41 protein-coding genes, 1 tRNA gene and 1 pseudogene are annotated in these 57,671 nt (G+C 63.0%); 10 read left to right on the top strand and 33 right to left on the bottom strand.

What is annotated here, in order from left to right; translation table 11 throughout:
* Window positions 1-150: 150 nt before the first annotated feature.
* The 8 genes from rpiB to JSV08_04775 all read right to left on the bottom strand — a co-directional run bounded on the left by rpiB (window position 151) and on the right by JSV08_04775 (window position 8,580).
* Window positions 151-579, bottom strand: a complete 429-nt coding sequence (gene rpiB, locus JSV08_04810; GenBank protein UCF81737.1) for a ribose 5-phosphate isomerase B — start codon at window positions 577-579, stop codon at window positions 151-153.
* Between the two features lie 98 nt (window positions 580-677).
* Window positions 678-1,547, bottom strand: coding sequence for a hypothetical protein (locus JSV08_04805; protein UCF81736.1), 870 nt, complete (start codon window positions 1,545-1,547; stop codon window positions 678-680).
* Complete coding sequence (locus tag JSV08_04800; GenBank protein ID UCF81735.1) at window positions 1,544-2,662, bottom strand: glycosyltransferase family 4 protein; 1,119 nt, start codon at window positions 2,660-2,662, stop codon at window positions 1,544-1,546. Before JSV08_04800 ends, JSV08_04805 begins: the two co-directional genes overlap by 4 nt.
* The gene (locus JSV08_04795) at window positions 2,649-3,416 is read right to left on the bottom strand and encodes a glycosyltransferase family 2 protein (GenBank protein UCF81734.1); all 768 of its coding nucleotides are present in this window, start codon (window positions 3,414-3,416) and stop codon (window positions 2,649-2,651) included. Before JSV08_04795 ends, JSV08_04800 begins: the two co-directional genes overlap by 14 nt.
* 16 nt (window positions 3,417-3,432) lie before the next feature.
* Window positions 3,433-4,161, bottom strand: a complete 729-nt coding sequence (tatC, locus tag JSV08_04790) for a twin-arginine translocase subunit TatC (GenBank protein UCF81733.1) — start codon at window positions 4,159-4,161, stop codon at window positions 3,433-3,435.
* Window positions 4,162-4,233: 72 nt separating this feature from the next.
* Entirely contained in the window at window positions 4,234-4,488 is a 255-nt protein-coding gene (locus tag JSV08_04785) for a twin-arginine translocase TatA/TatE family subunit (GenBank protein ID UCF81732.1), read from the bottom strand.
* A gap of 85 nt (window positions 4,489-4,573) precedes the next feature.
* Window positions 4,574-6,757 carry a WD40 repeat domain-containing protein gene (locus JSV08_04780; protein ID UCF81731.1) on the bottom strand — a complete coding sequence of 728 codons (2,184 nt, stop codon included), beginning with the start codon at window positions 6,755-6,757 and terminating at the stop codon, window positions 4,574-4,576.
* A complete protein-coding gene (locus JSV08_04775; protein ID UCF81730.1) occupies window positions 6,754-8,580 on the bottom strand; it encodes a hypothetical protein in 1,827 nt (608 codons plus the stop codon). The genes JSV08_04780 and JSV08_04775 overlap by 4 nt, the downstream gene beginning before the upstream one ends.
* 269 nt (window positions 8,581-8,849) lie before the next feature.
* Between JSV08_04775 and JSV08_04770 the strand changes: the two genes are divergently transcribed.
* Complete coding sequence (locus tag JSV08_04770; protein UCF81729.1) at window positions 8,850-10,037, top strand: saccharopine dehydrogenase NADP-binding domain-containing protein; 1,188 nt, start codon at window positions 8,850-8,852, stop codon at window positions 10,035-10,037.
* A 91-nt stretch (window positions 10,038-10,128) separates the two neighbouring features.
* Here JSV08_04770 and xseA read toward each other — a convergent pair whose 3' ends face one another.
* Window positions 10,129-11,529 carry an exodeoxyribonuclease VII large subunit gene (gene xseA, locus JSV08_04765; protein ID UCF81728.1) on the bottom strand — a complete coding sequence of 467 codons (1,401 nt, stop codon included), beginning with the start codon at window positions 11,527-11,529 and terminating at the stop codon, window positions 10,129-10,131.
* 12 nt (window positions 11,530-11,541) lie between these two features.
* Window positions 11,542-12,336, bottom strand: coding sequence for a TIGR00282 family metallophosphoesterase (locus JSV08_04760; protein UCF81727.1), 795 nt, complete (start codon window positions 12,334-12,336; stop codon window positions 11,542-11,544).
* A 114-nt stretch (window positions 12,337-12,450) separates the two neighbouring features.
* Here JSV08_04760 and mutS point away from each other — a divergent pair, with 114 nt between their 5' ends.
* Window positions 12,451-15,072 (top strand): DNA mismatch repair protein MutS, encoded by a 2,622-nt coding sequence (gene mutS / locus JSV08_04755; protein UCF81726.1) that lies wholly within the window; start codon window positions 12,451-12,453, stop codon window positions 15,070-15,072.
* A gap of 62 nt (window positions 15,073-15,134) precedes the next feature.
* On the opposite strand, the gene rpsT is transcribed toward mutS, so the two are convergent.
* The 3 genes from rpsT to JSV08_04740 all read right to left on the bottom strand — a co-directional run bounded on the left by rpsT (window position 15,135) and on the right by JSV08_04740 (window position 17,987).
* Window positions 15,135-15,407 carry a 30S ribosomal protein S20 gene (gene rpsT, locus JSV08_04750; GenBank protein UCF81725.1) on the bottom strand — a complete coding sequence of 91 codons (273 nt, stop codon included), beginning with the start codon at window positions 15,405-15,407 and terminating at the stop codon, window positions 15,135-15,137.
* A gap of 100 nt (window positions 15,408-15,507) precedes the next feature.
* Window positions 15,508-16,770 (bottom strand): ABC transporter permease, encoded by a 1,263-nt coding sequence (locus tag JSV08_04745; GenBank protein ID UCF81724.1) that lies wholly within the window; start codon window positions 16,768-16,770, stop codon window positions 15,508-15,510.
* A 14-nt stretch (window positions 16,771-16,784) separates the two neighbouring features.
* Entirely contained in the window at window positions 16,785-17,987 is a 1,203-nt protein-coding gene (locus JSV08_04740; GenBank protein ID UCF81723.1) for an efflux RND transporter periplasmic adaptor subunit, read from the bottom strand.
* An 86-nt stretch (window positions 17,988-18,073) separates the two neighbouring features.
* Between JSV08_04740 and JSV08_04735 the strand changes: the two genes are divergently transcribed.
* Window positions 18,074-18,748 carry an ABC transporter ATP-binding protein gene (locus JSV08_04735; protein ID UCF81834.1) on the top strand — a complete coding sequence of 225 codons (675 nt, stop codon included), beginning with the start codon at window positions 18,074-18,076 and terminating at the stop codon, window positions 18,746-18,748.
* 94 nt (window positions 18,749-18,842) lie between these two features.
* Complete coding sequence (locus tag JSV08_04730) at window positions 18,843-19,469, top strand: hypothetical protein (protein UCF81722.1); 627 nt, start codon at window positions 18,843-18,845, stop codon at window positions 19,467-19,469.
* A 105-nt stretch (window positions 19,470-19,574) separates the two neighbouring features.
* Here JSV08_04730 and JSV08_04725 read toward each other — a convergent pair whose 3' ends face one another.
* The 12 genes from JSV08_04725 to JSV08_04670 all read right to left on the bottom strand — a co-directional run bounded on the left by JSV08_04725 (window position 19,575) and on the right by JSV08_04670 (window position 38,846).
* A complete protein-coding gene (locus JSV08_04725; GenBank protein ID UCF81721.1) occupies window positions 19,575-21,092 on the bottom strand; it encodes a hypothetical protein in 1,518 nt (505 codons plus the stop codon).
* A gap of 14 nt (window positions 21,093-21,106) precedes the next feature.
* A complete protein-coding gene (locus tag JSV08_04720; protein UCF81720.1) occupies window positions 21,107-22,483 on the bottom strand; it encodes a sigma-54-dependent Fis family transcriptional regulator in 1,377 nt (458 codons plus the stop codon).
* Between the two features lie 12 nt (window positions 22,484-22,495).
* Window positions 22,496-24,718: a HAMP domain-containing protein gene (locus JSV08_04715; GenBank protein UCF81719.1), complete on the bottom strand. Its 2,223-nt coding sequence runs from the start codon at window positions 24,716-24,718 to the stop codon at window positions 22,496-22,498.
* A complete protein-coding gene (locus tag JSV08_04710) occupies window positions 24,715-25,236 on the bottom strand; it encodes a DUF4390 domain-containing protein (protein UCF81718.1) in 522 nt (173 codons plus the stop codon). The genes JSV08_04715 and JSV08_04710 overlap by 4 nt, the downstream gene beginning before the upstream one ends.
* A gap of 177 nt (window positions 25,237-25,413) precedes the next feature.
* On the bottom strand, window positions 25,414-25,941 hold the full coding sequence (locus JSV08_04705) for a regulatory protein RecX (GenBank protein UCF81717.1): 528 nt from the start codon (window positions 25,939-25,941) through the stop codon (window positions 25,414-25,416).
* Entirely contained in the window at window positions 25,938-27,113 is a 1,176-nt protein-coding gene (locus JSV08_04700; protein UCF81716.1) for a type IV pilus twitching motility protein PilT, read from the bottom strand. Before JSV08_04700 ends, JSV08_04705 begins: the two co-directional genes overlap by 4 nt.
* Window positions 27,114-27,214: 101 nt before the next feature.
* Complete coding sequence (locus tag JSV08_04695; protein UCF81715.1) at window positions 27,215-28,144, bottom strand: branched-chain amino acid transaminase; 930 nt, start codon at window positions 28,142-28,144, stop codon at window positions 27,215-27,217.
* A 66-nt stretch (window positions 28,145-28,210) separates the two neighbouring features.
* A complete protein-coding gene (locus JSV08_04690; GenBank protein UCF81714.1) occupies window positions 28,211-29,359 on the bottom strand; it encodes an aminotransferase class V-fold PLP-dependent enzyme in 1,149 nt (382 codons plus the stop codon).
* Between the two features lie 104 nt (window positions 29,360-29,463).
* Window positions 29,464-32,721 carry a tetratricopeptide repeat protein gene (locus tag JSV08_04685; protein UCF81713.1) on the bottom strand — a complete coding sequence of 1,086 codons (3,258 nt, stop codon included), beginning with the start codon at window positions 32,719-32,721 and terminating at the stop codon, window positions 29,464-29,466.
* Window positions 32,722-32,848: 127 nt separating this feature from the next.
* Window positions 32,849-34,864 carry a tetratricopeptide repeat protein gene (locus tag JSV08_04680; GenBank protein ID UCF81712.1) on the bottom strand — a complete coding sequence of 672 codons (2,016 nt, stop codon included), beginning with the start codon at window positions 34,862-34,864 and terminating at the stop codon, window positions 32,849-32,851.
* Window positions 34,865-34,936: 72 nt separating this feature from the next.
* On the bottom strand, window positions 34,937-36,841 hold the full coding sequence (locus JSV08_04675; GenBank protein UCF81711.1) for a tetratricopeptide repeat protein: 1,905 nt from the start codon (window positions 36,839-36,841) through the stop codon (window positions 34,937-34,939).
* A 73-nt stretch (window positions 36,842-36,914) separates the two neighbouring features.
* On the bottom strand, window positions 36,915-38,846 hold the full coding sequence (locus tag JSV08_04670) for a tetratricopeptide repeat protein (GenBank protein ID UCF81710.1): 1,932 nt from the start codon (window positions 38,844-38,846) through the stop codon (window positions 36,915-36,917).
* Between the two features lie 156 nt (window positions 38,847-39,002).
* Here JSV08_04670 and dnaJ point away from each other — a divergent pair, with 156 nt between their 5' ends.
* The 5 genes and pseudogenes from dnaJ (at window position 39,003) to JSV08_04645 (ending at window position 45,879) form a co-directional block, all read left to right on the top strand.
* Window positions 39,003-40,166 (top strand): molecular chaperone DnaJ, encoded by a 1,164-nt coding sequence (gene dnaJ, locus JSV08_04665; GenBank protein ID UCF81709.1) that lies wholly within the window; start codon window positions 39,003-39,005, stop codon window positions 40,164-40,166.
* A gap of 282 nt (window positions 40,167-40,448) precedes the next feature.
* Window positions 40,449-40,538 (top strand): annotated as a pseudogene (locus JSV08_04660) (prepilin-type N-terminal cleavage/methylation domain-containing protein).
* Between the two features lie 638 nt (window positions 40,539-41,176).
* Window positions 41,177-42,835, top strand: coding sequence for an O-antigen ligase family protein (locus tag JSV08_04655; GenBank protein ID UCF81708.1), 1,659 nt, complete (start codon window positions 41,177-41,179; stop codon window positions 42,833-42,835).
* A 48-nt stretch (window positions 42,836-42,883) separates the two neighbouring features.
* Window positions 42,884-44,716, top strand: coding sequence for an alpha/beta fold hydrolase (locus tag JSV08_04650; GenBank protein ID UCF81707.1), 1,833 nt, complete (start codon window positions 42,884-42,886; stop codon window positions 44,714-44,716).
* Window positions 44,717-45,450: 734 nt separating this feature from the next.
* Window positions 45,451-45,879, top strand: a complete 429-nt coding sequence (locus JSV08_04645; GenBank protein UCF81706.1) for a hypothetical protein — start codon at window positions 45,451-45,453, stop codon at window positions 45,877-45,879.
* A 10-nt stretch (window positions 45,880-45,889) separates the two neighbouring features.
* Here the strand turns inward: JSV08_04645 and JSV08_04640 are convergent, their stop codons facing one another.
* The 3 genes from JSV08_04640 to JSV08_04630 all read right to left on the bottom strand — a co-directional run bounded on the left by JSV08_04640 (window position 45,890) and on the right by JSV08_04630 (window position 51,814).
* Window positions 45,890-46,918, bottom strand: a complete 1,029-nt coding sequence (locus JSV08_04640) for a dipeptide epimerase (protein ID UCF81705.1) — start codon at window positions 46,916-46,918, stop codon at window positions 45,890-45,892.
* An 86-nt stretch (window positions 46,919-47,004) separates the two neighbouring features.
* Entirely contained in the window at window positions 47,005-49,713 is a 2,709-nt protein-coding gene (locus tag JSV08_04635) for a hypothetical protein (GenBank protein UCF81704.1), read from the bottom strand.
* A 4-nt stretch (window positions 49,714-49,717) separates the two neighbouring features.
* The gene (locus JSV08_04630; protein ID UCF81703.1) at window positions 49,718-51,814 is read right to left on the bottom strand and encodes a tetratricopeptide repeat protein; all 2,097 of its coding nucleotides are present in this window, start codon (window positions 51,812-51,814) and stop codon (window positions 49,718-49,720) included.
* Between the two features lie 123 nt (window positions 51,815-51,937).
* On the opposite strand from JSV08_04630, the gene hflX reads away from it, so the two are divergent.
* Window positions 51,938-53,224, top strand: coding sequence for a GTPase HflX (gene hflX, locus JSV08_04625; GenBank protein UCF81702.1), 1,287 nt, complete (start codon window positions 51,938-51,940; stop codon window positions 53,222-53,224).
* 4 nt (window positions 53,225-53,228) lie between these two features.
* On the opposite strand, the gene JSV08_04620 is transcribed toward hflX, so the two are convergent.
* The 5 genes from JSV08_04620 to JSV08_04600 all read right to left on the bottom strand — a co-directional run bounded on the left by JSV08_04620 (window position 53,229) and on the right by JSV08_04600 (window position 57,423).
* Window positions 53,229-53,302: transfer RNA gene (locus JSV08_04620), tRNA-Arg, on the bottom strand.
* A 42-nt stretch (window positions 53,303-53,344) separates the two neighbouring features.
* The gene (locus JSV08_04615; protein UCF81701.1) at window positions 53,345-54,403 is read right to left on the bottom strand and encodes a site-specific integrase; all 1,059 of its coding nucleotides are present in this window, start codon (window positions 54,401-54,403) and stop codon (window positions 53,345-53,347) included.
* 5 nt (window positions 54,404-54,408) lie between these two features.
* A complete protein-coding gene (locus JSV08_04610) occupies window positions 54,409-54,582 on the bottom strand; it encodes a hypothetical protein (protein UCF81700.1) in 174 nt (57 codons plus the stop codon).
* Window positions 54,583-55,079: 497 nt separating this feature from the next.
* Complete coding sequence (locus JSV08_04605) at window positions 55,080-55,313, bottom strand: hypothetical protein (GenBank protein UCF81699.1); 234 nt, start codon at window positions 55,311-55,313, stop codon at window positions 55,080-55,082.
* Window positions 55,306-57,423 carry a hypothetical protein gene (locus tag JSV08_04600; protein UCF81698.1) on the bottom strand — a complete coding sequence of 706 codons (2,118 nt, stop codon included), beginning with the start codon at window positions 57,421-57,423 and terminating at the stop codon, window positions 55,306-55,308. The genes JSV08_04605 and JSV08_04600 overlap by 8 nt, the downstream gene beginning before the upstream one ends.
* Window positions 57,424-57,671: the final 248 nt, after the last annotated feature.

Here is a 57,671-nt window from a genome sequence, read left to right as displayed (position 1 = left end):
GGTGAGTAATGAGAGTAGCCGACCTGGATCAGCTGTCCGGCGGAGCAGTCGAAATATGCGCTTAGACCTCCGGCCATAAGGGCCGGGACAAATACACCGCTCTGTGGGTTGCCGTGCTGAGCAAGCATTTAAAAAAGAAAGATGCTTTTGCTACGAATCAATCTTTTCCACGCGGCGGACATGCCGCCCCCCCTCGAAAGGCGTGTCGAGCCACGCGTGGAGAATTCGCTCCGCCTCCTCGGCCCGCGTGAAACGCTCGCCCAGGGCAAGGGCGTTCGAGTCGTTATGGCGCCGGGACACCTCGGCGTCCTCGACGCTCCGGCAAAGCGCGGCGCGAACCCGTGGAAACCGGTTGGCCGCGATGCTCATGCCTATCCCCGAGCCGCAAACGAGCACCGCGCGCTCGCACTCGCCGTCCGACAGCGCCCGTGCGGCCCGCGCGGCGTAGTCGGGATAATCGACCGACTCCGTCGAGTCGGTGCCGCAGTCAATCGCTTCGTGCGAAAGATGGATCAAGACTTTTTTGAGATGCTCCTTAAGGGCAAAGCCGGCGTGATCGGAGGCAATCGCAATTTTCATAAGGAAGGATACCACCGGGGGTAAACTATGTAAAGGCGGCTCGCCGCTGAAGCATCCCCCTCAAGCAGCCCGCGCCGCGCGTATGGGTTTTCGCGGTGCTACGCGGTCCCCGTCGCGCGCCACCAAGCGACGCGCGCCGGCCGGAGAAGGCCGTGGAGCGCGGCTAGGCCGTCGAGCAGCACGGAAAAACGCGTGCTCTTCATGCGCGCCGCGTAGGAATCGAGAAAATGCCGCTCGAGCCCCGGGGAAAGGGAGAATCCCTGGGCGCGCGCTTTCTCGAGCGAGCGGACGAAGCGCAGGAGATTGCCGACGCGCGGCAGGAGGCCGACGCGGGAAGGAAGCCGCGCTTTGTCGAGGTCCAGCAGCCAGACCCCTTCGCGGTTCGCGAGGAAATTTCCGACGTGGGGGTCGGCGTGAACCACCCCGGCCTCGTGCATGCCCCACAAAAGGTGCGCCGCCTGCTCCGCGAGCGCCTCGCCACGCTCCGGCGCGCTCGACTCGCTTGCACGAACAAGAAGGAGCGCCTCCCGCAGCGGCTCGGCCCCCGCCACGGGTTCGAGGACCGTCCACGCCCTCCATCCGGGGCGGCGAAGCGCGCCCCGGGCCGTTTTTTCCAGCTTCAGTGCCAGGATGCGCGGCGTGCGAAGCCCCCCGGCGTGCAGGCGCTCGCTGGCTTCGAGTTCCTTCAAGAATCTCCCGGTACGCCCGAACGTCTCGCCGCGCCAGCGTCGGAGAAGCCCGCCCCGGCGGACGGCGCGAACCAGCGCGTCGCTTCTCCCGGAAAGAGCGAGGCGGCGGAGCGGCGCCCGGCCTTTCGCCCCCTCCCAGAGCGGCAGAGAGTCGAAATCCTGCTCCATCAGGATTCTCTGAAATTCCTTCCACTCGGCAACGCACACCAGGTGCGTCGGCCCTTCCTGCCGGTGCGCGTAGCCCGCCGGCGGCGAATCGTCCGCGAAAGGTTCCTTCACGGCCGTGCGTCCAGGGCCGCCCGGTAGCAGGCCTCGGTCTTGTCCGCCAGGCGCTCGGGCGTGAATTGGAGCGCGTGTTTTTTTCCTTCCGCCCCGAGGCGAGCGCGCAGGCCCGGGTCCCGGTACAGCGCGTCAATCGCCTTGAGCCACTCCTCGCGGTGCCTTGCCGAGACGAGAAGGCCGCTTTCGCCGTCGCGGATGCGCTCGAGCGTCACGGGGCGGCGCGTCGCCACGGCCGGCAGTCCGGCCGCCATCGCTTCGGTCAAGACGCCCGACCAGCCCTCGAGCATGGTTAGGGTCGAAAGGAAGAAGACGTCCATCGCCCCGTACAGGTCGGCGACGTTGCGGCGCTCGCCCGTGAACACGACGCGGTCGGCGAGGTTGCGGCGGTGGGCGCTGTGCTTGCATGCCCGGAGCAGCGGCCCGCCGCCCACCAGGAGCAGAACCATGGGCCGATCCAGGTGCAGCGACGCAAGGTCCAGAAAAACGTCGATGAGCGCCCGTTGCCCCTTGTTCCGGTCAAAGTAGCCGACGTTTCCGACCACGAACGCCTGCGGAGGAATGCCGAGCTCCGCGCGAACGTCCCCGCGGGGACGCATCGCTTGGAAGGGCGCGAAATCCGTCCCGTCCTCCGCCACATGGATTCGCTCCTCGTCGAGGCCCTGTTCGACAAGCTCGTCGGCCACCGCATGGGAGACGGCCAGCACGGCGTCGACCGAGCGGTATTTGTACGCGCTCAGGAAATTTTTCCGAATGGGGAACGAGACTCGACGGGAGAGAACGACCGCGGGGTGTTTCTTCGGGAACCGGGCCAAAAGAGCGACGGCGCCCGCGTGAGGCGTATGTGCGTGAAGCACATCGGGGCGAAGGCGCCGGATGGCCGTCCGCAGGTGCCAGGCCGCGAGTGCGTCCCACTCGCCGCGCATCGAGAGCTCCACGGCCGAGAGCCCTTCCTCTCGGGCGCGGTGCGCCAGGGGCGCGTGCGCCTGCGCAAAGACGGTGTTTCGATGGCCGCGCTTTGCGAGCTCCCGCGCGAGAAGGACGGTCTGCACCTCGCCGCCGCGGAAGCTGCGTTCGGTGTTGATGTGAAGAACCGTGAGCCTATCGCCCGCCATCACGCCGCGCCGCGGTCTGACGCTCCCAGAGCTTCGCGTATTTCAGGTACGTTGAATAAGCAGATAGCCATGCAATCAAAAGACCCGGCACGCCGTCCAGAAAACCTCTCTTGACGATGTACATTTTCGCAAAATGACCGAGCGGCCGCAACGCGAGTCCGAGCCACGATGCGCGGCGGCCCCGCCGGAAGGCGTCCTCCGCGGCGAGCGCCGTGAAGTGGTGCATCTTGGGAAGGTACTGCGCGAACGAGCGGAAGGTGTGGTGCTCGAGCGGTGCCCGCAGGCGCCCGGCTTTTCCACGCAGCTCGACCTCCTCGTGCACGAGCTTGTCGCCGTAGCGACCCCGGTCGCGTCGGAAGAGCCGTAGCATCGTGTCCCCGCTCCAGCAGCGCACGCGGCGGCCCCGGAAGAACGTCTCGCGCCGAACCCAGTAGCCGCCGTACGCCGGAGACTCATCCAGCGTGCGTCGAATCTCCTCCCCGAGCGCCGGGGTGAGGCGCTCGTCGGCGTCGAGGAAGAAGACCCATTCCGAAGAAACCTCTTCGAGCGCCCAGTTGCGCTGGCGGGAATAATTCTCAAACGGGTTCTTCAAAACCCGCGCCCCCAGGCGCTCGGCAATCTCCGCCGTGCGGTCGGTGCTGAGCGAATCGACGACGACCGTCTCGTCGGCCGCGTCGCCCGCCGACCGGAGGCATGCCTCGATGTTTTCCTCTTCGTTGCGCGTTAGAACGATTACGGACAGCGTGGGGGGCATGGCGCGGGCTTCCGGGCTATGAACTCCTTTTTTGGCAGAACCAGGCGATGCCGATGCTCAGCGCGTAGAGGATGAGCATGGGCACGGCGAAGACGAGCTGCGTCGCAATGTCCGGCGTGGGCGTCAGAACGGCCGCCGTAAGAAAGATTCCCACCACCACGAAGCGCCACCAGTGCACCAGGAACCCGGAGGTGACGATGCCCAGGCGCGCCAGGAAATACGTGAGCACCGGAATCTCGAACACCAGCCCCAGGCCGAGCACGATCTTGCTCATGAGACTCAAATATTTGTCCACGGTAAGCATTGGGCGAAAGTCGGCGCCGACGGAGAGGAGAAATTCGCACACCCGCGGGAAGGCCACCGCGTAGCCGAAGGCGCACCCGAGGGCAAAGAACACCGTCGTTCCAAAGAGGAACGGAAGCGCCGCGAGGCGCTCGGTCGCGTACAGCCCCGGCGAAATGAATCTCCAGACCTGCCACAATATCACGGGCGAGGCGAACAGGACTCCGAACAAGAGCGCCACTTTCAGATAGGTGACGAACGGCGTCGCAAGCTCCGTGAAGACGAACGTGGGCTGTTCCGCGGAAAGGTAAGGCCTGATGGGTAATTCCAGGAATCGAAAGAGCGGGCGGGCGAAGCACCACGAAACCAGGAAGAACACGGCGACGGCGATGAGCGAGTACGTGAGGCGGCGGCGCAGCTCACCGAGGTGCTCGAGGAACGTCATTTCTTTCGAGGCAGCCATGGCGGCAAGCCTTGCGCCTCCTAGGCGGCGAGCGACGGGGCCGCCGCCCTCGGCAGCTCGGCGCACATCATGTCAGGAACGCTCCTTGGCGTCCGAGGGCGACGCGGGGTCGGGTAATGTTTTTTTGGGCGGCAGTGGCGGCGGGGGCAACGTTTCTATTTCTTTCACCTCACGCGTGAACGTTTCCTTCACGTCGTCCGTCGCTTCGCGCAGAAGCGAAAGGCAACGCCCCAGCGTGCGCGCCACCTCGGGCAGCCTCTTGGGGCCGAACACCAGGAGCACCACCGCGGTGATCAACAAGAGTTCCTGAAATCCCAACGGACCCACGGCACACCCCTACGCCCCGAACCCGGCGCGCCGCACCGCGGCCCCGGCAAGCGCATCCAGGGCGAGTACGGCTCCCCCGGCCCCGTCACTTGGAGAGCGGCACGTAAAGCGTTTCAATGTTGTTCGATTTGTCAATGGCCTTAATCCCGATGGTGGGGAAGGCGCGGTCCGAAGAAAGCTCCACGTCGAACGATTCTTCCAGACCGTCCAGGACGCCGTCCTGCGACGGCACCGCCTGCCATTCGCCCGGCTCGAAGGCCACCTGCACTTCATCGAGGGGCGACCATTCGTCGCGCACGCTAAAACGGAGCGCCGTGGGGGCGGTTTCCTTCACCTTGACTTTCGGCGGCGTGTTGTCCACGACGAAAAAGTCGCTTATGTTCTCGCCCTCCCGGGCAAGGCCCAGAAAATTGGAGGGCGCGTCGCTCGCCGTCACTTTGACCTGATAGAGGCCATCGGCCACGGACAGGGTGTCCCACGCAAACGTCGTCTCGTCGAGCTCGTCCTTCAGCGGGAGCCACTCATGCGTTTCCTCGCGGCGGTAGAATACTTGAAACGCGAGCGCGTCGCCGTCCGTGTCCTTGGCGTACCACTGAAGCGTGCGCATGCCACGCTTGAAGAGCTTCCGTCCCGTGGCCGTTTTGTTCTTCTGATTCTTGCCCTTGAGAAGGGTCGTTTCGTCGCCCGAAAGGAATTTGTCCACCGGGTCTTCCACGGTCTGGGGCGGCGCGAAAATGACACCGGGATCGTGGATTTGAACGTAGGTTACCTCGGGCATGGCGTTGAAAGGAAGCGCCGTGAGCGTCACGCCCTTGAGGAGCGGCGAGCGCGCCGCGCTCTCGCCTTTAAGCTGCGCCTTCCATTGGGCGAAACGGCTCGGAGGACATGCCGTGGCGACGCCCTCTTTCCGCGCGTAGGGACCCAGCCACTCGCTCCAGGTGGCGTCGGGTTCGCTCACGTTGCCGCACCGCACGAAGAGCTGAAGCTCCGTCCCCTTCGCCGTCTCGGCGATCCATGAAATCTCGCCCCATCGAACGAGCGCGCCCATGTCGTGCACCTCCGAGGTGTAGATTCCCTCGGCGCGCGAGCCCTTCGTGGCGCGGTAGATGGCTCCGGGGTGGCTCGTGACCGCGTAGAGAGCCTTGTCCACGTACGCAAGGGCGCTCACTTGGCCGGCCTCGAATTCCGCAACCAGGGACTTGGCGCTTTTCCGCCCCGGGATGTGGCGCAGGTCGTAAAGGCGCGCCGGGTCTCCGGTGGCTACCCACAGGGCGCCGTCGGTGGCGAGCGCGATGTCGTAGGCGGTAGCGTCCGGAAAATCGGCCATCTGCGTCACCGAGCCGTCCGGAGTGATGCGGTAGACGTGGCTTTCCATCTTCCGCTTGGCCGCGGGCGTGGCGCGAACCGTGACGACCGTCTCGTCCTCTTTCTCTTGCTCTCGCGGAGACTCGGACTCTCCGGAAGAGGCCTCGCTCATGACAATCTGCTGCACGGGCTCCTCGACCGAGGCCGCAGCGATGTAGAGCGCCTTGTCGGAAGCCTCCCGGATGGCCGTCACCTGGGCCAGCTCGGAGTCGTAGAGGGCGAACGCCCCGCCGTCGCGGTCGAGACGCAGCGTAATGGCCTCGTTGTAGGTGCCCGCGTAAAGCGTGTCGCTGCCCGGCACCGAAAGCGCCGTCACGTAGGCGTCGGCGGTCTCGAAGAGCATCGTCGCGTTCCCCTCGCCGTCCAGTCGGTAAATGCGGCCCGGTGCCCCCACGCCGGCGTAGAGGGTTCCGTCCCGTCCCCGCGCCAGGCTCCAGAGATAGTCCTCCTCCGGGGTGAACCAGGCTTCGGCCTCGTCGGGGCCCAGGACGCGGTACACCCTGCCCTCGGGCGCGGTGGCCATGAACAGGGCGTCGGGCGTTGAAACCAACGCTTTGGCGTACACCTCGTCCGAGGCGAACCACTCTTCGGCCTTGCCCGTCGCGAGGTCGAGCCGGAAGACGCTTCCCGTGTCTCCGTCCCCGTAGAAGAGATGTTTCTTGTCCGGAGAGGGCGCAAGGCTCAAAAGGATCGAGGACTCGGCCTCGTGCACCTTTTCAAACACCGGGGCCAGTGCGACATAGCCTTCGGAGGAAACGAGGGTGCCGTCGAGCTCGCCCTTCTCGAAGGCCGTCTGCCCCTGGGTGTGCCAGCGGGCCGTCGCGGCGCTCCACGCGCTTCCCGTCGAGACCAGCATAAGCGCTCCGGTGACGAGCGCCGGAAGCAGGGGCCCAGGGCGGCTCATTTCACCTCCAGGGGAATGTGGAAAAACCCCTGAATGTGGTAATCGGTGGGCACTGCGGCGGACGTGAGCAGGGTCAGGGGAAGAGTCCCGACGTTCCCCTGATGCGCGGGCGTTCGGTGAAGGGCCCGCAGATCGGAGGGCAAGTCGCTCACCACGCGCCCTCCGACCACGTAGGAAGTCCGCCGTTCGGCGAGGTGCACGTAGATGAAGCGATTGTCACGGACGCGGTTCATCAGGCGGATCAGCTCCTTCAAATTCTTGGGGAAGAAGAAGTCTCGCGGCGTCTCGTACCGCGTCATGTGCATGCTGTCTGCTACAAGGAGCACGAGCTTGCGACCGCGAAGGCGCACGGGAACGTCCACGTCCACGCGGGTCGTCTGAATCGGGCCCGAGCGCGGGCGGTAGTCGATTTCGACAGGCAGCGTCTTCCCCGCCTTGACTTCCGTCGTGGGAACACGGGCGCTCGTAAGCCATGCGTTGCGCGCGCGGTCGTCCATCGCGATGGAGAGCGAGATTTGCTTGACGGTGGGAACCTCGAGGCCGCTGTTGAGGAGAAGCCCGACGTAGGCCGCCACGATGCTCGCTGTTTCGAAAGTCGCGTCGTCTCCCGCGATCAGGTCGCGGATGCGCACCTCCGGGTAGCCTTCGAGCGCGATGGTGCCTTCGATGTCGAGCGTTTGGGGGCCAACCGATTTCTCGACGCTTGCCAGGGCGCTTCCGACTCCCGCCGCGGCCAGAAACGGCGAGAGCAGGTTGTGCAGAATCACCTCGAACGCGTAGGAGCGCGCATGGCCCTCCGAGGTTTCCACGCGCAGGCGCAAGGGAAGCATCGGCGCATCGCGGTTCAGAAGACCGACGATGCCCGCGTCGGCGTCGCGCACCATCGCGCCGACCGGCTGGAGCGTCGAGGTCATGCGAGTCGACATGAGGTCGCTCGGCATCAGCGCTTCCACCCGGGCCGCGACGAGCGGCATCGGGGCCACGCCGAGCTGAAAGACGGGGTGCCCGAAAGCCAGGATGCGGTCGCCTTTGCGATAGGTGAGCGTTCCGCTGCCCGTGATTTCCATGTCGCCGCGCATAAGCTGCACGCCGACGGGCATGCCCGGCTCGAGGGGCCGTGGTTCGGGCTCGTCGGCGGCCGGCGCGGTGGCTCCAGAGACGCCCTGAAGCGGGAGAAACCCTGCCTTTTCCCACTCCGCGGCCATCTCGTTTATGTAGCGCGCATCGAAGCCGCGAAAGATGAGGGGGACGCGCATCGACTCGAACGCTCCCGCTCCACCCGCGGGCGGGACCGCCCGAAGGGACTCCCTGGGAAACGGCTTGTGCTCCAGGAAGTCGTTGAAGGTGTACGTCGCCGCGGGTTCTTTCGGGGTCTCCGGAAGCGCGGGAACGACCCGCTCCAGGAGCCCGACCATTTCCTCGGCCGGCGTGAGGCCGGCGATGGGCTCGCGCGCGAAGAGCCAGGTGCGGGCGACCGCGCCCACGAGCTTGCCGTCCACGTAGACGGGGCTTCCACTCATGCCCTGGTAGATGCCGCCGCGCTCGATCGCCTCGGGGCCGCTCAGGCGGGCCACGATGAGATTCTGCTTCGGGCCCACGTTGCGCAGAATTCCCAGTATTTCCACGTCGAAGGTTTCCACCCGGGTACCTTCAAAAACCGTCTTGCCGTAGCCGCGCATACCCGGGGACAGGGCGTCGAGCGCGAGCACGGACTCTTCGGGGGCAGGAAGAGAGGACGGAACGGCCTCCTGCGCCCAAAGCCCTTCTGCTGCGCTCCACACCGCGACGGAAGCCAGTGAAAAAATGATGCTTAGCCAGCGCACAAAGAAAGGATAGCACACAGGGGCGCGGGCGGTAAAATTAGGCCGTCGGGGCAGGCGGCCGGCGCTGCCTCGCCTCCCCCGTCCCTTTCCTATGCCGGAAGAGGGGGGAATCACGGATTTTTGACAGGATAAGATGTTTCGGGTAAACTTCCCTCTATGAGAGTGCCTGCCAAACCTGGGAGAACAACCGATGCGAAAGTAACAGCGGTGGCTCGAGCGGGACTGCAGGTTGGAAACAGAAACAGAGAGAGCGAAAGCGGAGACAACCTATGAAGTACGTAGTGCTTGGTGTAGGCAGTATGGGACAGATAGCGATCAGGGACCTCGTCAAGACCTGTCCGCCTTCCGACAAGATAATCATCGCGGATTTCGACCGCGCCAGGGCCAAGGAGGTGGCGAGTTCGTACCGCAACCGGCGCGTCAGGGCGATGGGGATCGACGTCAAAGACGTCGCCTCGACCGTCAAGGCCTTGCGGGGCGCCTTCGCCGTCATCAACGCCGTTCCTTTCCAATATAACCTTCTCGTCATGGAGGCGGCGCTTGCGGCCCAGATCCACTACGTGGATATGGGCGGGCTCTTCCACATGACGCGCAAGCAGCTCAAGCTCCACAAACACTTCAAAGCCATCAAGCGCCTGGCCATCGTCGGCATTGGAGCGGCTCCCGGGGTCACCAACCTTCTGGTTCGCGACGCCGCTGACCGGATGGAGAAGGTGCGCGAAATCCACATTCGCCGGGGCTTCCGCGATAACACTCGCTACCACCGCCGCCCGTACCTGAGGGCAGCGTTCTCCTTCTATACCGTGATGGACGAGTTTTCCCGCAGATCCACCATCTACACCAAGGGCAAGTTCAAGTTCATTGAGCCCCTGTCCGGCTACGAGCCGTATCGCTTCCCCCCGCCCGTCGGCGAACGTCATCTCATCTACACCATACACTCGGAAATCGCGACGCTTCCCATCACTTACCGGCCAAAGGGCGTGAAGGAGGTGACTTACAAGCTTTCGTTCGAACGCGATTTCATCGAGCGGATGGTGCTTTTACGCAACGTGGGTCTCGGCTCCTACACTCCCATCCAAGTGGGTAACACTATAGTCCGGCCGGTCGACGTCGTGAACCAGGTGATCATGGACCAGGCGCCACCCCGGCCCGTCGGCAAACGCAGGGAATACAGAAACTCGCGTGCCATCGTGAAAGGCACGGAGAACGGTAAGAAAGTGACGTGGGTCATGGACGGCTTCACGTCCGGCATGCCGGCGTGGGGCATCGGCGTGGACATCGACACCGGCTCGCCGCCCTCCGTCGCAGCGCAGATGATAGCCAGGAAAGAGATCACGGGGGCGGGCGTGCTGCCTCCAGAACGCGCGATGTCGCCGGATGTCTTCTTCAAGCACATGAAGAAGCGGGGGCTTCGGGTCAAGGCGACCCGGAAAACGGGCTGGTCCTTTCCAACCTAAATAGGTGAAGGGGAGGCCGACGGCCGCCCGCCTTGCCGCGACGCGTGAATCGGGACGGGGACGAATCGTCCGAGGTCCCGAACTGCGATATTTACTCTTTCTCCCTCACGTCGCAGCCGAGCGTTCCCCTGTGTAGGCGCACGTAGACGCGGTCCAGCAGGCGCACGCGGGCGGTGTCGCGGAGCACGGTGCGGCGGTCCTCGGCCGTGCAGATGCTGTAGCCGCGCCCGAGGACGGCGAGCGGGTTCAGGTTGTTGAGGCTTGCCGCGTGGCGCTCGAGGCGCTCGCCGTGTTTCGCCGGCCCGTTGCGCGCCGCCCGGGCGAGTCGCAGCGCAAGCTGACTCAGGCGCTCCTTGGCCTCGGCCGCGCGTCCTTCCGGTCGGCTTCGCTGTAGGTTCAGCAGCGCGTCGCGCACGCGCTCGCCCAGGGCATGCGTGCGGGCGCGCTGGCTCTCGCGCAGCCCTCTCTCCAGGTCGTCTACCCGCTGCATTTCCTCCTCCGTGCGGCTGCGCACCGAGTCGAAGCCGCGGCTCGCCAAGGCGTGCTCGTAGCGGGACGCGCACTCGTGGAAGACGGCGCGCGCGCCGTGGGCCAGGCGGCGCGCCCAGCTCTCGAGCGTGTTGAGGACGGCGGCGCGCTCGGGCGCCAGGCGCTCCGCCGCGGCGGAGGGCGTCGCCGCGCGCAGGTCGGCCACAAAGTCCGCAATGGTAAAATCCACCTCGTGCCCCACGGCGCTCACCGTGGGAATCGCGCAGGCCGCAACGCGCCGCGCCACGGCCTCCTCGTTAAAAGGCCACAGGTCCTCCAGGGAGCCTCCCCCGCGCGCGAGGACCACGACGTCGAGGGGCGTCGTTTTCGCCAGCTCTTCGAGGCGGTCGAGCGCCCTTACGATTTCACCCTTCGCTTCGGGGCCCTGCACGCGCGTGGGCGAGACGATGACGCGCAGGTTCGGGTTGCGGCGGTGGGCCACACGAAGGAAATCCCGGAGCGCCGCCCCGTCGGGCGAGGTGACGACGCCGATCGTTTGCGGAAGATAGGGAATGGCCTTCTTTCGCGCCGGGTCGAAAAGGCCCTCCGCAGCGAGGCGCACCTTCAGTTGCTCGAAGGCGGCCAGGAGGGCGCCGGCGCCCCGGACCTCCATCTCCTCGACGATTATCTGCGCGTCGCCGCGCGGGGCGTACATGTCGAGCGAGCCGCGCACGAGCACCTCCATGCCTTCCTCAGGCTCGAAGGTGAGCCGCGTCCTCGTGCGCTGAAACACCACCGCCTTGAGGCAGGAGTCCTTGTCCTTCAGCGTGAAGTAGCCGTGGCCGGAGCCGTAGACCTTGTAGCCCGAAATTTCTCCCCGCACCCAGATGTCGCGAAAGGTCTCCCGAAGCGTAGCTTTGAGGGCGGCGCAGATCTCGCTTACCGTAAAGACGCGGCGCTCGGAAGCGGGGGCGCCCGCACGCTCCGGGGACGGGGAATCGAGCAGGAAACCAGTTTCGTCCATGGGAGAGCGCCGTTACGTTAAAGGCTCTTCAAGACGCAGGCACATGCGCTCCACGGAGAGCGCCTTGCCTGACGACTCATCCGCCTCGACGAGGAGGGCGCAGAAGCGCACGTCGCCCTTGGCCGTATGGTACGCCGCGGGAAGTCCCGTCCGGAAGCGGGCCAGCGAATCCTCCTTGCGAATCCCGATGACCGAATCGTAGGCGCCCGCCATCCCCAGGTCCGTCACGTAGGCCGTGCCGCCTTCGAGAATCTCCTCGTCGGCCGTGGGCACGTGGGTGTGCGTGCCCACCACCGCCGTGACGGTGCCCGCAAGGTGCCAGCCCAGGGCGCGCTTTTCCGAAGTGGCCTCTCCATGAAAATCGACCACGACGAGCGGCGTCTCCTTTCGAAGCTCGGCCACGAGCGGCGGGAGCGTCTCGAAGGGACAGTGCGCCGGCCCCATGAAGACGCGCCCGGAGGCGGAGACGACCGCCACTTTCGCGCCGTTTCGGGCCGGGGCAACGAGGCTACCCCCTCCCGGCTGGACGGCGGGGTAGTTCACGGGGCGCAGAAGACGGGGCTCCTGGCGAATGTAGTCGAAAACTTCCTTGTTGTCCCAGATGTGGTTGCCCGACGTGAGGACGTCCACGCCGGCGGAGAACATCTCTTCGGCGGTCTCGCGCGTCGTGCCCACGCCGCCCGCGAGGTTCTCTGCGTTCGCGGTGACGAAATCGACGCCCCGCTCCTTGATGAGGCCGGGAAGAACTTCGCGCACCGCGCGCCGCCCCGGGCGGCCCATGATGTCGCCGATAAGAAGAAGTCTCATGCGTGTTTGCAACCGCCAGTATAGACGAGGAAGCGGTAAGAATAAAGGGAACGCGGGCCTGGGGTGAGCCTGCCGCTTCGCCCCGGATGCGGCGTCTGCTATCATGCTTTCGCGATGTCGGAGCTTACGCCCATCCTGCGCCAGTACCACGAAATCAAGAGCCGCCACAAAGACGCGATTCTCCTTTTCCGCCTGGGCGATTTCTACGAGATGTTCTACGAGGACGCCGAGCTCGGCGCGCGCGAGCTCGAGCTCGCCCTCACGGCACGTCACCGGGGAACGCCGAACGAGACGCCCATGTGCGGCTTTCCCGCCAAGGCGGCCGACTCGTACATCCAGCGCCTCGTCAAGCGCGGCCACCGCGTGGCCATCTGCGAGCAGCTGAGCGACCCGAAGGAATCCCGCGGCCCCGTGGACCGAGACGTCGTGCGCATCGTCACCCCCGGCACGGCGACCGAAGACGCGCTCCTCGAGCCCAAGGCGAACGCGTTCCTGGCGAGCATCTATTCGACGAAGAAGGGCTACGGGGCGGCCTTCGTGGACGTCTCGACGGGCGAGTTCCACGTGCTCGAAGCGCGCGAGATGCAGGAGCTTCTGGACGCGGTGGCCCAGTTCGCCCCGAAGGAAATTCTTTACCCGGAAGACTCCCCCTGCCGCCTTACGCTCGAAGGCGAGGACGACCCGGCCTACACGCCGCTTCCTCCGGATCTCTTCCGCCTGAAGGACGCCGAGCGCTCCATGAGGGAGCAGTTCGAGGACCCGGCGGCGCTCGAGGCGAGCGGCGTCGTCAAGCGGCCGCTCGCCGTTCAGGCCGCCGGGGCGCTCCTGAGCTACCTGCGCCGTACGCAGAAGCGCCCGCTTCCGCACCTGCGCGAAGTGCACGTGCTCGAGGGCGCCGCGGTGGTCCTAGACTCGACCACGCAGCGCAACCTGGAAATTTTCCGCAACCTTCAAGACGGGGGAACGGCGGGGACGCTCTTTTCGGTGCTCGACCGGACGGAGACGGCCATGGGCGGGCGCCTCCTCCGGCAGTGGACGGTCCGCCCGCTCGCGCACAAGCGCGAGATCGAGGCGCGCCTCGACGCGGTCGAGGAATTCCTAAAAAAACCCACCGAGCGCGGCGCATTCCGCGAGCGCCTGGAAAGAATCCTCGACATCGAGCGCCTTACGGGCCGCATCGCCATGAGCACGGCGAACGCGCGGGATCTCGCGGCGCTTCGCGTTTCGCTCGAGGCCGTCGGCCCCCTGCGCGCCATGCTCGCGCCCTTCCGGTCGTCCCTCGTGGAGACGCTCCGCGATGCGCTCGATCCTCTCGAAGACGTGCACGCCCTGCTCGGCCGTGCCCTGGTGGACGAGCCGCCCGTCGCGCTCCGGGAGGGCGGTCTCATCCGCGAGGGCTACGACGCCGGGCTCGACGAGCGGCGCACCCTCCAGCGCGACGCAAAAAAATACCTCTCCGACCTCGAAGCGCGCGAGCGGCGGGCCACGGGCATCGACACCCTGCGCGTAGGCTACAACCGCGTCCATGGCTATTACATCGAAATCACGAAGGCGCGCGCCGCGAAGGCGCCCCCGCACTACGAGCGCCGGCAGACCCTCGTCAACGCCGAGCGTTACATAACCCCGGAGCTCAAGGAATACGAGGCGAAGCTTCTGGGCGCGGAGGACTGGAGCCGCGAGCGCGAGTACGAGCTTTTCTGCTCTCTTCGCGCCGAGGCGGCCCGCCACGCCGAGCGCCTCCTGCGCACCGCGAGGGCGCTTGCCGCGCTCGACGCCCTCGCGGCGCTCGCGGACGCGGCGCACCGCTTCGGCTACGTGCGGCCGCGCATCACGGAAGACTCGCGCCTCGAGGTGCGCGCCGGGCGCCATCCCGTGGTCGAGCGCATCGCGGCGCGCGACGGCTTCGTCCCGAACGACCTCAAGCTCGACAACGACTCGCGCCAGATCCTTCTCATCACCGGCCCGAACATGGGCGGAAAGAGCACTTACCTGCGCCAGGCGGCGCTCCTGGTGCTCATGGCCCAGATGGGCTCCTTCGTGGCCGCGCAGGAGGCCGAGGTGGGCCTGGTCGACCGTGTCTTTACGCGCGTCGGCGCCTCGGACAACCTCGCGCGCGGCCAGAGCACGTTCATGGTGGAGATGAGCGAGACGGCGAACATTCTGCGAAGCGCCACGACCCGGAGCCTCATCGTGCTCGACGAGGTCGGGCGCGGCACGAGCACCTTCGACGGCGTGAGCCTCGCGTGGGCCATCGTGGAACACCTTCACGAGACCCCGGGCGTTGCGGCGAAGACGCTCTTCGCCACGCACTACCTCGAGCTCACGGAGCTCGCCAGGGTTCTGCCGCGCGTGCAGAACGCGCACTTCACCGCCAAGGAGTGGCGGGACCGGGTGATCTTCCTTCGCAAGGTGGAGCCCGGCGCGGCCGACCGGAGCTACGGCATCCACGTGGCCCAGCTTGCGGGCCTTCCCGAGAGCGCGGTCGCCCGCGCGCGGGAGGTGCTTCGCAACCTTGAGGAAGGGGCCTTCCTGCTCGACGGAAGCCCCGCGCTTCTTCAGGGTGAGCACCGCCCCGCCGCGGCGCGCACGGAGCAACCGTCGCTTTTCCAGGAGGTCGAGACGGACGCGCTCGAGGCGCTCCGCAAGGCGAACGTCGAGGAGATGACGCCCGTGGAGGCGCTTGCGTTTTTGGCGAAGCTGAGGGACGGGCTTCCGAACCGACGGAAAAAAGGTTAGGGGCAGGAGAGCGGTAACCAGGGGCCGCTAGCCGGTAGGAAAGCTCCCGGCCGCGAAAAACGTCAGGCGGCTTTTGTGGGACGCGCGAGCGCCGCCGAGAGGCGCGACTTCTGGCGCGCGGCGGTGCGGTGATGGATGACGCCTTTCTTGGCCGAGGTGTCGATGACGGACATCACCTCGGGCCAAAGGGCGCGCGCTTTTTCCGACTCGCCCGCCGCAATGAGGGCGCGGAGCTTCTTAATCGCCGAGCGCAGGCGCGTCCGGTTGCGGCGGTTGACTTCCGTCTGCCGCTTTGTCTTTCGAAGCTCCTTCTTCGCGGTCTTCGTAGTGGGCATGGCTTTCTGAGAGAAACGATAGACGATGGGCGGCGCGAAGTCAAGGGAATTTCAGAAGCGCGGCGCCCTGCCCTTTCAAAAACGGAAGAGATCCCGCCGACTACTCGTACCGCAGGGCGTCGATGGGATTGAGGCGCGCGGCCTTCAGCGCGGGAAAGATGCCGAATACGAGCGCGACGCCGGAGGCCGTGCCGAGCGCCACGGCGATGGTGCTCAGGTTAAGCCGGACGCTCAGGAGGGACGCTTCCTCCTCCATCGTGGCTTTCAGGATGTTGGACAGGAACTCCCCGACGCCCCAGCCGCCCCCGATGCCGAGAACCCCTCCCACGAGGCTCAGCACGACGGCCTCAATGAGGAACTGGGCGAGAATGTCGCGGTTCTTAGCCCCCACCGCCTTGCGGAGGCCGATTTCGCGAGTGCGCTCGCTCACAGAGACCAGCATGATGTTCATGATGCCGATGCCGCCCGTGAGAAGGCAGAGCACCGCCACGGCGTAGAGGATGTACCCCTGAACCTTGATGTTGTCGAGAGCCTCCGCCTGCCACTCGCCCACGCTCCAGGTTCTGAAATGGTCTAGCGTGGAGCCCCGGTGGCGGCGCTTGAGAAAATGCTTGACGTTCACCTGGAGTTTTTCGATTTCGTCCGCGTCCTCCACCTGCATGTAGATGTCCAGACCCCAATCGAAGCCCATAAAACCCCGTTTTCCATATAGGCGGTGGATGTGGGTTGTGTAGGGGATGTAGACGACGGCGCGTTCCTCGCTCGTGTCGCTGCCAAGAGGACTGAGAACGCCAACCACGTTGAAGCGCTGCTTTCCTATGAGCAGCTCTTCCCCGATAGGGTTGCGGCCGCTGAAGAGGTCCTCTTCCAGACGGGCGCTCAGAACCGCCGCCCGCGCCCACTGGGCGGTGTCGTTCTCCGTGAGGAAGCGCCCCCGCTTGACTGTGAGGTTGTTCATCGCGCCGAAGCGTTCGGAAACGCCCTGGATGGTGGTATCGGGATAGCTCGTTCCGCCGTAGGAGAGCGTGTCGTGCTCCCTCCTCGCAAGGCTCAGGTCCATGATTTCGGGAAAGGCTTCCCGCAGGGCATGGCCGTCGTTTTCGTCGAGGGGATACATTTTCGCGTGCCGGTGCCACCGGCCGTTCCGGTAGACGCCGAACGCGGCCTCGACGGCCATGACGTTCAGCTTCCCGTACCGCTCGAACATCCCGATGACCATGCGGTTCACCGCGTCGAGGAGCGTGGAGCTTCCGATGATGGCAGCGATGCCGATGAAGATGCCCAGGAGCGTCAGCGCGCTGCGCAGCTTGTGGGCGACGAGCTGGCCGAATCCCTGGCGAACGGCTTCGACGATTTGTCCCACGACGGTTCGGAGCCCTAGTGGCGGTGACGTCTCCGCCGCCGCCTAGCCGCGTCCTCTTCTTCCTCCCCTTCCCCTCCTGACGGGTGCTCCAGAATGAGCTCACCAACTTTAAGCCCCGAGAGAACCTCCGCGAAGCGGTCGCCCCGCAGTCCGAGCTCGACGTAGCGCTTCTCCGGTTCCTCGTCCTCCTCGGCGGGAACCATCTGCACCCACGTCTTCGCCTCGTCCTCCTCGTCCTCGCGGAACGCAACAACGGGAATCCGGAGAGCATCCTCGACCCGTTCGGCGGAGACGTCCACGGTGCATGACATGCCGGGCCTGAGGAGGGGATGGCTCGCCTCGTCGAGGCGAACCGTCAGCTCGAAGCGCACGAGCCCCTTGTCGTCGAGTACGCCCGACGGCGAGACGCGGTCCACGCGGCCGGGGAACTCGCGCTCGGGCTCCGGCGGCAGATACACCGAGACGGCAGTGCCCTCATGAAGCTTGGCCACGTCCACCTCGCTCACTGTGCACGAGACGTCCATTTCCGTGACGTCGGCGATCTGCATCAGGAGAGAGCCTTCGCGCGCAAGACCCGTCGTGCCCGAGGTAACGAGCTCACCCTCCTTGACGGGAATCGCGGTGACGACGCCCGCCATGGATGACACCACGGGATGGTCTGCTAGCATGCCGTGGGGATTCCCGCCCCCCGGGGGCAATTGATATTCCTGCTCCAAGGCTTCGAGCCACACTTTCTCCAACTCGTAGCTCCGCTTGGCGTTTCCGTGCTCAAGCTCCGCCTCCTCGAGCGCCTGCCGCGCGATGAAACCCTGCTCGTGAAGCATGCGGAGGCGCTCCACGTCGCGTTCGCGCTGCTCCAGGTCCTTCCGGAGGTCGTCCGCGCGCTTGCGGCGCTCGATCAGCCCGAGCGCTTCCTCGACGCTCGGCTCGACCACCGCAAGCACCTGCCCTTCCGCGACCGGCTGCCCCTCCTCGACCCGGAGCCCCTTGATTTTTCCCGAAACCTTGGAGCGCACGTCCACGCTCGTGCGCGCCTCGACGGTGCCCGTCTCGCGCAGCGTCAGCGCCACCTCGCCCCGGTCGACCGCGACGGCGTCCTTGTAGTTCTCCGAAATGGAATCGCCCATCCAATGGAAAACGGAAACCCATACGAGAACGCCGGCCGCCAGGGCCGCCGTCCCGTAAAGCCCGATACGCTTTCTCGTTCGCGACGTCATTTGCTCAATTATATCAATCTATACTGAAACGCGCGAGGCGGCCCAAAGTCCCGCCGCCCTTTCGGCCGCGGTATAATCTACCCGTGCTGATTGCCATCGAAAACCTCGTCAAGCACTACGCGATGGGCGCGACGGTCGTCCGCGCCGTGGACGGCGTGAGCCTCCAGATCGACCGGGGCGACTACGTGGCCATCATGGGCCCGTCGGGCTCGGGAAAGAGCACGCTCATGAATCTCATCGGCTGCCTCGACACGCCCACCGCCGGCCGGTACGTTCTCAACGGCACCGAGGTGACCGAGCTCACGGAGGACGAGCGCTCCGAGATTCGCAACCGCGAGATCGGCTTCGTCTTCCAGACCTACAACCTCCTGGCGCGCGCGGCCGCGCTCGCCAACGTGGAGCTTCCGCTCATCTACGCCAAGGTGCCGCTCCGCAAGCGCCGCGCGCTCGCCGAAGCGGCGCTCGCGCAGGTCGGGCTCGCCGACCGCATGAGGCACCGCCCCTCGGAGCTTTCGGGGGGACAGTGCCAGCGCGTGGCCATCGCGCGCGCTCTCGTCAACCGCCCGTCCCTCCTGCTCGCCGACGAGCCGACCGGGAACCTCGATACGGCGACGGGCCGAGAGATTCTGGCACTCTTCGACACCCTCCACTCCCGGGGCAACACGCTCATCGTCGTGACCCATGAGGAGGAAATAGCCCGCCGCGCCCGCCGCATCGTCCGTCTGCGGGACGGCAAGGTTTTCGCCGACGAAAAATCTTGACTTCTTTCCGCAAACCACTCGGTGGACCGCGCCGCGGGGACGATTCCGGCTGGCGCGGCCTTGACGCGGGCTTAATGAAAGGTATTCTACTTCCATGATTTCCGCGGCGGTCTGCGTGCTTTGGACGGGGGCGATCCTGCTTGCGCAACCCAAGGGAACGGAGCCCCTCGTTCCCGCACCGGTCGCGGCCCCCTACCGGGTCGAGGGGCGCGTCATCGTTTATGAAGCTCTCGGCGTTCGCGCCACCCTCCGCCAGGTCATGCCCAGCGAGGAAGCCGCCTTCTTCGAAGAGTGCACGGGGCGGCGGCAACTCTTGTTCTCTCCCGACGGTACCTCGTCGTTCTTCCTCCTGTTCGCACTCACGCTCCAGAATCACTCGCAGGCGTCCCTGGTTTTCAATCCCGGCTTCATCACGATCAAGACCAACCGCATCGGAGGCATCAAGCCCCTCGACTACGCCGACCTCTATATGCTCCTCAGGGCGCGCCCGCAGGCGCTCGCTGACGCCCAGCCCCTGCTCGAAAAGCATTTCTGGCTTCAGCCGGAGACGCTCCCGCCGGGCAGCGCCTCCTCGCGCCTTTTGGTGTTCGAGCCGCTTCCTACGAAAAAAACGAAGAGCGCTGTAGTGAACTGCGCCTGGCTTCATCTGGGCGGCGAGAGTTTTCACCTGGCGTTTCCTTACGACGTGCCACAGCCTCCGAAGCGCAAGCGGCGTCGTTAGGACAATAGCACGGGCGGCCGGTAGACACGCACCGGCCGCTTTCCCCCGAAGCCGTTCGGGCGGAAAAAATCGCCGCGACCGGTTTTTGCTCTTTCCGCCCTACTACTATCTCTTCTTTTTCTTCTTCGCCTTGATGTCCACGTTCAGGCGCAGGAGGAGGTTGCGCACCCCCTCGATTTCGTCCACATCGACGACGAAGGCATCCCGGACGCGCATGGGGCGCTCCCCGTCGAAGACGATGTCGAAGCGCAGGTATTTGGTCCCGTCGAACCTCTGCCGCGGAACGGTGATGTCGAAATCCCCATCGATTTTCTTCGTCCGGGCAGGTTTGGTCTTCCGCTTTCCGCGCGGTCGGCGGCGGGCGCTTCCGGCGCGCTTGCCCTTGCGCGAACGGGACGGCCCCACGGCCATCTGAACAAGCTCTTCGAGCGTCTTTTGGATGTCGGTCGTACGATCCACCGCAACGTGCCGCACCGGAAGCCCCATGTCGGGGTCCAGATCCTCGGCTTTTGCCTTGGGCGGCCTGGCCTGTTTTCCCCGGGCCTGCTCGAAGTGCACGGTCACGAAGTCCTCATCCACCTGGGGCGAGAACTCCGGCTCTTCGAGCATGGCGCCTTCGTCAAGCTCGGCGAATTCCACATCTTCCTTCTTTTCACCTGCCTCTTCTTCCTCCTCCTCCACGGCGGTTTCCTCCTGTGCTTCGCCAGCTCCTTCCTTCTTAAAGAAGTCCGAAAAAAGCTCCTCCTCCTGCTTCTTCTCGAATTCTTTTTCTTCCGCCGGCCCGGCTGAGGTTTTCTCGGAGAGTCCTTCTTCCTCCTCGGCGAGCTCTTCTTCCGCGGCGCTTACCACCCCGTCCGCTTCGCTTGGAAACGACGCCTCGCGGTGCTGCTCAAGCTGCTCGTCGGGCACGTCGCGCAGCATGGTAAGCGGCACTCGCTCGCGCTCCTTCGGCGCGGGCGCTTCCTCGGGCGGCGGAGGGGGCGGCGGAGGCGCCGCCGCAGCGGGCTTCGGTTTTGCCTGGGCGGCCGACGGCGCCGCGAGCTTCGCCTTGACGGACTTGAGCGTCAGCTTCGTGATGCCTTTGAGGGTCTCAAAGACGCCCTTTCCCTGCTCGGCGACCGCTTCGAAGTATGGGCATCCCCGCGGATTTAGTTCGGCGTTCAGCTCGTCGACCGAAAGGAGGTTCGGCAAATCGCGTTTGTTGTACTGGAACACCATCGGGACTTCGTTCGAGTCGATGTCCACCTGCGCCAGGCTCCGATAGAGCTTTCCGAGATTTTCCTTGTTCGCCTCGAGCATCTCCCTCTGCGAATCCGCGACGAACACCAGTCCGTCCACACCCTTCAAGACGAGGTTTCGCGTGCTTTCGTAGTGCACCTGGCCGGGCACCGTGTAGAGCTGGAACTTGGTCTGAAAGCCCCCGATGATGCCTACCTCGATGGGAAGAAGGTCAAAGAAGAGCGTCCGGTCGGCGTCCGTCTCGAGGCTCACGAGCTCTCCTCGGGAGGCGGGCGCAGTCTTGAGGTAAACCTGCTTGAGGTTGGTGGTCTTGCCGCTCAGGCCCGGGCCGAAGTAGACAATCTTCGCGGCAAGCTGCTTCATTGTGTAGTTGATGAAAACCATGGCGCGTCTTCTGGCTACTCCGGCTGCTCGTTTGGTGAAATCCCGTAGGCGCGAAGCTTGCGGTAAAGATGGCTTCTCTCCACGCCGAGTCGCGAGGCCGTGAGGCTGACGTTTCCGCCGCATTTTTCGAGGCGCGCCGAAATGAGCGCCTTCTCGAACGCGGCGCGCGCCTCGCGCAGCGAAAGGTTCGAGTCATAAAAGGTATCCGCCCCGTCCGCGGGGCTCCCTTGCACGGCGGCCGGAAGATCGGAGGCCTCCACCGCGTCCCCGGGTGCCATGATGAGAAGGCGCTCGATGGCGTTTCGGAGCTCCCGGACGTTGCCCGGCCAGCGGTAACGCTTCATGCGCGCGAGCGCCTCCTCGGAGAACGCCTTGGGCGGGCGGCCGTATTCCCGCGCGAGCGTTTCCATGAAATGGCGCGCCAGCAGGGGAATATCCTGCGTGTGCTGGCGGAGGGGGGGAAGGGAAATGGGAATAACGTTCAGGCGGAAGTACAGGTCCTCGCGGAAGCGCTCGGCCCGGATCTCATCGAGGAGATTCTTGTTGGTCGCGGCGAGCACGCGCACGTCCACCTCGATGAAGCGCGCGCCGCCCACGCGCATAAAGCGCCGCTCCTCGATGGCGCGGAGCGCCTTGGCCTGCGTTTTAAGACTCATGTCGCCCACCTCGTCGAGGAACAACGTGCCGCCGTCGGCCGCTTCGAGCTTCCCCGGCTTGTGCGTCGTGGCTCCCGTAAAGGCGCCCTTGACGTAACCGAAGAGCTCGCTCTCTATGAGCTCGTCGGGAAGCGCAGCGCAGTTCAGCTCCACGAAGGAGCCGTCCTTGCGGTCGCTCTGGGCGTGGAGCAGGCGGGCCGCGAGTTCTTTGCCCGTGCCGCTTTCGCCCGTAAGGAGCACGCTCGCCGAGGAGGCCGCGGCGCGCTCCAGGTCGCGGCGCAGGCGCTGCATACTCTCGCTTTCGCCGACAAGGCAAGGCTCGGCGGCGTAGCGTCTGCGAAGCGAGCGGTGCTCCCGCACGAGCCGGTTGTGCATAATGGCGTTGTGGATGGCGAGCAGCGTCTTCTCGACCGAGAAAGGCTTTTCGATGAAATCGCAGGCGCCCATGCGCGTGGCCTTGACGGCCATCTCGATCGAGCCGTGGCCCGAGATCATCAGGACGGCGCCCTCGAACGAATCCCTGTGGAGGTGTTCGAGCACGTCGAGTCCGCTCATCTTGGGAAGCCAGACGTCGAGGACGATAGCGTCGTAGGCGTGCTCCTTCAAGCGCTCGAGGCATTCCTCCCCCGAACCGACGGCCTCGGCCCGGTAGCCTTCGTCCCGGAGGACGCCGAGCAGGGACGTTTGAATGCCCTTTTCGTCGTCCACGATGAGAATGCGTTCGCGCTGTGGCATCGGAGGAAACCTCTACGCGGGAATCTCCACGGTGAAGACGCTCCCCTGAGGAACGTTTTCCGATACGGTGATGCGGCCGCTGTGGTCCGAGACGATGCGGCTTACGATGGCAAGCCCCAAGCCCATGCCTTTCGCCTTCGTGGAGAAGTAGGGAAGGAAGAGTTTTTCGCGCTCCTCGGGAGAAACGCCGCGTCCCGTGTCCCGCACTTCGACGCGCACGATGTGGTGCTCCTCGTCAAAGGAAGCAGTCACCGTGATCGCTCCCCGCCTGTTGGTGGCCTCGACGGCGTTTTCCAGAAGATTCACGAGGGCGCGCTTGAACTGCTCGGGGTCCCCCTTCACCAGGGGAAGATTCTTCGGAACGCGCTTTTCAAACGAGAGGTTTTCGTGGTGCCCTTCGTAGAGAACGAGCGCCGAATCGATGCATTCCTCCAGATTCATGTCCACCGGCTGGGGGGCGGGAAGCCGTGCGAAGCGGGAGAACTCGTCCACCAAGGCTTTGAGGGCGTTCACTTCCTCGACGATGCACGCGACGCATTCGCGCACGAGGCGCTCGTAATCCGCGTCGTTGGGGCGGTAATTTTTAAGAATGCGCTGCGCCGAAAGGTGGATGGGTGTGAGCGGATTTTTCACCTCATGCGCCATCCGCTGGGCCACCTCCTGCCAGGCGGCCATTTTCTGGGCCCGGCTGAGTTCGGTCACGTCCTCGAGCACCAAGATGGCGCCCGCGGACCTATCCCCACGCTGAAGCGTCTGGGAGGCCACGGCGCTCAGGATCACCCGCACCGTGCGCGCGGGAAGGACAAGGGCAAGATGGCGCTGGAAGGGCTGGGCGGGGTTTTTGATAAAGTCTTCGAGCGCATGCCAGATTTCTTTCACGCCCAGCCGGCGGAACAGGAACTCGGCCGCCATGCCTTCGATGGGCTCCGAGGGATTCAGGTCTAAAATTTCACGCGCCGCCCCGTTGGCCGAGAGGATCGAGCGGTCCGCGCTTATGGAGATGACGCCCGTTGGAATGTTTTCCAGTATGGCCGCGATGTTTCGCCGGCGCGCCTCGAGCTCAACGTTCGCCTGCTCAAGGCTCTCTTTGGAACGCTCAAGCGCCTCTCTCGAAGAAGCGACCTCACGCGTCATCTCGTTGAACGACTGCACCAGGAGACCCAGCTCGTCGGCCGCCTCCACCTCCACGCGATAGTCGAAACGTCCCGTGGAAACGGCATGCGTGCCCTCAAGGAGGGCCTCGATGGGCTTCGTGATGACCCGGGCCAGGTAGAGACCCAGCCAGCAGGCGGAAAAAATAATCAGAAGATATATCGTGCCGTACGTCCAGACGCGGCTGTGCTTGATGGTGCGCTTGCGGAGGCTCAGCTGCTTGTAGGCTTTGTACTGCTCGCCCAGGAGGACGGCCTTCCGGGAAAGGTTTCCCGCCATGGCGGTCTCAAACGCCAGAACGCCCCGGAGCGCGCCGCCGCGGCGGATGGGGGTGAGCACGAGGAGGCGATTTCGGTCCGGCTCGCTCCAGCGCACGACGCGCTCGCCGCGGCGGAGCTTCTCGATATCCTTGCTCAAAAGAAGCACGTCGGATTCTCCCTCGGCAAGCCATGAAGCGGAGACGTCTCCCGAAGGCTTGTACACCGCGGCGCGGCGCACTCCGGGAAAGCTTTGCTCCCGCCGGAGCGCTTTCCGGAGGGCCGAGCGGTCACCCCGCGCGAGCGGGCCCGCCAGCTCGGCGCTCAGGCGTTCGCTTTCAGCGACGGCCATGTGCTTGGCCTGTTCATAGTAAGACTCCGCAATGTGGAACGCGTTCGAGAGCACCGATTCCATCGGGGGGTTGAAAAGGCTCTCGATGTTTTTCCCTATGAGGTCACGCGCCACCCAGAAAAGCCCGATCGACGGCACCATGGCAATGAGCAGGAAGGCCCACAGGAGCTTCGTTCTAAAGTGCGCGCCGAGGATGCCCCGCTTCCGTTCGACGGCAAGTTTGACAAGATTGCGAAAGAGAATAAAGAGAAGCGCGGCGATGAGGATGATGTTCAGGGAGGTGACGGCGTAGAGCAGAATCCCTTCCGAAGACAGCGCCTCGAACCACTCGGGGTGCGAGCGCACCAGTCCGCCGAACACCAGGGCCACCGCGAGGAGCAGAGCGATGCCAAGCGTTGCTATGCGATAGGCGAGCCTCTGCCGGCGGCGCCGCTCCTCGAGATCTTCTTTCCGGACGGATTCTTCCGCGCTCATGGTTTGGAAAGCCGAATTTGCGCCCAGGGCGTTTCGATCGGCCAGGGAAGCACGTGGAGGAGGCGCCGCCCCAGAATCTCCGTGCGCACCCGAATGTGTGTAATGCGGCCGCGCTCCTCGGGCGGAATTTCAAGCTGAACGTTCTCAAGCCGCGTCATCCAGAGCGTGACCTCCTGGAATTCGTCCGTGGACCATTCGTCCACCGTGCGTTCGTCCTGCTCGCGCGTGAGATGGTACTGGTGCGTGAGCGGGTCGAAGCGCACCGTCGTCACGACCGCCCGCGCGACCACCTTGCGATTCCACCACCACCATCGCGGATTTATGGCCTGGATGTGGTGCGTGAAGGAAACGGGAATACCGCTTTCGATCCTTTTCCGCACCTCGTCCGTGAAGGCGTTGAGGACATGGAACGACACCTCGACGCCGCCGCCCTGCTCGCGCATCGTAAGGTCCGCGATCCGGGGCCCGGGATCGGCGTAGGCAACGTTCGCAACAATCAGTCCAACAACTCCACCCATGATACCTTTAGGTATTATCGAGTGTCTCATTTTTACCATGATACCAGCCCTGAGAAAAAGCGCAAATTGTGCCCCCTCTCCCCGATCCCGGCATGGAAAAATAGGATTGGAAAGCAATGCCTCAAGAGATAAGGATTTTTTTCGAGCACCCCGGGAGCGGCAAGTCTCGTCGGCCTCTCACTTTTCGAGGGAGTCGAGCGCTTCGCGGATGCGCAAGGGGCGGAATCCCATGCGCCGCAGGTACGCTATCCACCGGCGGCGCGCCTCCGGCGTGCGGGGAGGGGCCAGGGTACGGACGCGACGCTCGACGGCCCGCCGGAGTGCTTCCGCCTCCGCCTCCTCGTCTATGCCCTCAAGGGCCTGGGAAGCAATGGGGTTGGAGATTCCCTTCCGGAGAAGCTCCCGGCGAATGCGCGCCGGGGCGTACCCCCGGAGCGTGAGCGCCGTGTGGACGTAGCGTGCGGCGAAGCGCCGGTCGTCGAGCAGCTTCTGCCGAACGCATTCGTCCAGCACGCGACGGACGACGGCTTTCGGAAAGCCCCTCTCGCGCAATTTTCGAGCGAGCGCCGCGCGGGGATGGTCCCTTCGCGCGAGAGCGCGGAGAACGTAGTTCCTCGCCTGGGCTTGTGGGGACGCGTCCAGACGCGCGGGGCCGGGCGTTTGTGTTTTACCGCGGTTGCCCTTGGAGACGCGGAGCGCCGTCAAAGCTTCGAGAACTGGAAGGGCGAGTCATCGCCGAACACGTCCTCTTCCTGAGTCCCCGTCTTCATCTCCTTTTCCATTTCCTCCCGCGCCTTGTCGGCCGACGACTCGATGCCCTGGATCTTGAGCTTGAACTCGTCGGCGTTCGACGCGTAGCGCATCGCCGTGTCGAGGGTGATGAGGTTATCGGAGTACAGGCGGAAGAGCGACTGGTCGAAGGTCTGCATGCTGTACTGGGAAACGCCGGCCGCGATGGCGTCGCGTATCATGTTGGTTTTTTCCGGCGTGATGATGCAGTCGCGCATGTAGGCCGTGGAGCGCATGACCTCGACGGCGGGCACGCGGCCGGCGCCGTCGGCTTTGGGAAGCAGGCGCAGCGAGATGATGGACTTGATGATGCCGGCGAGCTGGAGCCGTATTTGCTTCTGCTGGTGCGGCGGGAAGACCGAGATGATGCGGTTGATGGTTTCCGTGGCGTCGACCGTGTGGAGCGTCGAAAGCACGAGGTGGCCCGTCTCGGCCGCGGTGAGGGCCGTTTCTATGGTTTCGTAATCGCGCATCTCGCCCACGAGAATCACGTCCGGGTCCTGGCGCAGCGCGGAGCGCAGGGCGCCCGAAAAGCTCTTCGTGTCGACCTCCACCTCCCGCTGGTTAATGATGCTCTTCTTGTCGCGGTGCAGGAATTCGATGGGGTCCTCGATGGTGATGATGTGCTCGACGCGCGTCGAATTGACGTAGTCGATCATGGCTGCGAGCGTCGTGGACTTGCCCGATCCCGTCGTCCCCGTGCAGAGGATGAGGCCGCGGGTTTCCTCGGAGATTTGGGCGAGCACCGGAGGAAGCAGCAGCTCGCGGAAGCTCAGGATTTTCACGGGGATGACGCGCAGCACGAGCCCGATGGTGCCGCGCTGCTGGAAGATGTTGCAGCGAAAGCGGCCGACCCCGGGAACGCTGTAGGCGATGTCAATCTCGTGATTCTTCTTGAACTTCTGCTTCTGCTTCGAGTTCATGACGGAGAACGCCATCGCGATGGTGTTCTCCTGCATGAGGCGCTTCATGTCGGCCATCGGGGAGAGTTTCCCGTTGATGCGAATGATGGGATGGCTGCCGACCTTCAGGTGAAGGTCCGAGGCGCCCCGTTCGACGGCGGTCTTGATGATTTCGTTAATCTGCATCGGTTCTATCTCCCTTTCGAGGTACCATGATACACTGCGGCCCGCGGGTTATCAAATCCTTCTTTGGGCCCTCATGCCTGCAAGCGAAAAAAACGTCCATGCTACGCGTACACGTACGCAAGCCATTTGTGCCGGTCGGGGCGTTCCCCGCGCAGGATTCCAAAAAACTCCTTCTGAAGGTGCTCGGTGACGGGGCCGCGGCCGTTCGAGCCGATGGGAATTCGGTCAATCGAGCGGATGGGGGCAATCTCGGTGGCCGTTCCCGTGAAGAAGACTTCGTCGGCGATGTAGAGCATCTCGCGCGGTATGCGCATGGTCTGCACCTCGTAGCCGAGGTCCCGGGCAAGCGTGATGACCGTATCGCGCGTGATGCCCGGCAGGATGGAGGACGACAGGGGCGGGGTGAAGATCTTCCGGTCCTTCACCGCGAAAATGTTTTCGCCGCTTCCCTCGCTCACGCAGCCGTCCGGATCGAGCGCGATGCCCTCGGCGAAGCCGTTCTCCATCGACTCGATTTTGATGAGCTGCGAGTTGATATAATTCGCGCTGCATTTGGCCATGGCCGGGAATGTGTTCGGGGCCATGCGGTTCCAAGAGGAAACCATCACGTCGACCCCCTTCTCGAGCGCCTCCTGCCCCAGATAGGCGCCCCATTCCCACACGGCGATGACGCACTCGACGGGACACGGAAAAGGATTGACGCCGAGGCTGTGGTAGCCCCGGAAAATGATGGGACGAATGTAGCACTCCTTGAGCTCGTTGACGCGGATGGTTTCGAGGACGGCCTGCGAGAATTCCTCCTCGGAATAGGGAACGGGCATGCGGTAAATCTTGCACGAGTCGAAAAGGCGGCGGATGTGGGCGTCGAGGCGGAAGGCCGCTGGGCCCTTGGCCGTGTTGTAGCAGCGGGCGCCTTCGAACATGGAGGAGGCGTAGTGCAGCGCATGGGAAAGGACGTGGATTTTCGCGTCCTTCCAGTCCACGAACTTCCCGTTGAACCAGATTTTCCCTTTTTCTACGAATGCTGACATAGGCTTCTCGGTTATGGATTCCCTTATAAGCGCCCGTCGGCATTATACGTAGCGGTGAGACATACGTCAACTGCCGGCCGCGCCAAACAAGACCTCCATCGTGCGCGCCAAGTCGTCCTCGCCGTTGTAGAGGTGCGGCGCCAGGCGAATGCGTCCCTCGCGAAAGGCGCAGACGACGCCCGCCCCGAGAAGGCGGCGGTAGAGCGGTTTGAGGTCTTCCCCCGGCCGCTCGAACGATACGATGGCCGAGCGTTCTTCAACATCCTCCGCGCCGCACACCTTGAAGCCGGCCTCACGGAGCCGCTCAAGAATGGGCTTCACGATTTGCTTGATATGGGCCTCTATGGCGGGGATGCCTACGGACCGGAGGTATTCGAGCGATGAGGCAAAGGCCGCGAAATGATCGAGGGGCGGCGAGCCGACCTCGAAGGCGCGTCCATCAAAAGGCGGCGCGTAATCGTAGCGCGTCAGGTCGTCGAACGAATCCTCCTTCAGAAACGCCCTCCACCCCGCGAGGGGTGGGCGCAGGTGTTTTCGCGCCTCGTCGGACACGTAGAGCACTCCCGTGCCCATGGGCGAGAGAAGCCACTTGTGTCCCGGAGCGGCCAGGACGTCCGGCAGGGGCCCCCGCCACTCAAGAGCGCCCAGGCCCTGCGCCGCGTCCACGACGGTAAAGACGCTGTGCCTTCGAGCCATGGCGATGATGCCTTCGGTGTCGGCGCGGACGCCCGTCGAGAACTGCACCCAGTCGAAGGCGAGCACCCGCGTGCGCGGCGTCACGGCCTGCTCGAAGGCGCCGGCGCTCAGCACATCGCTTGGAGCGGGGACGAATCGCACCGTCGCCGCCGCTGCACGCGCCGCATGAAGCCAGGGATAGACGTTCGCGGGGAATTGCCCCTCGACCAGCAGGATCTCGTCGCCGGGCCTAAGCGCTACGCCCTGCGCGGCCATGTTGATGCCGTAGCCCGTGCACGACGTCAGGGAAACGGTCTCCGAAGAAACTCCCAAGAGGCGCGCCGCCGCCTCGCGCGCCCGCCGGGGAACGTCGAAATATTCCGCGACCTTGAAGCGGGACGGGTTCTTCCGCCGCTCCAAAATTTCCAGCATCACGCGCAGAGCCCCAAGGGGCGCCGGGGCTTCGCTCGCCGCGTTAAGGTAGGTGCACTCTTTCGTAAGGGGAAATTCCCGACGAATCTCCTCAAGGAGATAGCTCATGGTTTTTTCTGACGGGCGGTAATGAAGAAGAGCCGATCCCAGACTTTAATCAAACACCCTTGCCCCGGCATTATCGGGGAGTGGCGGTCGGCGGTTCCATGAGCCTACTCCTGCCCGGCGGACGGCGCCGCATAGGACGTCGCCTTAGCCGCCCCCATGGCCGCGAGCGCCTCGCGACTTTTGTTCTCGTAGTGAAGCATGTGGATCTTCTGCGCCAGCTCGGCGGCTTCCGCCAGGAGGCGGCTTGCCTTCTCCGTGTCTCCCCACTCGCGGTAGAGCTCGCCCAGGTAGTATTTGGCCCAGAGCGTGGTGTTGGGCTTCATCAGGGTCTCGGCGAGGTGGATGCCCTCCAAGATGTCGGTCACGGCGTTGCGCTCGCCCGCTTGGGCGCGCACGACGCCGTGAAGCACCATGGCGTCGGCCACGAGCGGCTTGAGGTTGTCTTCGCGCGCCATGCGAAGCGCCTCGGCAAGCGCATGCTCGGCCTGCTCCTTCTCCCCCATGGCGAGGTACAGCTCCCCCATGTCGATGAGGTTGCGGGCGATGCCGTAAGCGGAGCCGGTCTCAAGGCTCAGGGCATGGGACTCTTCGAAGTTCTGAACGGCGTCCTCGAAATTTTCCAGGAACCGGTGCAGACTCGCGATGTTGTTGTAGCACGAGGCGAGTCCCAGCTTGTCCTGAAGCTCGTCGAGGATGTGCAACGACTCCGTCAAATAGGCGAGCGCCTCAAGGTACTCGCCCCGGTCGGTGAACAGCACGCCCAGGTTGCTGAGCACGCTCGCGAGTTCGTACTTGTTGCCCGAGTCCTCAAAGATGGTGCGTGCTTCCTGCTGGTACTGCTGCGACTTCTCGGCGTCGCCCAGGCCGTGATAGGCGATGCCGATGACCCGGAGGCATCGGGCGATGCCGAGCTTGTAGTCCGTTCGCCTTGCCTCCTCCAGCCCCTGCTGCCCGAGGACGATGGCCTGGTTGAAAGCTCCCATGAAATGGTGCGCCTCGGCGTGGCGGTCGAGCACGTCAACGAGCAGGGTCGAGTCGCCTACTTCGCGCGCCAGGGCGCCGGCCTTTTCGTAGTCCCGCGCGGCGTCATCGTAGTGCCCGAGCAGCTGATGGGAAAGCCCGCGCCCCAGCAGGGCTTGGGCGCACCGCTTGGTCCACGACGCGTCTCCTTTCGACTCCGCTTTCTCGAGGAGCGCCAGTGCGCGGTTGTAGTGAGTGGTGGCACGCTCGTTATCGTAGAGCCCCCGCGAGCGGTCGCCGGACTTGAGCCAGTAGGCGGCCGCGTTGAGGGGCTGCCCGCCTTCCTGGCAATGGTGGGCGAGCCGCTCGTAATATTCCTCGAGCTGCTCCTTGTAAAGGTCTTCGATGGACTCGGCGATGGCACTGTGGAGTTCCGCCCGGTGCTTCTGAAGAAGCATCCGGTAGGCCACGTCCTGGACGAAGGTGTGTTTGAAGACGAACTCGCGCTCCTTGGCTCCGGGGCGCTCGTAGATGAAGCCGCGCTCGGCCAGGATGGCCAGCCAGTCCTCGAGCGCGTCCTGCACCGGAAGAAGCCGCAGGAGGAGTTTGTGCGAAAACTCCCGCCCGATCACCGAAGCCGCCTGCAGCGCAAACTTCACGTCCGGCGAGAGGCGGTCCATGCGCGCGGCGACAATGCCCTGCACCGAGGTCGGCACGCGCTGTGTGATGAGGCGCTTGAGTTTTTCGGGAGAGCTTTCCGCGAAATCGGGAATTTCCTCCCGGAGCGTGCGCACCACCTCTTCGACGTAGAGGGGATTGCCCTGCGTCTTCTCGCGTATCATGGCCTTGATCTCGGCGTGGATTTTCGCCTTGGCGTGGTGCTCGACCAGGGCGTCGGTGTCCGCGGGCGAAAGCTCCTTCAGATATATGCGCTGGTAAAATTCGTAACGGCCCCACGTGTGCGTGAACGTGGGACGATAAAGGCATACAACGAGGATGGGTTGCGTTTCGACCAGGGGCAGCAGGAACTCCAGAAGATCGAACGACAGCTTGTCAAGGGATTGCAGGTCCTCGAAAATAAACACGTGCGGCCCCTGCGCGGCGAGATGGTTTACGATTTTGCGCACGGCGAGAAACGTCGTCGTCTTGCGCCCCTTGGCGTCGAGGTGGCTGAACGTCGCCTCTTCGAATTCGACTGCAAGGAGCTCCCCGATCGATTGAATCTCGACGGAATGAAGCCCCATCGCGGCGCCCTCCTTCTCGAGGCACTCCTTGGTGGTGGCCTTGCTGTCCTCGGGCTGGATGGAAAAAATTTGCCGGAGCATGTCCACGAACGGGGCGTAGCTGCGGGCTTCGCCCCTGCGCTCCGCGCGGCCTTCGGGGAGGGGAATGTTTTTTTCGCGCAGCCACTGCTTCAGCTCGTATTTGAGGCGAGACTTCCCGATGCCCGCTTCACCCACAATGGACACCAGTTTGCCTTTGCGCGTCTCGATGACCTCTTCGGTCCAGCCGCGCAGGGTGTTCCACTCGCGCGTGCGCCCGATGAGGGGAGGGAGAGTGCTCTCCGTCAGCACGGTCGTCTGCACGGCCTGCAGCGCGTAGGCGGGCACCGGCTCGGCCTTGCCCTTGACGCGCACGGGCTCGCGCTGCTCGAACTCAAAGAGGTGGCGCGTGAGGCGCTGCGCGGCCGCTGACACCAGGATCTCCCCCGGGGCGGCCGCGCCTTGGAGGCGCTGCGCCACGTTGACCGTATCCCCCATCACGGTGTAGGACTTGCTTTCCTTGCCGCCCACCTGGCCCGCGATGACCTCGCCGGCCGTGATGCCAAGCGAAAGGTTCAACTTGACCTCAAGGCCTTTATTCAGAACCTCGAGCGAGTCGCGCATCTGGAGTGCGGCGCGGAGCCCAAGCTCCACGTCGTTTTCGTGGGAGATGGGCGCGCCGAACACCGCGAGCACGCAGTCGCCCATGTACTTGTCAATCGTGCCGTCGTAGCGCTTGATGTCCTTTTCGAGGCGCTCGAAGCAGCGGTTCATGATGTCGGTCACGTTCTCCGGGTCCATGCTCTCGCTCATGGCCGTAAATCCGACGACATCCGCAAAAAGGACGGCCACCTGCCGCCGCTCTCCCGTCATTCGGGAAGCGGCGAGGGAGGTGGGGGTGACCGGTTCCTCGCTCGGTTGCGGGGGAGTCGCGGCGGCAGGTGCGGGAGCGGGTGGCGGCGCAGGCGCCGGGGCAGCCGCCGGCGAAAGGGGCGTGCCGCACTCGCCGCAGAACTTGTGAAAGTCTGGATTGTCGAAACCGCACTTGGAGCAGGCCGTGGTGCGGGAGAGGCGCGTGCCGCAGTGGCCGCAGAATTTGAGGCCTTCGGCGTTTTCTTGATGGCAGGATGGGCACGTCATGACGGTAGAATCCTTCCCCCATGTTTTACCTTAAATTCGCTGTCCCCTGCAAACCGCGCAAGAGTCAATCGGAGAAGGAAAATCAAGAAAGAGAAGGAAAAATACGGCTACCACCCGCCATGAAGCCTCACGGATTGTTCGCGGCGGCTTCGAGGCGCTTCCGCAAATCCTCCGGAACATTAAGGCCGAGCTTTTTCATTTTCTCACACACAATCTTTGCCTCGTGGGGCCTCGATTCGCTCAGATACGCACGGGCCAGGTTGATGTACACTTCCGCCGTCTTCGGCTCCAACTCCACCGCTTTCTCAAAATACTGCAGGGCCTTCGCCGAGTCGCCCAGCTGGCCGTGAGCCGTTCCCATATTGTTGTACAAACGCGACAATCCACCGCCGCCCAGTTCCTGCTCGATTTCGAGGCTTTTTTCCAAATACTCCAGCGCTTTCGTGAAGTCGCCCAAGTTACCGTGGGCAATCCCGATGTTCATGAACGCTTCAGCCATGGCGGCACGATTTCCCGCCTTTTCCTCGATCCGCAAGCGCTCCTCGTAGGCCTTCACGACGTTCCGGTAGTCGCTTGCGTCGTGGAACGCTGCTACATTGCTGAGGGATACGGGCACACCTTCTTTTCCCGCGTACCGGAGGGCCAGCTGGCGCTCCCTTTTGGATTTTTCCAAGTACCCTTGCCTTTCGTAAATATTGGCCAAGGCCTCATGCGGAAGGCTGTTTCGCGGGTACTTCTTGGCCGCGTCCTCCCACACCCTCTTGGAAGTTTTCCAAGTCTGGTTCCGCACCATGACCGATATCGAAAAAACGACCGTGACCGCAAGGAAGGCGGGCACGATTAGCCTGGATAGAGGGGGCGCAAGGCGCCGCCCCGTCCGGGCCCGTCGGCCAGCGTAATCCACCAGAAAGCCCACCGCCACGGCAAAGCCTATTCCGGGAAGATAGACTCGGTGCTCGTTGACGGGAACCCTCAGGGCGATAACGCTTGAGGTCGGAAGCAGGGTGATGAAATACCACAAAACAGCGAAACTCAGAAGGCCGTAGCGCCTGCACAGCTTCCAAGACAGGAACAAGCCGGCGCCGATGACAAGCAGCGAAACGCTGAAGGTTAGATTCAGCAGGCCCTCAGTATCAAAGCCGTGGGAGATGCTCAGGCCCCACGGAAACACCAGAAGCCGCAAGTAAAAAGCCATCGCCTTCGTCTGGATAATCAGATTCGAAAGCACGTCCCGCTTCTCGTAACTCGGCACCAGCATCTTGCCCACCAGCAGCCCCCCGTACAACGCTGTCACGACAAAAAACGCCGCGTGCCGACGAACGAGCGCCTTCACCGTATCCCAGGGCTTGCCCCAACGTGAAATCGGGACACCGATTTCGCCGGGAAGCGCCAGCACGTCCAACAGAACCAACATCACCGGCAGCGTCACCACGATCTCCTTCGACAGCAGCCCCAACGCAAAACAAAGAAGCGAGCCCGCGTAGAGAGCCATCCGGCGCCGCATCAAGGCGCTGCCCGCATAGCCCACGAACAGCCACACGCCGGCCAGGTAAAACGTCGTCGCCAGCACGCTCGAGCGGCAGCTGATGTAGTTGACGCTCTCCGTGTTCAGAGGATGAACGGCAAACAAAAGCGCCGCAAAGAACGCCGCCGCCGTGTTTCCGGACACCCGCCCGTCCCCCGTCACGCTCGAAGCGGGACTTCGGAGGAGGGATCGCAACACCGCAAAGACCAGCAGGCCGTTCAAGACGTGAAGGATAATGTTCGCAAGGCGGAAGACCTCGGGTTTGTAATCGTAGCCGCCGAGGGCGTAGCTGAGCGCATAGGTCGAAAAGAGGACGGGGCGGTAGTGGCCCTTGTCGGAGTGGAGGCTGGTGGTTCGGGCGCTGGCGAAGAAAGAAGGGATGTTCTCGAGCTTTCGTATGTTGGGGTTGTCTATGAGGCTATGGAAATCGTCGTAGAGGAACTCATTATTCAGGGAATTGAAATAAAGAACGGGAGGCAGGACGGCCAGGACGACAATCGCAACCCAGAGGGGGATGGCCCTACCCTCCGCGAGGGCCTCCTTCTCGACGGGCCTCGGCGCCGCACCGGGGGCTTTCGGGGCTGTGCGAGATTTTTTCCTTCGACTCTTCTTGCCCATGAGCGATAGCTACTTATTCAAGGAATGTCAACTATCCATTTTAGGAACGGTTTCTACGCGTGTCGAGAAGCCTCATGGATTTTCCATAGCGGTTTCGAGACGTTCTCGCAAATCTTCCGGGACACTAAAGCCGAGCTTCTTCATTTCCTGAAGGACGCCTCCTGCCTCGTCGATCTTGCCGAGGGCAAGGTAGACTTTCGCAAGATAACGGTAAGGCTGCTCATCATGCGGGTTCAGCTCCACGGCTTTCTGAAGGTATTTCAGGGCCTTTTCGTTGTGCCCTTGCGCCACATAAGCGATGCCCAGATTGTGGTTCGGATGCCAGGCGCTCGGGGTCAGCTCAACGGAAAGCGTAAAGTGCTCGATGGCGCTTTCGTACTCTTTTCTCTTTGCGTAAATTATGCCCAGTCCGTTATGGGACTTTGCCAGCGTTTCATCGGTCCCGCCGTGCCGAACCGCGAACAGAAACTCCTGCTCGGCTTTTTCCAAATCTCCGATCTTCTCGTATTCGAGGCCCAGCGTTTCGTGCGCGTGGACGTTGTTAGGATACTTCTTCACGGCATCCTCCCAGAGAGCGACGGGCGTCTTCCAGACTTGATTCCGCGCATAGACCGCGACGGAAAAGATTCCTACGACGACCACAAAGAGCGGCACGGCGAGCTTCGAAAGGGCCTGCCCGAGACGCCCAAGCGTCGGGGCTGGCCGGAGACGGGTGCGCGCCTCTACCGACTTACTCTGGATAGGTACCGACATGCCACGGGCAAGCTCCAACAAGAACGCTACGGCCGCTGCAAACCCTACCGCCGGAAGATAGGCTCGGTGCTCGTTCACGGGAATGTTCAGAGGCAAGAAGCTCGACGTCGGAAGTAACGTGATGAAATACCAAGAAACGCCAAAACTCATATGGGCCATGCGTTCGCGCATACGCCAGGCTGCGAACACAAGAATCCCGAGAACCGCAAGCGATAGGAAAAACGCCGCGTTTGCCGTGCCCTGCCACTCGAAACCGTGCGACACGCTCAAACCCCGCGGAAACACCAAAAGCCGCAAGTAGAATACCACTGCTTTGGTCTGGATGAGAAGGTTGGAAAGGACGCCGCGCCTTTCGTAAGCGGGTTTAAGGCTCACGGCGAAAATCAGAAATAGATGAGCCCCCGCGATCACCCAGAACATCACGTGGCGGCGAAATAGAGTCTTGAGATCAAAGACTTTCGCGTCAGGACTAAGAATCAAAATATCCAAAAGCATCAAAATCACAGGAAGGGTAATCACGATTTCTTTGGTCAAAAGCCCCAGCACGAAACAAAGAAGCGAGCCCGCGTAGAGAGCCGTCCGGCGCCGCATCATGGCGCTTCCCGCATACCCCACGAACAGCCCCACGCCGGCCAGGTAAAACGTCGTCGCCAGCACGTTCGAGCGGCAGCTGATGTAGTTGACGCTCTCCGTGTTCAGAGGATGAACGGCAAACAAAAGCGCCGCAAAGAACGCCGCCGCCGTTTTCCCGAAAATGCGCCCGTCCTCCGTAGCCGTGCTACTGCGGAGGATGGACCGAAACACGGCAAAGACCAACAGGCTGTTCAAGACGTGAAAGACAAGGTTGAACACCCGAAACATCCCGGGATCGTAATCGTAGCCGCCGAGGGCGTAGCTTAGGGCGTAGGTCGAAAAGAGGACGGGGCGATAGTGCCCTTTGTCGGAAAAGACGCTGGTGGTTGTGGTGGTGGTAAAGAAAGAGGGGATGTTTTGGAGGCCGCGGACGTGTGGATTGTCCACGAGGCTGTGGACATCGTCGTAAAGGAAAGGGTTGGTTAGAGAGCTGAAATAAAGAATGGAAGGCAAGACGACCAGGACGACAAGCGCAACCCAGAGGGGAATGGCCCAGCTTTCCGCGAGGGCCTCCTCCCCGACGGGCCTCGGCGCCGCACCGGGGCCTTTCGGGGCTGTGCGAGATTTTTTGCTTCGGCTTTTCTTGCCCATGAGCGATAGCTACTTATTCAAGGAGTGTCAACTATCCCATTTTAGGAACGGTTTCTACGCGTGTCGAGAAGCCTCACGGATTTTCCACGGCGGCTTCCAGACGCTTCCTTAAATCCTCAGGCACGTGAAAGCCGCGATTCTTCATCTTTTCGCAGACGGCCTCGGCCTCCTTCACCCTCGGTACCTGAAGGTACGCATGCGCCAGATTGATGTACGCTTCCGCTGTCCTCGGCTCCATCTCTACCGCTTTTTCAAAATGCCGGATCGCCTGGGCCGAGTCGCCCAGCCTGCCGTAGGTCGCACCGATATTGGTGTACAGGCGCGACATCGTCTTCTTGTTGCCCAGCTCCTGCTCGATTTCAAGGCTTTTTTCAAAATGCTCCAGCGCTTTCGTGAAGTCGCCCAAGTTGCCGTGGACAATCCCGATGTTCGTGAGCGCTAGGGCCACGCCGGCCCGATTTCCCGCCTCTTCTTCTATCCGCAAGCGCTCCTCGTAAGCTTTCAAGGCGCCCCGGTAGTCGCCCGCCTCGTTGATCAGGTTGATCAGGTTGAGCGACAACGACACGCCTTCCTTCCCGGCGTACCGTACGGCGAGTTCGTATTCCCTTTTGGCTTTTTCCAAGTACCCCTGCCGCGCATAGCTGTTCGCCAGGGCCTCATGGGCATGGGCATTGTGAGGATATTTCCGAGCGGCGTCTTCCCAGAGGGCATCGGGCGTTTGCCACACTCGATTTCGTGCAACGACTATGATGGAAAAAACAGCCATGACGACCAAAAAGAGCGGCGCGACGAACCTGGCCGCAGGGAGGGGGAGGCGGCGCCTTCCGTAATTCATCGCGAATCCAATCGCCGCGGCAAACCCTATTCCGGGAAGATAGACTCGGTGCTCGTTGACGGGAACATACAGGGCGATAACACTCGAAGTCGGAAGCAGGGTGATGAAATACCATAGGATGGCGAAGCTCAGGAGACCGCAGCGCCCGCGCAGCTTCCAGGCCAGGAACAAGCTGGCGCCGATGACAAGCAACGAGACGCTGAAGGCCAGATTCAGCAAGCCCTCCGTATCAAAGCCGTGGGAGATGCTCAGCCCCCGGGGAAACACCAGAAGCTTCAGATAATACGCCATCGCCTTCGTCTGGATAATCAGATTCGAAAGCACGTCCCGCTTCTCGTAACTCGGCACCAGCATCTTGCCCACCAGCAGCCCCCCGTACAACGCCGTCACGACGAAAAACGCCGCGTGCCGGCGAACCAGTTTCTTCACCTCTACGTTTCCCTTCCACGGACTTAGCGCTAGCACGTCCAGCAGAACCAACATCACCGGCAGCGTCACCGCAATCTCCTTCGACAGCAGCCCCAGCACGAAGCAAAGAAGCGAGCCCGCGTAGAAAGCCGCCCGCCGCCGCATCGAGGCGCCGCCCGCATAGCCCACGAACAGCCCCACGCTCGCCAGGTAAAACGTCGTCGCCAGCACGTTCGAACGGCAGCTGATGTAGTTGACGCTCTCGGCGTTCAGGGGATGCACGGCAAACAAGAGCGCTGCGAAAAACGCAAGGGCTGTCTTCCCGGAAAGGCGTCGAAACACGGCGAAGACCAACAGGCCGTTGAGGGTATGAAGGACGAGGTTCGCGAGGCGGAAGACCTTGGGGTCGTAGTCGTAGCCGCCGAGGGCGTAGCTGAGGGCGTAGGTGGAGAAGAGGACGGGGCGGTAGTGGCCCTTGTCGGAGTGGATGCTGGTGGTCCGGGCGCTGGTGAAAAAGGAGGGGATGTTTTCGAGGCTGCGGACGTGGGAATTTTTCACAAGGCTATGAGAATCGTCGTAGAGGAAAGGGTTGGATAAGGAATTAAAATAAAGAATGGAAGGCAAGACGACCAGGACGACAAGCGCAACCCAGAGGGGGATGGCCCAGCTTTCCGCGAGGGCTTCCTCCCCGACGGGCCTCGGCGCCGCACCGGGGGCTTTCGGGGTTGTGCGAGATTTTTTGATTCGGCTTTTCTTGCCCATGAAATAGGAGCAGGATACTCTCGGCGAATCACCGCGTCAACGACGCGGTTTGGGGCGGACATCTGCATGCCCGAGATTTCCGCCATGCCCTTCCGTGGGCCCACGGGTAAGTGGCTCCGAACAAGTCCGGCGCTGGGCGTATGCTATAATTCGCACATGGCGGAAGACTACTACGAAATTCTGGGCGTTTCGCGGGACGCGTCGAAAGCCGAGATTAAGAAAGCCTACCGGCGGCTGGCCTTAAAGTACCACCCCGACCGCAACTCAGGCGACAGCGATGCCGAGGCACGCTTCAAGGAAGCTTCCGAGGCCTACAGCGTCTTGGGAGACGACAAGAAGCGCGCGCTCTACGACCGCTACGGCCATGCCGGTGTGCGCCCGGGCGCGGAAGCCGGTGGGGGCTTCGACGCGAGTATTTTCCGCGACTTTGAAGACATCTTCGGCGGCGGACTCGAGGATGTGTTTTCCGAGATGTTTGGATTCGGCGACCTCCTGGGCCGCAGGCGCCAGCGCGGGCGCGGCCGGAGCGAGCGCGGGGCCGACCTCCGTTACGACCTCGAGATTACGCTTGAGGAAGCCGCGGCAGGCGTCGAAAAAGAGCTTTCCCTTTCGAAGCGCACCACATGCCCCTCCTGTCGGGGCACGGGCGCCGCGGACCGGGACGGCGTCGTCTCCTGCTCGTCCTGCGACGGTCAGGGCAAGGTAGTGTACCAGCGAGGATTCTTCTCCATGGTGCAAACGTGTCCCAAGTGCCGGGGCGAAGGACGCGTGGTGCGCGAGGCGTGCCGCATTTGCGACGGCACGGGACAAACCGTGAAGGAGGAAACGGTGCGTGTAAGCCTGCCCGCGGGCGTCTCGGACGGCTGCCAGCTCCGCCTCCAGGGCAAGGGTGAGGCCGGCCGACACGGCGGTCCAAACGGCGACCTCTACGTCGTAGTCCATGAGCGCGAGCATCCCGTTTTCGAACGCCGCGGCGGCGACATCTGGTGCGAAGTGACCCTCTCCGCACCGCAGGCCGCCCTGGGCACCCTCGTTAAGGTTCCGACCCTCGAGGGCAAGGAAGGCGAGCTCACCGTTCCGCCCGGCACCCAGCCCGGCGAGACCTTCGAGTGGAAGAGGCGCGGCATTCCCTCCCTCGAAGGCTCCCGGGGTCCCGCAAGAAAGCGCGGCAGCCAGTACATCACGGTCAACGTGCACGTTCCGACCGACCTTTCCAAGGAGGAACGCGACCTCTACGAGCGCTTGGCCGAACTGCGCAAGGAAGAGGCGACTGTGGGCGGAAAGAGCCTTTTCAAGCGGGTGAAGGACCTGCTATGGTAATTCCGAAAAATCGGACTTGTTCCGACAACGTTGAGATTGGTTCCTTCCGAGGCTTGCGTCGGGACGAGAATGCCCAACCCTGCCTTTGGCGGAATCGGCACCCGACAAAAATTGTCGTTAAATTATGACAAAAATTGCCAAGCACCCTTCCCTTCAATGGAAAAACAGCCATTTTTCGGCTGAATTTCACAGGAAATTCTTCACTTCTGTTGGCACAGAGCTTGCATAATTCTATAATGAGATGCAACAACTCTCACTTTACGTAAAGGAGAATAACGAAACATGAGAACAAAAAAGAGCAAAGGTTTCACGCTTGTCGAGCTGCTCATCGTGGTGGCCATCATCGGCATCATTGCCGCGATAGCCATCCCGAATCTGCTCGATGCAATGAACCGCTCTCGCCACAAGGCGACGTCGGGCGACATCCGTACGCTCGGCACTGGCGTCGAGTCGTACAAAATCGACAACTTCGGCGTGTCGGTCGATGTGGGCGGCGGCCCGGAGGACGTTGGCACACCCTCCACCGGGCTCAATGCCTTCCTCGACGCCTTGGGCTACCTCGATAACCCGCCGGCCGTGGACGGCTGGGGAATGCCTATTCAGTATGGCAACCGAGGCGCTACCCCGAACCCGGCGATCTATGGGTTGGGTTCCGGCGGCTCGGACGGCCCTGCAGACAAAGGATTAGCGGCCCCGGCTGACTTGCTGACTGATCCCGTGACGGGCACTCACTTCGCCGATCGAACAAGCCGAAGGTGGGAATGCGACATCGCTTTTGCAGACGGTCAGTTCTTTTTCGGCGGCTGCAATTCAACCACTGCAACCGGGTCAAAGAGCAGTTGATCCGCGTGTCCTGCGACAGTTGACATAAAACGCGTTTAACGCGGGGGCTCGCAAAAGAGCCCCCGCGTTTTTTTGGTTTCTTGTAGCGCAAGCCCCACCCGCCAACCTGTCCTCGACTTGTCGGGATCGGCGGGCGGGTTCCAGTCCCGCCAAGAGGGGGAATGCGTGTGCACCATTCATTGATACCGCTTCTTACTGTCCTTGCCCTTCTTTGCGTAAGCGTTCTCTGGCCTCCCGGCGTCCACACGGGCGGCTGGGGGGCGGCTATGGCGCTCAGTTTGGGGGGAGGCCTCTACGCCGTGGCGCGGGGGAATGCCCTGCCGCGCGCCGTCTGGATCCTTGCCGCTTTTTTTTCTCTAAACGCCTGGGCGGCGGCGAGCTACCGCGCCCTGTCGCTCGAGCACGGCCTTCTTTTCCTCTCCTACGCGGCCACCGCCTGGCTTTCGTACCGCCTTCCACCGCAAGACCATAGCCGCTTTCGAACGGCGCTCCTGGTGCTCAGCGCTGCGGCGGCGCTTTACGGACTCTACCAGTGGGGCTTCGGGCTTGAGCGCAGCGCGGAGCTCGCGCGGGCGCGCATGGATGCCGTGCCGCCCGAAATCCTGGAACGGTTAGAATCGGGCCGTATCTTCGCGCGCTTTCCCCTTCCCACGGCCTACGCCGGATTTTTGGCGATGGCGCTTCCCATCGCCGTCGGCGCAACCCTGACCGGGCGCCGCCCCGCGTGGCGGGACGTCCTCCTCTGGGCGCTTTTGGCGCTCCTTGCCGCCAACCTCGCTCTCACGCTCTCCGCGGGGGCGATGCTCGCTCTGGCGCTGGCCGGGGCCGCGGCCGCAGCGGCCGGTCGCACGCGCCGCGTCACGGGGTGGCTTATTCTCGCCGCCCTCGCCCTCGCCCTCGCCTGGGGCGTGGCGGCGGCACGAATCGAGGAGCGGCGGAGCGCGTCGCCGGTGGCGCTCCGCCTCGCCAACTGGCAAGCCGCCATGGAGATGTGGAAAGAAAGCCCTTTTCTTGGGAAGGGCTTCGGAGGCTACGGCCTCGAGTATCCCCGCTTCCGCCGTCCCGGCATGAACGAGACCCTTTACGCGCACAATACCTACCTTCAGCACCTCACGGAAGGCGGCCTCGCGGGCGCGGCGCTTTTGGGATGGCTCTTGTGGGGGTGGTTTCGAAAAATATTTCGTTCTCGCGGGCCGTCCGCCCTCGCGGTCGAGGCGGCGTGCCTCGCGTTTCTTCTTCACAACGCGGTGGACTTCACGTTCTACGAGCCGGGCGTCGCCTACCCCTTTTTCATGCTCGCGGGCATGGCATGGCGCATGCGCGAAACCGCGGCCCCCGCCCCGCGCGGAGCTCCGTCCATGCCGCGCCTCGAGCACGCCGCATCGGCGGCGCTGCTCGGCGCGGCGCTTCTGGCGGCCCTTTTCGTCTATGGCGGAACGCGCCTCTACGAGGAGGCGGAGTTTGCGTACCGGGCCGGAGAGAGCAAGAAAGCCCTTCGGTACCTCGATCGGGGCGAACGCCTGTATCCCCTCAAGGCCGAAATCCCCGTCTACCGCGCCCAGATCCGCCTGCTCGGGCCTGCGCCGCACGCGTCTGCCGTGCAGCGGGCCCTGCGCGACGCCGACCGCGCCGTCGCGCTCAATCCCCGGACGCCGTTCTACTACGACGTGCGCGGTCGCGCCCACCTGCGTCTTGGAAACGGAAGAGACGCGCTTTCGGATTTCGAGACCGCGCACCGCCTCTATCCCATGAAGCCGGCCTACCGGGAGCAGTTGGAAAAGCTCCGCGACGGCATCGAAGAGTTGCGGGAACAAAGCAGCGAATAGGATGAAATTCTCCGGGGCTTCAGGCATAATAATTTCCGCCGTTTTGCCATGCCGTTCCTTCGCCCGTTTTTTCTGACGACGATTTTCGGGATTGCCGCGCTCGTCCCGGTATTTTCGGGATTTTCACAAGAGGCGCCGGCTTCCGAGGAAGCGAAGCCCCGACAGGCCGAAGGCAGGCCCGCCGAAGCGGATAAGCCCCGACTTGTCGAGGGCAAGCCTGACCTTGCCCTCGGGTGGGGCGCGTGGAAAATTTTCCTTGCCGACAAAGCGGCGGGTGAGGAGACGTTCTCCATGACGAAGACCCCGGACGGCTGGACGCACCGCTCGGAGGTGGCGCTCCCCATGGGCGGCAAGAGCGCTTCGCTTGAGGCTCTCCTTGAAACCGGCGACAGGGGCGAGCCGCTGCGCTACACGCTTGATGCGGTGAGCGGCGGGGCTGTGCAGCAGCGCATTGCGGTCGAGTTCGACGACAAGGAACTGCGGGCGCGCGTCGAGCTTGTCCCGGCACGCGCGTCGGGGGCGGCCGGTGAGCCCCCGCAGGAGCGCACCGAGCCCTACGACGAGCGTCCTTTCATACTCGATAATAACTTTTTCTCCCACTACTTCTATCTTGTGCACCAGTTCCACGCCGCGGACAGGGATCGCCTGCTTGCTTTCGTCTACGTCCCGCAGACGCTCTCGCTGGTCGAGGCCATCGTGGAGAAGGAAGGGATCGAAGCGGCGGAAATAAACGGCGTCTCCGTTCCCCTTCACAAGATTTTCGTGAACATCGCGGGAACGGTCGGCGTCAACGTCTACTACGACGCCAGGCGGGAGCCCGTGAAAATTACCGTTCCCTTGCAGCAGGCCGCGGCCGTGCGCTCCAACTACAAGCCCGTGCCCGTTCCGCTTCTCATGAAAGACAAAGAAGAAGCCGCCTCCGAGCCCGAGCGGGAGCCGCGTTTCCGCGAGGAGACCGCCTCCTTTTCGAACGGCAGCGTCACGCTCGCCGGAACGCTCACGCTGCCCTTGGAAGAGACGGGGAAGGACGGTGCGTCCGGGGGGCGGAAAAAGAAGCGCGGAAAGAAATATCCCGCCGCGGTCATTCTTTCGGGCTCCGGCGCCCAGGACCGCGACGGCAACACGCCCGGCAGCGGAGGCATCCAGTCGTCGTTCTATCGCCTTATGGCAGAGCGGCTGGCCGAGGCGGGTTTTGCGGCGCTCCGCTTCGACGACCGGGGCGTTGGCGGAAGCGGCAGCAGCCTCAGGGAAGCGTCGCTCATCGACCTGGTCGGCGACGCCCGCGCGGCGCTTCGCTCCCTGCGCTCGCGCAAGGACATCCACGAAAAAGACCTGACGCTCATCGGCCACAGCGAGGGCGGCATCCTGGCGCTCCTGCTTGCCGCGGAGAAGGTGCCCGGACTGAGCCGCCTCGTTCTTCTGGGAACGCCTTCCTCGTCGCTCAAGGATGTGCTGCGCGAGCAATTGGAGCTTGTCCCGGCGGGGGAGCTGCGCGGCGCCGCGCGCGAGGCGCAGGACGAGCTTTTCGCCCTCGTCGAAAATGGAGGCGATACGGGGGAGTTTCACGGCCAGTCGGTCAACTTGAAGTGGTTTCGAGAGCATTTTCAAACCGCGCCCGCCGAGACCGCGAAAAAGGTGAAGATTCCCGTGCTCATCCTCCATGCCGAGCACGACCGCCAGGTGTTGCGCCACCACGCGAACCGCCTCTACGAGGCCCTTGAGGAAGCCGGCGCGCCCGTCACGCTCCGGTTTCTCGACGGCCTCGACCACTTCTACCTTCCCTCCACGAGCGGCACCATCGCCGAGCTCGGCCGCACGCGGGAGCACGCGGACGAGCCGTTCGCCTCCGTCGTGAAGTGGCTCAGGGAGGGAGAGCTGTAAGGGCAACCCGCCGGGTTGCCCTAAGCGGGTGAGGCACCAACTCGCCCCTACCCTATCTTGACAATTCCCCCCCTCCGGCCTACACTTCAGGTATGAGCTCGCGCATCTCGTTCGCGGCCGGGGGTTTCGTTGCAGCGTTCCTGGTGGGAGTCCTCCTTGTCGCGTCCCTCGCCTGCGAGGGGGGGAGTCCGTCGTCAAGCACGGGGTCCGGTGCAACGGGGCCATGCAACGCTTTTCTGGGCGCTTACGTCATTGCTTCGCAAGATGGGATTGTAAGTACGGAGCTTGTTCAGCAAACAGGCACCGTTACAGGTGGGACAATACCTGAGACGACAACTTTACCTGCCACGCAAACGGGTTGGGCGAATTTAATCGTATTCGCTTACGAACTGGTGAATTCACCCGGCAACAATACGAATTGCTCACAGGTAAAGCTCATAGCCCCGAACAATGATGAGTACTTGCTTCTAAATTTCGGAACCATCTTCTCGCCGAATACCCTTATAGCAGAAGATGTGACGACTTTCTATAATGCGCACAGCGCCGGCGCCTACATCATTGAGGTGTCCACGGATACTGCCAAGTGCCCAGGAACAGCGACCACGCTCTCCAACGCCTGGCTCAACGTTGTGGATACCACGGCAGGCTCTTGTTGCGATTGCTACTCTTTAACGTTAACGTGCAGTCCTTTCCCCGCGCCTGAAAGCTGTTGCTGGGGCAAAGGTGACTGGGGCATGAGCGTCGTGCTGGACCCTGCCGGGGTGATAGACACGGACACCAACACGGCCGATATTTTGGTCTTGCTTTCCCCCGTTCCCTATGGTGGGGTCCCGGGAGATCTTTTCTACGTCTTTTCAGCCTCGCTTGATTGCAGCACGGGAGTTTTTTCAGGCACGGACGATGTCCTGTGCGCAAGCATTGACGGAACCATTAATTCTGCAGGTGGAAGTTCCGGAACACTAACCCTTGAAGATTGCTCCTCCAAGGCGCTGTGCACGAGCGGCTGGAATGACAATCCTCTTGGCGATGAAGTGTGTGACTGGGATACGGAATGTTTCCTCTGCGAGCCTTTGGGCACCCCACTGGGCACGTCGGACGACGCTTCCGCTTCCCCGCAGCTTCGTGAGAGCCCCGTCCTTCAGCGCCTCCGCATGGGGCGCTAGCCCTTCCGCCTCACCGCCGCGCCGAGACGCCAAGCCCCGCCACGCCGCCCAGAGGCATTGCTAGCACTCCCGGCCCCGCTTCCCTCACGCCCTCGAACGGGTCGTCCGCGAGGAGGAGATGGCCGTCCAGGTCGAGCCAGTCGGCGAGCGATGAGAGGTGAAACGCCGCCGTAATGGCGAGACTCGTTTCAATCATGCAGCCGAGCATTACCTTGAGGCCGCGTTTTTTCGCTTCCCGCGCCATCCGGCGCGCGGCGCTCAGGCCGCCGCACTTCATGAGCTTGATGTTGACGCCGTCGGCGACGCCTTCGAGCGCCGCCAGGTCCGAGGCGACGCGCGCGCTCTCGTCGGCCACGAGCGGGACGGCCACCCGATCTTTCACGTAGCGCCAGCCCTCGCGGCCTTCTTTTGGGTCTATGGGCTGCTCGACGAGCTCGAGGTCGAAGCGCGCGAGGCGCTCGATGCGTCGAGGGGCTTCCTCGGGTGACCACGCGGCGTTTGCGTCCACGCGCAGGGCGCCCTTGTGGCGGGCGCGGACCCTTTGCAGGTTCTCCTCGTCGTTCGGCGTGCCGACTTTGACCTTGAGGACGGGGTAGTCCTTGGCCTCGAGCACTTTTCGCTCCATGGCCTCTGGCGAGTCGATGCCTACGGTAAAGGACGTGGCTTTCGGCCGGGGGGGAGGAAGCCCCAGGCCCTCGAAGACCGGCTCGCCCGAGCGCTTGCCCCACAGGTCCCAGAGCGCCATGTCGACGGCGGCCTTCGCGGCGCCGTCGAATTCCGTCGCCTCCCGTAGCGGGCGCATGAACTCGGCCGGCGAGAATTCATCCTCCAGCTCGACGCCTCGCAGGCGCTCAAAGAACGCGAGCGCCGTTTCTTCCGTCTCGCCGCCGTAGTAGGAGGCGGGCGCGGCCTCGCCCAGGCCCACGTGCACGCCCGCCGGAATTTCGAGGAACGCGAAAGCGAACTCTTGCTCCGTGCTCCGCGAGATGCCGAACGGATGGCGGGTGCGGAGCCTCTCGGTGCGCGTGCGGTAATTCATGGCCGGCGACAAGCATGGGCCTCATCATGATTTGCGGAGGCCGCTCGGCGTACGGACGTACTCAAATTGTTTGCATGGCCGCCGCCTCAAGGCTCGTCCGGCTGCTGGCCGGGCTCGTCCGGCTGTTCCTGGGGCTCGCCCGCGGGAGGGTGAAGGCAGGAAACCTGCTCGACGACGACGCGGCGCATGTCCTCCCAATCGCCTTCCGGAAGCAACTGGTCCTCGAAGCGGCCGGCGAAGAATTTTTCGTTCTCCGGGCAGTACCAGGCCCACGAGAAGGCGAACATGTCTTTGCCTTCGCTCAGCGACCAGCGCAGGGGATGGTTCGTAATCGCCCCCTGCCCGTGGCCGAGCTCCTCGCCTACGTTCAACCTCCGCGCGATGTGTTCGAGCGTGACGAGCTCGTTCTCGCGAAACTCCTCCCACACGGTGATGGAGCGCAGACGGTCCTCGCTCTGAAGCTGGAACACGGCATGCATGGAGCGCATGAAGGGCTCGACCGTCACGGTGCGAAATTCGTAGCCGACGGACGTCACCTGCCAGGCCGTCTTTGGTTTAACCACGAGCGGCATTTCGAGAAAGACCACTTCGTCCGCATAGGGCACCCCCAGGCCCGGGATGGAAATTCGCACCGGCTCGGAGGAGGGAAACAGGCTTGGCCCCGGCGCCGGGTTGTTTTCCGTCCATGCCCGGGGGAGAAGGCGGGACAGCCGACCGCTCCCTTCCGAGAGCGCCGTCGCCTGCCGAAAGGCGGAAACCGTCTCGAGCAGCTTCTCGTCGCCCAGGTAGCCGGATAGAAACGTGCGGGGATTGTCAACGCCGTAGGTTTGGAGAAACCGGGCGGGAGTTGTTTGAAGACGAAAAGGGACAAAGAATCGCTCCGCCTCGGGTACCAGGCCGGACGGGGAAGCCAAAAGATACACCATCCTTTCGTCAAAGGCCCAAACCTGGAGCCGGGGAAAAACCGAGGCGTACGTTTTAAGGAGCGCGCCCAGAAGGTCGGGGCCGACATAGGCCGTGTCGATGCGGGTGGCCACAATTCCCTGCGGCGTCAGGCGGTCCTTGAGCGCCGCGAGGAATCGGAAAGAATGGTAAAGCTCGGTCTCGTTCCACGGCTCCACGGCTTTGTGCCAGACAATGTCGTAGGCTTCGACGTCGCTCCCATGGAGAGCGAAGCGGCCCGGCGCAACCCGGTAGCGAATCGCGGGATGGCGAACGCCCCATTGAAACGGCTCTGCGCTCTCGCGTCTCGCGTAGGGCAGGAAGCGTCTGGAGCGCGCGACGACATCCACGGTTTCCATGTTTATGTTCAGACCCAATCCTCTCATCTCGTAGCCCATACCCTCGCCCAAATGGAGCACCGCCTGAGCGTCCGGGCGGAGAAAGACAAGGAGGGCCGCGGCGAGTTGCCTGCCGCGCAGCGCCTGGGGACGCACGGCTTCAAACGCACCGTTCGAGACGAGCAGAAGCATGTGGTGCTTGGCATCGAAACCGACGGTGTACGCGTATTCGCCCCGGTCGTCCAGAGGCCGGGTTGGAAGGGGCGCTGTCTCGCGCCGCACGGCGACCGTGAGGGGCGTCGTGTCGCTCCGCACCACGGGAACCAGGTAGCGGGAAGGATCGTCGGGAAGCACCCTGAAGACCGCCACCGCAAGTAAAACGGCGGCGCTCCATCCAAGTACGACACGGTTCAGGGAAACGTCGGAGGGCCGGATTTCCCGCATCAGCCCGAGCAGCATGCCCGCGCTGAAAAGCACGAACATGTGCCTGGGATACGAAAGAAGTGCGACCAGCGCATATCCCCCCAGCGCGCCAAGGAGGATGCCGCCGAGGACGGCCGCGCCCGTCGTCCGCACGCGGGAAAGCCCCGCCCGAAGCCAAGCGATGGGGGCGGTCAGAACGACCGCCACGGCAAACGGCAGCACCCACACGAGCCACGGCGCCGCCTGCGCAATCCGCGGCGGCGCACCAAGCAGGGGTGAAAGAATTAGCCCCAAGAGCCCGACGCTCGCTCCAAACGCGGTGAGCGGCACTTTCTGCATTTCGGCAGGAACTCTTGCCGCCGCGACGGCCCAAAAGGCCACGGCCGCTCCCATGGGAAGCGCCGCCGCCCCCAGACCGTCCATCTGCATGGAAAATTGCCGATGCACCGCAAGGACGTAGGCCGCGCCAAGCGCCCACATGAGCGCTTCATCGAGGGGCCTGGCGGGAAGATGCGCCGCTTCCCCTCCTGCTATGGGCGGGGCCGCGCGCTCCCTGGAAGCGCCGACGGCCACCGCCCCCCCTGCCGCGCCCAGCACGGAGCATCCCACCAGCCAGGGCCACGCGGTATCGAAGCCCAGAAACTGCGCCGCGAGCGCGAAGGTCATTACCCCGCCCGCCCACGCGTGGTCCAGAAAGGGCGGCCTCTCCACGGCGCCTCGGAGCACCGCTCCCAGCAGCACCCACGACACGAAGGTGACAAGGAACGCGAGCGCCGCCGCGGCCGCAACATGGGATTCTCCAAGGGCGCGGTAAAGGGCGAGAGGCAGCGTCTCGTAGCGTGCGAGAAGAACCCAGGGAAGGAGCGCCCCGGCGCTCGCCGCCCACCACAGGACCACGGGCGGAAGGCGGCGGAGCGCCCCTCCGAGCCACCATCCGAGCGCGGCCGTCGCGGCGAGCACGGCGCTTATCCAAAGCGGAAGGGCGGTGTGCGCGTAGAGGAGGCTGAACCACGAGAACGCCCAGCCCGCGCTCAGGAGTCCCAGCAGAAAGCGAAGGTTGGGCAAAGACACGAATCGAAGCGGGGCAGCCATGGGCTCAGGAGTTTTTCTTTGAAAAGTGCGCGTCGAAGGTGTACCGGGCCTCCATATTGCGAGGCTCGAGCACGAGCGCGGCTTGAAGCATATCGCGGGCAAGCGAGCGTTTGTTCTTCTCCGCCGCCCAGACACCGGCCTTGACCAGGGCAGGCACAAACTCCGGGAAGCGCTCGGCGATGTCGATCATGTGCCGGAACGCTTCTTGGCTCTCTCGCGCGGCGTGAAGAAGAAGCGCCTTTTGGTAAAGCGGCTCGGGGCGGCGCGGGGCCATGGACATGGCTTCTTCAAAAGCCGCTTCCGCATCCTCCTTCTTGCCCTGCGCCCACAGCGCGCGCGCCCGCACAAGGTGCGCCCGCCAGAGGTCCGGGTCGTGCTTGAGGGCGTCGGCGGCGGCCTGAAGCGCCTGATCGTACTTCCCGTGGAACAAATAGGCTTCACCCGCCGCCAGGTAAGCGAAGCCCGCCCTGTAGAGCAGCGGGCTCTCAAGCAACAGGTTCAGGGCTTCGTCCAGGTACCCGTCGCGAGACAAGCACTCGGCCATGCGCATGTAGGGGAGCACTTGCCCGATATGGATTTGAGTCGCGCTGCGGTAGTAAATTTCGGCCTGCCCGCAGAAAAAGGAGTTGTAATAGAGATCGGCCATGGCGTTGTAGACGTCGGGCTCCGGATAAATTTGAACCAGCCCGCCCAAAAGTTCGAGGGCCTCGTCCGCCTGCCCCTGCTTTTCCCGCACCCGGCTCAGCTCGATGATGGAGGAAAGCTCCTCCGGCCACAGCCCGGAGGCAAGCTCGAGCCAATCGCCCGCCTCCTCGAGCCGTCCCGTCCGGTGGGCGCTCCGGCCCATGAGAAAGGCCCAGACGGATTCTTCTTCGCTTTCGGCGAGCGGGCGCAGAAGCGACTCGGCCAGCGCGTACCGCCTCGTTTCGAGAAGGTGCCTCGCGCGCACCGCGGTGCTTCCTTGGGAGAGCGCCGGGCCGAGCCGCGGATGCGCCGGCTTGATGCGGCGAAGCGGCGCGGCCGGAAATTTCAAGATTTCGTCGAGCACTCTTCCGGGCCCTTCCGGCCGGCGGCCGAAAAACGCAAGAAGCGTGGGCGCGACGTCGTAGACCCACGCCCCCTTGAGCTCCACCTTGCGAACATCGGGGCCCTTCAATAAAAAGAAACCGTCCGCCGAGTGCCATGCCTCCACGCTTCCCAGTTGCGCGTGCTCCGTGGACACATAGGGCCGTTCGAAACCGTGGCAGAAGCCGTAGGCGGAAACCACCGCGACGTTCCAGCTTGCGGTCGCATGCGAAAGCAATTTCTCCAAGCGCCCGTCCACGAATTGCAAAAATTTCAGCACGCCGTCGTAATAGAGCCTATGCTCCAAGTGCCCGATGTGGGGCATGCGCGGCGAGTCGTAATGCATAAAATGATGGGATACGGTATCGAGCCCGGGCAGAAAAACAAGCGCTCCGTCCCAGGACCCCTCGGCAAGGAGTCGCCCGGCCTCCTCGAAGACGGCCTCGGTCACCTGGAGGGCCTCCGCGGTCGCCGCCTCGCATTCCTCCGAGGGAAAGCGCTCGTAGCCGAACACGGCTGCGAGCGGCGGTTCATCGAGGTCCGGCATCAGGGGGAGGGAGTCCCAGTGAAAAAGTTTCTTGACGGCATAGCGCGCGGCTCCGGGATTTGCGGCCCTCGACGCGGCGCTCGCATCCTCGTAGCCCACGACGGCGAAGCGCACACCCCGCGGCAGGCGCTCCCAGAAATAGGGCACGCGTGAGGAAAGCGGTTCCTTCGGAAGCGGCGGCGGTTCGAGGAAATAATCGTGGGCGTCGTCGTAGACCCGGTGATTCTCGGGCTCGGCGCCCGTGAGCGCCGTCGCCCAAAGCATGCGCGCCGCGTAGGGTTTTTCGGCTTCAAGCCGGCCCGCGGCTCCATCCTTGAAGAAGGCGCCGAGCGTCGGAAGCGAGCCCTCTTGCACCAGTCGGCGAACAATTTTCCAGTCCGCGCCGTCGAGAGCCACCACAAGCAGCGGCCGAGCCTGCACCCCGCATCCGATTCCTCCCGAGGCCACCGCCAGCCCCGCGCAAAGAATCAAAAATCTTTTAATAAGCATAACGTATCGGTTTCCCGCAAAAGCACTTTACCTCCCGCGCACCCCAAAAGCAACCGAGGGCGCGCCGACGCGGCGGATGTGGGGCGGGGGCCATGTGCTACAATGGAACGAGAAAAGAAACGCATGGAAAGCATTCCCGCCGGGAGCGAAAGCGCCGCGCGCGCGATCCTCGTAAGCGTCGCGCTTAAAGGCGGCGCCGACTGGGAAGCGGAAGATTCGCTGGACGAGCTTGCGCGGCTCGCCGACACGCTCGGGAGCATCGTCGTGGACCGCGTGAGTCAGCAGCGCGGCCGCCCGGACCCCGCCACCTACCTCGGCCAAGGCAAGGCGCAGGAGCTTGGCGAGCACGTGCGCCGCGAGCAGGCCACGCAGGTGATTTTCGACTGCGAGCTTTCCCCGGCGCAGGAGCGCAACCTGACCCGCCTTCTGGGCGTCGAGGTCATGGACCGCACTCTTCTCATTTTGGAAATCTTCGCGCGTCGCGCACGCTCCCACGAGTCCAAGACGCAGGTGGAGCTTGCGCGGTCGGAATACTACCTCTCGCACGTTGCGGGCCGCTGGTCGCACCTGGAGCGCCAGCGGGGAAGTCTCTCGGCGCGCGCGGGGCCCGGCGAAACCCAGATTGAGGTCGACCGGCGCATCCTGCGCGACCGCATCCGGCGCCTGCGGCGCGACCTTGAGAAAATCGCCCGCGCCCGCGCCGTCCGCCGCGCGCCCCGCGAGGCGTTTTTCCAGATCGCCTTCGTCGGCTACACGAACGCCGGCAAGAGCACTCTCTTCAACGCCCTCACGAAGGCGCGCGTGTTCGTCGAGGACCGCCTCTTTGCGACGCTTGATTCGACGGTGCGCTCCATGCGCGGCCCCTTCGGCGAAACCATGCTCCTCACCGACACGGTGGGTTTTTTGAGAAAACTTCCGCCGCGCCTCGTCGCGTCGTTCCAGAGCACGCTCGAAGAACTAGCCCAGGCCGACCTTCTCCTCGAAGTGGTGGACGTCTCGCATCCGCGGTTCGCGGAACAGATGCAGACGACCGAAGGCATTTTGGCGGACTTGCGCCTGCACGAGCTGCCCCGCCTCCGCATCTTCAACAAGACCGACCGGGCCGAGGACGCCCATCTCGAGCGCGCCCGCAGGCTGTGCCCCGACGCCCTGTTCGTCTGCGCGCGCGAGGAAAAAAGCATCGCCGCCCTGCGCGAGGCGTTCCTTGGGCGAGTGGCCGCAAGCTACAAGGAGGACACGGTCGAGGTGAATCTCGTCCGCGAGCCCAAGGTGCGCGCCTCGATTCACGAGCTCGCGCACGTGCTCGACGAAAACATTCAAGATTCAAAGGCCGTCCTGAGGTTCCGCACGAGCCCTCGCCGCTACGCGCGCATCCGGGAGATTCTGGACGCGTCGGCCGGCGACGGATGAAGGGCGCGCCTGGAGGGAATTGAACCCCCAACCTGCGGTTTAGGAAACCGCTGCTCTATCCGATTGAGCTACAGGCGCAAGTGCCTATAAATAAAGAGCTTTTTAAAAATCCGCTCACAGTCACTTTACCAGTTTCAACCGTTTTTCAACCACTGCCCCGGACTTTTCGCTCTCTTCTTCGGCTATCAGCCCTATTGTCCCATGGAGATTTTGAGGCTGCAAGTTAGCGTAGATTTCCGTGGTCGTGACTGTGGTGTGGCCCATCAAGAGCCTTACTTCGTAGATTGGTGCACCCTTCCTTAGCAGCTTATTGGCAAAGGTGTGGCGGAGCGTGTACCAAGGCCGTGCCGATGGTAGCCCTGCCCTCTTATACGCCCTTTCCAGGGGCATCCTTAGGTATTCAACGTGCGGTGTGCCGTCCTCGTGCGAGAAGACCGGTTTATCAGCCCTCCTTGTCTTGGCGCGATTCACGAGAATGCTGAACGCTCTGGGGGTTAAGGGAATTACTCTGAACCGGTGAGTCTTCGAGATCGGCACGGTAAGCTGCTTGTTTTCTATGTCAAGGTGCCAAGGCGTGATGCGGAAAAGCTCGCCTCTCCGCAAGCCGGTGTCCAGGCACACCACAACCGCGTCGTAGAGGTCGGGAGAAACCCTGTGGCCGTTCCTACATGCCTTGAGCAGGTCGGCTTCTTCCTGGGAGCTAAGGTGGCGTTGAGGTTTCCGGTCTACAGGGAGTTTTTCGATGCTGTGCCTTCTTCCCGTCATTTGGTGTAGCATTTGATAGAGTGTGCCGATTTCTTTGTTAATAGTGGCGTTTGAAGGGCGCGTTATTGAGGCCTTGCGGTGCTTAATGTAATCAGCCGTTGTCCTACGGTTGAAAGCTTCCAGTGTGAGGTTCGGACCGAAGAAATCGAGCAGGTGCTTGATATGAAGGGCATGGTATCGGCAAGTTTCAGGGTGCCATCGAGGCTTCATTTGCTCCAGGAAACGCTTGGCGGCGCTGGCAAGCGGGATGCCTCGCTGGGTTACGTCAAACTCCCCGCTCTCGATTTCTCGCAGCATCTTGGCTGCTCGGCGCTCCGCCTCTGCCTTGTCATTCGTCTTGAGGGAGACGCTGAAGCGCCGTCCGTTGCGCTGAGTGCGATAGTGCCAAACTTTTCCGAATTTCCATAGTGGCATGGGGATCACCTCTCTTTTTTCTCTTTATCCACCCCGAGCTTGAGGAGCATGCGGCAGTAGGTTGTAAGATCAATCTCACGGGCGCGGGCCTTCTCTTCCAGCGCCTTCCTAAGGGTGCTACTCAAACGCAGAGTGATCTGCGCGTCCTTTGTTCGAATCTTCTTCTTTCGTCTTGCCATCTGCCCTGCATTGTAATGCATATTGAAGTATTTGTCAAGCGGGAAAATGAGATTTTCGTCTTCGCTTCCTTTTTTGCGCCTCCCTTATCGCCCACCTTTGCCTAGGAGTGAGGGCCCACCACGCAAGCATTTCCTCCCACGACCGCCTGCGATGTGGCGAGTGCGTTCCTGCCGGAGTCGGGTGCCTCCACAACGGTGGATCGGGCCACCGGCACAGCCCACCCCCGGGACGGTGGGGCCAGTTATACGCTTCACAACGGCAAATGACCGACCGGGCTCGCCGTGGAGGGCGAGGGGCTTTGGGGTCCCTTTTCTTCCAAACTCCCGCATGCATATTGCACAATTGCTCTGGATGCCCCCACATAGCCCAACCTCCACAAGGCTCCCCATCCTTTTTGATGCCCTTACATCTTCGTATCTGAAGCGCTCTCAATCTATACATATTATCCGGTAACACCTCCCCTTTATGGGCACGCTGTGCCCGTTAATTAGCTCTTTCATTGGAGAACTTCCTTGAAAAACACCGCTGGGTCAATGAGAATTTTTCTCCTATCTCTATACACTCCGCACACCCTTAAGTCGGGGCCGATATCAGCCTTGAGCATTCGAAGTCGCCAACGAAGGGAATCCTCCGACGGGCAGAGCCCAGGATACTCAACCACCAGTTGAGGAATCGTCCTCAGCCGCTTCAAAATAGCGATGGAGAGTACTTCAAGTCCGGCTTTAGGCATTCTTGCTCCCTTTGCCATTATTGCCACCGTCGTGTTCGTCGCGGAGCTTGCGTTCGGCTAATTGCTTCGCTTCATCTTCGCCCATGCCTTTTTCCAAATAATGCTTGACCAGTCCCTGAAAGGATGACCGCCACGGTTCGGGCCAGTTGTCGGGTTTAGGTGGGAGGGGGGTAGGTATACCTTCTGCAATCGGTGCAATCGTGCAATCGCTCACCGAATCTCCCTCTGTAGTAGCGTTTGCATCGCCCTCTGCAATCGGTGTGCAATCGCCCATGCAATCGCGCAACGCCTCAACGGGAGGCAACACGGGCTGGTCGTCTGGCAAGTGGGCTCCAATGACTAGCCGCGCAGGTCGCCTTGGTTTCATCTCGCGATTTTCTAGATAGCCCCCGAAAAGAGCCTTCTTTACGCGCCGCCATGTCGTGGACTCGTCTCGGCCTAGTTGATGTGCAACTTGCTTAACCGTAACCTCGTCGGCCCCCGCTTCTAGGAGTTCCTTCACAGCTTCGACCGTTTCTCGGACAACCGTTGAAACGGAGCTTCCCTGTCCTTGGGAAATCAAATCAACTACTAGCTCGCGTACTGCGGCAAAGTCATTGAGGGTTGCCTCAACGCGTCCTTCCTTATCACGCTTCCTGCTTTCATGGTGCAGGATGGCGTGGGCTTTTATGAGACCCAAGATAGCCCCGCCGTCTCGGCGCATCCGTGTAGCCGCCGGGGAAATCCTTTGTGCCAACGCCTTCCAAAAGGGAACGGTTACGCGATGCTCAACCACCTCAAGCCACTTCTGAAGGGCGTGCCACGGAGCGAAATCAACCATGCCATTCCTGTCTTCGTTAAGTTCCATAAGAATGCGGTAGGTTTGTTCCGGGGTATCCGTAATCTCTACCGAGAAAAGGCGTGTCTCTAACTCCCCATCGAGGCGGATTGCGGTCGTCGTGGTGATGAGTCCGGTTGGCCCCTCTCGTTCGATAAGACGTGCCTTGAGCCCTCCTTTTGATTTGTCTACGAATTCATACCGCACATGACCTTCGCTTAAAAGGGTCCTCACAAAATAGCTTGTCCAGTCCTGCCCAAGTCCAACGGCTTCATAAAGCACTAGCATCCGGTGCGAAAGGGGTTCCTTGGAAAACGCCAGTGTCTTATCGCTCATGGAGCTTAAGACGTAGGAAGCGCTTTGGGGGAAGAAACTCAAGACCTTCTGCACCAAAAAGGATTTCCCACCACCGGAAGGTCCTTTGACGACCACAGAGACGGGTCTTTCTAAAAAGCGGCTTGTACAGGCAAGGTAGAGAAGCTTGGCCGCACGGGTTTCTCCTACAAGACCCGCCTGCGTCACCGCTTCGGCGAATCGCTCAAGGATATTCGGTTCCCGTGCCAGCGCTTCACACTTTTGCCATGCTTCTTTCCTGCGTGCCTTGATTTCCGCCTTTTCTAACTCCGTCCAGGGCTTCGCCGCGTCCACGGCCTTCTGCCACGCTTCCAGAAAGCCTTTGGGATTAGCAACGTGTAGCTCTGACGGGTCTTTTGTTCCTTCGAGGGTGATGAGCTTTACCTTGTCGCGGATCGAGGATTTGGCGAGCCATTTCCGCACGGCTTCGCCGCCGCTGTCCGGCTCAAGCACCACATAGATGACGGGAATACCCTTAAGGTATTCGGCCCATGGTTCCTGCCACGTATTCGACCCCGGAATGCCAAGGGCTGGAATGCCGTAGAACCATAGCGTCTGTGCATCCGACTCGCCCTCCACCAAAACTACGCTCCCGTTTTCACGCGCTTGTTTCAGCCGCCACAGCCCATAGAGGCAGGGTTTGTCGCCCCTTCGCCACCGAAAGCGGTTATCGCCATCGCTGGACTTGACAAGGGATAGCCGGAAGCGGACAGCTACAGCCCTGCAGCTGGCGTCAAGGTAGGGAATGCGAAGCGCCTTCTGGTCGCAATAGTTAGGGATGGTGCTCAACTCTATCCGGCGCAGAAAATCAACGGGTAGGTGCTTGGCTTCGGCGTATTCCTCAAGCGTTAAACCGCCTTGCGATTGCCTCTCGTTTGCACTGCGTTTGCACCCGCCTTGCAATCGCTTCTTTACTCTGTAAGCGGGTTGCGATTGCACGTTTGCAGTGTTTTCAGGGGGGGCACTACCCCCTCCCCCATTCTCTCCCTGCCTTGAGAGTATGGTGTATCCACAGTCTGGTCGCCAACACTGTCCGAAGCGGTCATCCTTCATGACGGAGAAGGTTTTTTTGCCGCACTTGGGGCATTCTACATTCGGGCCTCCCGGCCGGGCCGTGATGTTGTATTGTCGCTCCAACATTTCACTAACGGGCATAACGCCTCCAAAAATAAGACCGCTGAGAGGGC

The sequence above is a fragment of the Acidobacteriota bacterium genome (assembly GCA_020349885.1).
Taxonomy (GTDB): domain Bacteria; phylum Acidobacteriota.
This window is presented reverse-complemented; position numbering and strand designations above follow the sequence as displayed.

What these genes read in the sequence shown, in the direction of transcription:
- rpiB (UCF81737.1), bottom strand. Translation starts at nt 579, where the DNA reads ATGAAAATTGCGATTGCCTCCGATCACGCCGGCTTTGCCCTTAAGGAG.
- JSV08_04800 (UCF81735.1), bottom strand. Translation starts at nt 2,662, where the DNA reads ATGGCGGGCGATAGGCTCACGGTTCTTCACATCAACACCGAACGCAGC.
- JSV08_04795 (UCF81734.1), bottom strand. Translation starts at nt 3,416, where the DNA reads ATGCCCCCCACGCTGTCCGTAATCGTTCTAACGCGCAACGAAGAGGAA.
- tatC (UCF81733.1), bottom strand. Translation starts at nt 4,161, where the DNA reads ATGGCTGCCTCGAAAGAAATGACGTTCCTCGAGCACCTCGGTGAGCTG.
- JSV08_04780 (UCF81731.1), bottom strand. Translation starts at nt 6,757, where the DNA reads ATGAGCCGCCCTGGGCCCCTGCTTCCGGCGCTCGTCACCGGAGCGCTT.
- JSV08_04770 (UCF81729.1), top strand. Translation starts at nt 8,850, where the DNA reads ATGAAGTACGTAGTGCTTGGTGTAGGCAGTATGGGACAGATAGCGATC.
- xseA (UCF81728.1), bottom strand. Translation starts at nt 11,529, where the DNA reads ATGGACGAAACTGGTTTCCTGCTCGATTCCCCGTCCCCGGAGCGTGCG.
- JSV08_04760 (UCF81727.1), bottom strand. Translation starts at nt 12,336, where the DNA reads ATGAGACTTCTTCTTATCGGCGACATCATGGGCCGCCCGGGGCGGCGC.
- mutS (UCF81726.1), top strand. Translation starts at nt 12,451, where the DNA reads ATGTCGGAGCTTACGCCCATCCTGCGCCAGTACCACGAAATCAAGAGC.
- rpsT (UCF81725.1), bottom strand. Translation starts at nt 15,407, where the DNA reads ATGCCCACTACGAAGACCGCGAAGAAGGAGCTTCGAAAGACAAAGCGG.
- JSV08_04740 (UCF81723.1), bottom strand. Translation starts at nt 17,987, where the DNA reads ATGACGTCGCGAACGAGAAAGCGTATCGGGCTTTACGGGACGGCGGCC.
- JSV08_04730 (UCF81722.1), top strand. Translation starts at nt 18,843, where the DNA reads ATGATTTCCGCGGCGGTCTGCGTGCTTTGGACGGGGGCGATCCTGCTT.
- JSV08_04725 (UCF81721.1), bottom strand. Translation starts at nt 21,092, where the DNA reads ATGGTTTTCATCAACTACACAATGAAGCAGCTTGCCGCGAAGATTGTC.
- JSV08_04720 (UCF81720.1), bottom strand. Translation starts at nt 22,483, where the DNA reads ATGCCACAGCGCGAACGCATTCTCATCGTGGACGACGAAAAGGGCATT.
- JSV08_04715 (UCF81719.1), bottom strand. Translation starts at nt 24,718, where the DNA reads ATGAGCGCGGAAGAATCCGTCCGGAAAGAAGATCTCGAGGAGCGGCGC.
- JSV08_04710 (UCF81718.1), bottom strand. Translation starts at nt 25,236, where the DNA reads ATGGGTGGAGTTGTTGGACTGATTGTTGCGAACGTTGCCTACGCCGAT.
- JSV08_04700 (UCF81716.1), bottom strand. Translation starts at nt 27,113, where the DNA reads ATGCAGATTAACGAAATCATCAAGACCGCCGTCGAACGGGGCGCCTCG.
- JSV08_04695 (UCF81715.1), bottom strand. Translation starts at nt 28,144, where the DNA reads ATGTCAGCATTCGTAGAAAAAGGGAAAATCTGGTTCAACGGGAAGTTC.
- JSV08_04690 (UCF81714.1), bottom strand. Translation starts at nt 29,359, where the DNA reads ATGAGCTATCTCCTTGAGGAGATTCGTCGGGAATTTCCCCTTACGAAA.
- JSV08_04685 (UCF81713.1), bottom strand. Translation starts at nt 32,721, where the DNA reads ATGACGTGCCCATCCTGCCATCAAGAAAACGCCGAAGGCCTCAAATTC.
- JSV08_04680 (UCF81712.1), bottom strand. Translation starts at nt 34,864, where the DNA reads ATGGGCAAGAAGAGTCGAAGGAAAAAATCTCGCACAGCCCCGAAAGCC.
- JSV08_04675 (UCF81711.1), bottom strand. Translation starts at nt 36,841, where the DNA reads ATGGGCAAGAAAAGCCGAAGCAAAAAATCTCGCACAGCCCCGAAAGGC.
- JSV08_04670 (UCF81710.1), bottom strand. Translation starts at nt 38,846, where the DNA reads ATGGGCAAGAAAAGCCGAATCAAAAAATCTCGCACAACCCCGAAAGCC.
- dnaJ (UCF81709.1), top strand. Translation starts at nt 39,003, where the DNA reads ATGGCGGAAGACTACTACGAAATTCTGGGCGTTTCGCGGGACGCGTCG.
- JSV08_04650 (UCF81707.1), top strand. Translation starts at nt 42,884, where the DNA reads ATGCCGTTCCTTCGCCCGTTTTTTCTGACGACGATTTTCGGGATTGCC.
- JSV08_04645 (UCF81706.1), top strand. Translation starts at nt 45,451, where the DNA reads ATGAGCGTCGTGCTGGACCCTGCCGGGGTGATAGACACGGACACCAAC.
- JSV08_04640 (UCF81705.1), bottom strand. Translation starts at nt 46,918, where the DNA reads ATGAATTACCGCACGCGCACCGAGAGGCTCCGCACCCGCCATCCGTTC.
- JSV08_04635 (UCF81704.1), bottom strand. Translation starts at nt 49,713, where the DNA reads ATGGCTGCCCCGCTTCGATTCGTGTCTTTGCCCAACCTTCGCTTTCTG.
- JSV08_04630 (UCF81703.1), bottom strand. Translation starts at nt 51,814, where the DNA reads ATGCTTATTAAAAGATTTTTGATTCTTTGCGCGGGGCTGGCGGTGGCC.
- hflX (UCF81702.1), top strand. Translation starts at nt 51,938, where the DNA reads ATGGAAAGCATTCCCGCCGGGAGCGAAAGCGCCGCGCGCGCGATCCTC.
- JSV08_04615 (UCF81701.1), bottom strand. Translation starts at nt 54,403, where the DNA reads ATGCCACTATGGAAATTCGGAAAAGTTTGGCACTATCGCACTCAGCGC.
- JSV08_04610 (UCF81700.1), bottom strand. Translation starts at nt 54,582, where the DNA reads ATGGCAAGACGAAAGAAGAAGATTCGAACAAAGGACGCGCAGATCACT.
- JSV08_04605 (UCF81699.1), bottom strand. Translation starts at nt 55,313, where the DNA reads ATGCCTAAAGCCGGACTTGAAGTACTCTCCATCGCTATTTTGAAGCGG.